Origin of the sequence: Mesorhizobium sp. M0052, assembly GCF_040323255.1 — a bacterium.
Classification (GTDB): domain Bacteria; phylum Pseudomonadota; class Alphaproteobacteria; order Rhizobiales; family Rhizobiaceae; genus Mesorhizobium.
This window is the reverse complement of sequence record NZ_JAMYUS010000022.1, coordinates 54,806-107,592: the sequence shown is the minus strand read 5'-3', so window position 1 is coordinate 107,592 and position 52,787 is coordinate 54,806. Positions and strand designations below refer to the sequence as shown.

The 52,787-nt window shown below is 63.3% G+C and carries 56 protein-coding genes and 1 pseudogene (1 of these 57 cut by a window edge); 27 read left to right on the top strand and 30 right to left on the bottom strand.

The genetic code is table 11. From position 1 onward, the window contains the following. Positions 1 to 96 precede the first annotated feature (96 nt). Complete coding sequence (locus NKJ77_RS25890; RefSeq protein ID WP_352535931.1) at positions 97 to 966, bottom strand: LysR family transcriptional regulator; 870 nt, start codon at positions 964 to 966, stop codon at positions 97 to 99. 96 nt (positions 967 to 1,062) lie between these two features. Here NKJ77_RS25890 and NKJ77_RS25885 point away from each other — a divergent pair, with 96 nt between their 5' ends. After that, positions 1,063 to 1,662, top strand: coding sequence for a LysE family translocator (locus NKJ77_RS25885; RefSeq protein WP_023672428.1), 600 nt, complete (start codon positions 1,063 to 1,065; stop codon positions 1,660 to 1,662). A gap of 161 nt (positions 1,663 to 1,823) precedes the next feature. On the opposite strand, the gene NKJ77_RS25880 is transcribed toward NKJ77_RS25885, so the two are convergent. Further along, positions 1,824 to 2,618: an SDR family NAD(P)-dependent oxidoreductase gene (locus NKJ77_RS25880; protein WP_352535930.1), complete on the bottom strand. Its 795-nt coding sequence runs from the start codon at positions 2,616 to 2,618 to the stop codon at positions 1,824 to 1,826. A 181-nt stretch (positions 2,619 to 2,799) separates the two neighbouring features. Here NKJ77_RS25880 and NKJ77_RS25875 point away from each other — a divergent pair, with 181 nt between their 5' ends. Beyond that, positions 2,800 to 3,264 carry a MarR family winged helix-turn-helix transcriptional regulator gene (locus tag NKJ77_RS25875; protein WP_023672426.1) on the top strand — a complete coding sequence of 155 codons (465 nt, stop codon included), beginning with the start codon at positions 2,800 to 2,802 and terminating at the stop codon, positions 3,262 to 3,264. Positions 3,265 to 3,293: 29 nt separating this feature from the next. Here the strand turns inward: NKJ77_RS25875 and NKJ77_RS25870 are convergent, their stop codons facing one another. Further along, positions 3,294 to 4,472 (bottom strand): MFS transporter, encoded by a 1,179-nt coding sequence (locus tag NKJ77_RS25870; protein WP_352535929.1) that lies wholly within the window; start codon positions 4,470 to 4,472, stop codon positions 3,294 to 3,296. A gap of 199 nt (positions 4,473 to 4,671) precedes the next feature. Between NKJ77_RS25870 and NKJ77_RS25865 the strand changes: the two genes are divergently transcribed. Beyond that, positions 4,672 to 5,028 (top strand): ArsR/SmtB family transcription factor, encoded by a 357-nt coding sequence (locus tag NKJ77_RS25865; protein WP_023672424.1) that lies wholly within the window; start codon positions 4,672 to 4,674, stop codon positions 5,026 to 5,028. 23 nt (positions 5,029 to 5,051) lie between these two features. Here the strand turns inward: NKJ77_RS25865 and NKJ77_RS25860 are convergent, their stop codons facing one another. After that, positions 5,052 to 5,522 (bottom strand): nucleoside deaminase, encoded by a 471-nt coding sequence (locus NKJ77_RS25860; RefSeq protein WP_352535928.1) that lies wholly within the window; start codon positions 5,520 to 5,522, stop codon positions 5,052 to 5,054. A gap of 177 nt (positions 5,523 to 5,699) precedes the next feature. On the opposite strand from NKJ77_RS25860, the gene NKJ77_RS25855 reads away from it, so the two are divergent. The 3 genes from NKJ77_RS25855 to carB all read left to right on the top strand — a co-directional run bounded on the left by NKJ77_RS25855 (position 5,700) and on the right by carB (position 11,516). Further along, positions 5,700 to 6,476: a metallophosphoesterase family protein gene (locus NKJ77_RS25855; protein WP_352535927.1), complete on the top strand. Its 777-nt coding sequence runs from the start codon at positions 5,700 to 5,702 to the stop codon at positions 6,474 to 6,476. A gap of 248 nt (positions 6,477 to 6,724) precedes the next feature. Then, positions 6,725 to 7,777 (top strand): SH3 domain-containing protein, encoded by a 1,053-nt coding sequence (locus NKJ77_RS25850; RefSeq protein ID WP_352535926.1) that lies wholly within the window; start codon positions 6,725 to 6,727, stop codon positions 7,775 to 7,777. 235 nt (positions 7,778 to 8,012) lie between these two features. Further along, positions 8,013 to 11,516 carry a carbamoyl-phosphate synthase large subunit gene (carB, locus tag NKJ77_RS25845; protein ID WP_352535925.1) on the top strand — a complete coding sequence of 1,168 codons (3,504 nt, stop codon included), beginning with the start codon at positions 8,013 to 8,015 and terminating at the stop codon, positions 11,514 to 11,516. Positions 11,517 to 11,679: 163 nt separating this feature from the next. Here the strand turns inward: carB and NKJ77_RS25840 are convergent, their stop codons facing one another. From NKJ77_RS25840 to NKJ77_RS25825, 5 genes and pseudogenes are all read right to left on the bottom strand, one after another. Then, entirely contained in the window at positions 11,680 to 12,237 is a 558-nt protein-coding gene (locus NKJ77_RS25840) for a hypothetical protein (protein ID WP_023744334.1), read from the bottom strand. A gap of 478 nt (positions 12,238 to 12,715) precedes the next feature. Next, positions 12,716 to 12,933, bottom strand: a pseudogene (locus NKJ77_RS32420) (cupin domain-containing protein); the annotation flags it as partial. A 14-nt stretch (positions 12,934 to 12,947) separates the two neighbouring features. After that, positions 12,948 to 13,340, bottom strand: a complete 393-nt coding sequence (locus tag NKJ77_RS25835) for a RidA family protein (protein WP_023740205.1) — start codon at positions 13,338 to 13,340, stop codon at positions 12,948 to 12,950. Positions 13,341 to 13,578: 238 nt separating this feature from the next. Beyond that, positions 13,579 to 14,043 carry a cupin domain-containing protein gene (locus tag NKJ77_RS25830; RefSeq protein WP_023740206.1) on the bottom strand — a complete coding sequence of 155 codons (465 nt, stop codon included), beginning with the start codon at positions 14,041 to 14,043 and terminating at the stop codon, positions 13,579 to 13,581. 301 nt (positions 14,044 to 14,344) lie between these two features. After that, entirely contained in the window at positions 14,345 to 14,896 is a 552-nt protein-coding gene (locus NKJ77_RS25825) for a DUF4142 domain-containing protein (protein ID WP_023733307.1), read from the bottom strand. Positions 14,897 to 15,214: 318 nt separating this feature from the next. Here NKJ77_RS25825 and NKJ77_RS25820 point away from each other — a divergent pair, with 318 nt between their 5' ends. Further along, entirely contained in the window at positions 15,215 to 15,553 is a 339-nt protein-coding gene (locus tag NKJ77_RS25820) for a hypothetical protein (RefSeq protein WP_023831390.1), read from the top strand. Positions 15,554 to 15,840: 287 nt separating this feature from the next. On the opposite strand, the gene NKJ77_RS25815 is transcribed toward NKJ77_RS25820, so the two are convergent. Together NKJ77_RS25815 and NKJ77_RS25810 are read right to left on the bottom strand one after the other, a co-directional pair. Beyond that, complete coding sequence (locus NKJ77_RS25815; RefSeq protein ID WP_023831391.1) at positions 15,841 to 16,329, bottom strand: GNAT family N-acetyltransferase; 489 nt, start codon at positions 16,327 to 16,329, stop codon at positions 15,841 to 15,843. A 5-nt stretch (positions 16,330 to 16,334) separates the two neighbouring features. Then, the gene (locus NKJ77_RS25810; protein ID WP_023831392.1) at positions 16,335 to 17,264 is read right to left on the bottom strand and encodes a lytic transglycosylase domain-containing protein; all 930 of its coding nucleotides are present in this window, start codon (positions 17,262 to 17,264) and stop codon (positions 16,335 to 16,337) included. Positions 17,265 to 17,441: 177 nt separating this feature from the next. Here NKJ77_RS25810 and NKJ77_RS25805 point away from each other — a divergent pair, with 177 nt between their 5' ends. Beyond that, positions 17,442 to 18,023: a methylated-DNA--[protein]-cysteine S-methyltransferase gene (locus NKJ77_RS25805; protein WP_023695753.1), complete on the top strand. Its 582-nt coding sequence runs from the start codon at positions 17,442 to 17,444 to the stop codon at positions 18,021 to 18,023. Between the two features lie 162 nt (positions 18,024 to 18,185). Here the strand turns inward: NKJ77_RS25805 and NKJ77_RS25800 are convergent, their stop codons facing one another. Then, positions 18,186 to 18,512, bottom strand: coding sequence for a hypothetical protein (locus NKJ77_RS25800; protein WP_023831393.1), 327 nt, complete (start codon positions 18,510 to 18,512; stop codon positions 18,186 to 18,188). Between the two features lie 297 nt (positions 18,513 to 18,809). Between NKJ77_RS25800 and NKJ77_RS25795 the strand changes: the two genes are divergently transcribed. Both NKJ77_RS25795 and NKJ77_RS25790 read left to right on the top strand, forming a co-directional pair. After that, entirely contained in the window at positions 18,810 to 19,022 is a 213-nt protein-coding gene (locus tag NKJ77_RS25795; RefSeq protein WP_015316174.1) for a cold-shock protein, read from the top strand. 230 nt (positions 19,023 to 19,252) lie between these two features. Continuing rightward, positions 19,253 to 19,453: a hypothetical protein gene (locus NKJ77_RS25790; RefSeq protein WP_023748189.1), complete on the top strand. Its 201-nt coding sequence runs from the start codon at positions 19,253 to 19,255 to the stop codon at positions 19,451 to 19,453. A gap of 100 nt (positions 19,454 to 19,553) precedes the next feature. Here the strand turns inward: NKJ77_RS25790 and NKJ77_RS25785 are convergent, their stop codons facing one another. Further along, positions 19,554 to 20,414: an EAL domain-containing protein gene (locus NKJ77_RS25785; RefSeq protein WP_023831394.1), complete on the bottom strand. Its 861-nt coding sequence runs from the start codon at positions 20,412 to 20,414 to the stop codon at positions 19,554 to 19,556. Continuing rightward, positions 20,411 to 21,310 (bottom strand): EAL domain-containing protein, encoded by a 900-nt coding sequence (locus NKJ77_RS25780; protein ID WP_352535924.1) that lies wholly within the window; start codon positions 21,308 to 21,310, stop codon positions 20,411 to 20,413. Before NKJ77_RS25780 ends, NKJ77_RS25785 begins: the two co-directional genes overlap by 4 nt. Before the next feature lie 274 nt (positions 21,311 to 21,584). Between NKJ77_RS25780 and NKJ77_RS25775 the strand changes: the two genes are divergently transcribed. Continuing rightward, entirely contained in the window at positions 21,585 to 22,787 is a 1,203-nt protein-coding gene (locus NKJ77_RS25775; protein ID WP_023831396.1) for a pyridoxal phosphate-dependent aminotransferase, read from the top strand. 59 nt (positions 22,788 to 22,846) lie between these two features. Here the strand turns inward: NKJ77_RS25775 and NKJ77_RS25770 are convergent, their stop codons facing one another. Beyond that, on the bottom strand, positions 22,847 to 23,242 hold the full coding sequence (locus NKJ77_RS25770; protein WP_352535923.1) for a (R)-mandelonitrile lyase: 396 nt from the start codon (positions 23,240 to 23,242) through the stop codon (positions 22,847 to 22,849). 48 nt (positions 23,243 to 23,290) lie between these two features. Then, positions 23,291 to 23,842 (bottom strand): methyltransferase family protein, encoded by a 552-nt coding sequence (locus tag NKJ77_RS25765; RefSeq protein ID WP_023683763.1) that lies wholly within the window; start codon positions 23,840 to 23,842, stop codon positions 23,291 to 23,293. Positions 23,843 to 23,989: 147 nt separating this feature from the next. On the opposite strand from NKJ77_RS25765, the gene NKJ77_RS25760 reads away from it, so the two are divergent. The 3 genes from NKJ77_RS25760 to NKJ77_RS25750 all read left to right on the top strand — a co-directional run bounded on the left by NKJ77_RS25760 (position 23,990) and on the right by NKJ77_RS25750 (position 28,372). Continuing rightward, complete coding sequence (locus NKJ77_RS25760; protein WP_023831397.1) at positions 23,990 to 24,850, top strand: alpha/beta fold hydrolase; 861 nt, start codon at positions 23,990 to 23,992, stop codon at positions 24,848 to 24,850. A 247-nt stretch (positions 24,851 to 25,097) separates the two neighbouring features. Further along, complete coding sequence (locus NKJ77_RS25755) at positions 25,098 to 27,149, top strand: elongation factor G (RefSeq protein ID WP_023683761.1); 2,052 nt, start codon at positions 25,098 to 25,100, stop codon at positions 27,147 to 27,149. A 725-nt stretch (positions 27,150 to 27,874) separates the two neighbouring features. Continuing rightward, positions 27,875 to 28,372: a methyltransferase family protein gene (locus NKJ77_RS25750; RefSeq protein ID WP_023671969.1), complete on the top strand. Its 498-nt coding sequence runs from the start codon at positions 27,875 to 27,877 to the stop codon at positions 28,370 to 28,372. A 22-nt stretch (positions 28,373 to 28,394) separates the two neighbouring features. Here the strand turns inward: NKJ77_RS25750 and NKJ77_RS25745 are convergent, their stop codons facing one another. Beyond that, a complete protein-coding gene (locus tag NKJ77_RS25745) occupies positions 28,395 to 29,291 on the bottom strand; it encodes a LysR family transcriptional regulator (protein ID WP_023671970.1) in 897 nt (298 codons plus the stop codon). Positions 29,292 to 29,371: 80 nt separating this feature from the next. Continuing rightward, complete coding sequence (gene trxB, locus NKJ77_RS25740) at positions 29,372 to 30,346, bottom strand: thioredoxin-disulfide reductase (RefSeq protein ID WP_023671971.1); 975 nt, start codon at positions 30,344 to 30,346, stop codon at positions 29,372 to 29,374. Positions 30,347 to 30,602: 256 nt separating this feature from the next. Between trxB and NKJ77_RS25735 the strand changes: the two genes are divergently transcribed. Next, entirely contained in the window at positions 30,603 to 31,079 is a 477-nt protein-coding gene (locus tag NKJ77_RS25735; RefSeq protein ID WP_023689719.1) for an Lrp/AsnC family transcriptional regulator, read from the top strand. A gap of 153 nt (positions 31,080 to 31,232) precedes the next feature. Here the strand turns inward: NKJ77_RS25735 and NKJ77_RS25730 are convergent, their stop codons facing one another. The 6 genes from NKJ77_RS25730 to NKJ77_RS25705 all read right to left on the bottom strand — a co-directional run bounded on the left by NKJ77_RS25730 (position 31,233) and on the right by NKJ77_RS25705 (position 36,167). Continuing rightward, the gene (locus tag NKJ77_RS25730) at positions 31,233 to 31,706 is read right to left on the bottom strand and encodes a hypothetical protein (RefSeq protein ID WP_352535922.1); all 474 of its coding nucleotides are present in this window, start codon (positions 31,704 to 31,706) and stop codon (positions 31,233 to 31,235) included. A gap of 11 nt (positions 31,707 to 31,717) precedes the next feature. Next, positions 31,718 to 32,482 (bottom strand): hypothetical protein, encoded by a 765-nt coding sequence (locus NKJ77_RS25725; protein ID WP_352535921.1) that lies wholly within the window; start codon positions 32,480 to 32,482, stop codon positions 31,718 to 31,720. A 207-nt stretch (positions 32,483 to 32,689) separates the two neighbouring features. Then, complete coding sequence (locus NKJ77_RS25720; protein ID WP_023831403.1) at positions 32,690 to 33,343, bottom strand: D-glycero-alpha-D-manno-heptose-1,7-bisphosphate 7-phosphatase; 654 nt, start codon at positions 33,341 to 33,343, stop codon at positions 32,690 to 32,692. Beyond that, positions 33,336 to 33,908: a D-sedoheptulose-7-phosphate isomerase gene (locus NKJ77_RS25715; protein ID WP_023831404.1), complete on the bottom strand. Its 573-nt coding sequence runs from the start codon at positions 33,906 to 33,908 to the stop codon at positions 33,336 to 33,338. The genes NKJ77_RS25720 and NKJ77_RS25715 overlap by 8 nt, the downstream gene beginning before the upstream one ends. An 8-nt stretch (positions 33,909 to 33,916) precedes the next feature. Beyond that, complete coding sequence (rfaE1, locus tag NKJ77_RS25710) at positions 33,917 to 35,410, bottom strand: D-glycero-beta-D-manno-heptose-7-phosphate kinase (RefSeq protein ID WP_023831405.1); 1,494 nt, start codon at positions 35,408 to 35,410, stop codon at positions 33,917 to 33,919. A gap of 124 nt (positions 35,411 to 35,534) precedes the next feature. Further along, positions 35,535 to 36,167 (bottom strand): LysE family translocator, encoded by a 633-nt coding sequence (locus tag NKJ77_RS25705; protein WP_023671977.1) that lies wholly within the window; start codon positions 36,165 to 36,167, stop codon positions 35,535 to 35,537. 134 nt (positions 36,168 to 36,301) lie between these two features. Between NKJ77_RS25705 and rfaD the strand changes: the two genes are divergently transcribed. The 3 genes from rfaD to waaC are packed head-to-tail and all read left to right on the top strand — an operon-like array spanning position 36,302 to position 39,203. Then, positions 36,302 to 37,252 carry an ADP-glyceromanno-heptose 6-epimerase gene (gene rfaD / locus NKJ77_RS25700; protein WP_352535920.1) on the top strand — a complete coding sequence of 317 codons (951 nt, stop codon included), beginning with the start codon at positions 36,302 to 36,304 and terminating at the stop codon, positions 37,250 to 37,252. After that, positions 37,225 to 38,232, top strand: coding sequence for a lipopolysaccharide heptosyltransferase II (gene waaF / locus NKJ77_RS25695; protein ID WP_023831542.1), 1,008 nt, complete (start codon positions 37,225 to 37,227; stop codon positions 38,230 to 38,232). The genes rfaD and waaF overlap by 28 nt, the downstream gene beginning before the upstream one ends. Further along, complete coding sequence (gene waaC, locus NKJ77_RS25690) at positions 38,229 to 39,203, top strand: lipopolysaccharide heptosyltransferase I (protein WP_023831407.1); 975 nt, start codon at positions 38,229 to 38,231, stop codon at positions 39,201 to 39,203. Before waaF ends, waaC begins: the two co-directional genes overlap by 4 nt. Before the next feature lie 24 nt (positions 39,204 to 39,227). On the opposite strand, the gene greA is transcribed toward waaC, so the two are convergent. Both greA and NKJ77_RS25680 read right to left on the bottom strand, forming a co-directional pair. Continuing rightward, a complete protein-coding gene (gene greA / locus NKJ77_RS25685) occupies positions 39,228 to 39,701 on the bottom strand; it encodes a transcription elongation factor GreA (RefSeq protein WP_023671981.1) in 474 nt (157 codons plus the stop codon). A gap of 287 nt (positions 39,702 to 39,988) precedes the next feature. Further along, the gene (locus NKJ77_RS25680) at positions 39,989 to 40,525 is read right to left on the bottom strand and encodes a tetratricopeptide repeat protein (protein ID WP_023695764.1); all 537 of its coding nucleotides are present in this window, start codon (positions 40,523 to 40,525) and stop codon (positions 39,989 to 39,991) included. A 229-nt stretch (positions 40,526 to 40,754) separates the two neighbouring features. On the opposite strand from NKJ77_RS25680, the gene NKJ77_RS25675 reads away from it, so the two are divergent. The 3 genes from NKJ77_RS25675 (at position 40,755) to NKJ77_RS25665 (ending at position 43,379) form a co-directional block, all read left to right on the top strand. Beyond that, entirely contained in the window at positions 40,755 to 41,180 is a 426-nt protein-coding gene (locus NKJ77_RS25675; protein WP_023683751.1) for a DUF3775 domain-containing protein, read from the top strand. Between the two features lie 687 nt (positions 41,181 to 41,867). Beyond that, positions 41,868 to 42,455 carry an extensin-like domain-containing protein gene (locus NKJ77_RS32415; protein WP_460221596.1) on the top strand — a complete coding sequence of 196 codons (588 nt, stop codon included), beginning with the start codon at positions 41,868 to 41,870 and terminating at the stop codon, positions 42,453 to 42,455. Positions 42,456 to 42,587: 132 nt separating this feature from the next. Then, on the top strand, positions 42,588 to 43,379 hold the full coding sequence (locus tag NKJ77_RS25665; RefSeq protein ID WP_023831409.1) for an extensin-like domain-containing protein: 792 nt from the start codon (positions 42,588 to 42,590) through the stop codon (positions 43,377 to 43,379). Between the two features lie 20 nt (positions 43,380 to 43,399). Here the strand turns inward: NKJ77_RS25665 and NKJ77_RS25660 are convergent, their stop codons facing one another. Next, complete coding sequence (locus NKJ77_RS25660; protein WP_023831410.1) at positions 43,400 to 44,119, bottom strand: gamma-glutamylcyclotransferase; 720 nt, start codon at positions 44,117 to 44,119, stop codon at positions 43,400 to 43,402. Between the two features lie 143 nt (positions 44,120 to 44,262). Between NKJ77_RS25660 and NKJ77_RS25655 the strand changes: the two genes are divergently transcribed. After that, positions 44,263 to 44,940 (top strand): LssY C-terminal domain-containing protein, encoded by a 678-nt coding sequence (locus NKJ77_RS25655; protein WP_352535919.1) that lies wholly within the window; start codon positions 44,263 to 44,265, stop codon positions 44,938 to 44,940. 70 nt (positions 44,941 to 45,010) lie between these two features. After that, positions 45,011 to 46,321, top strand: coding sequence for a hemolysin family protein (locus tag NKJ77_RS25650; RefSeq protein WP_023683747.1), 1,311 nt, complete (start codon positions 45,011 to 45,013; stop codon positions 46,319 to 46,321). A gap of 28 nt (positions 46,322 to 46,349) precedes the next feature. Here NKJ77_RS25650 and NKJ77_RS25645 read toward each other — a convergent pair whose 3' ends face one another. Then, entirely contained in the window at positions 46,350 to 47,228 is an 879-nt protein-coding gene (locus tag NKJ77_RS25645; protein WP_050588054.1) for a DMT family transporter, read from the bottom strand. Between the two features lie 258 nt (positions 47,229 to 47,486). On the opposite strand from NKJ77_RS25645, the gene NKJ77_RS25640 reads away from it, so the two are divergent. Beyond that, positions 47,487 to 48,782: a glucoamylase family protein gene (locus tag NKJ77_RS25640; protein WP_023724933.1), complete on the top strand. Its 1,296-nt coding sequence runs from the start codon at positions 47,487 to 47,489 to the stop codon at positions 48,780 to 48,782. 165 nt (positions 48,783 to 48,947) lie between these two features. Here the strand turns inward: NKJ77_RS25640 and NKJ77_RS25635 are convergent, their stop codons facing one another. Next, the gene (locus tag NKJ77_RS25635; protein WP_023671992.1) at positions 48,948 to 49,553 is read right to left on the bottom strand and encodes an NADPH-dependent FMN reductase; all 606 of its coding nucleotides are present in this window, start codon (positions 49,551 to 49,553) and stop codon (positions 48,948 to 48,950) included. An 89-nt stretch (positions 49,554 to 49,642) separates the two neighbouring features. Between NKJ77_RS25635 and NKJ77_RS25630 the strand changes: the two genes are divergently transcribed. Beyond that, positions 49,643 to 50,011 (top strand): winged helix-turn-helix transcriptional regulator, encoded by a 369-nt coding sequence (locus tag NKJ77_RS25630; protein WP_023671993.1) that lies wholly within the window; start codon positions 49,643 to 49,645, stop codon positions 50,009 to 50,011. Between the two features lie 500 nt (positions 50,012 to 50,511). Here the strand turns inward: NKJ77_RS25630 and NKJ77_RS25625 are convergent, their stop codons facing one another. Continuing rightward, positions 50,512 to 50,907, bottom strand: a complete 396-nt coding sequence (locus NKJ77_RS25625; RefSeq protein ID WP_023671995.1) for an acyl-CoA thioesterase — start codon at positions 50,905 to 50,907, stop codon at positions 50,512 to 50,514. A 224-nt stretch (positions 50,908 to 51,131) separates the two neighbouring features. Between NKJ77_RS25625 and NKJ77_RS25620 the strand changes: the two genes are divergently transcribed. Then, positions 51,132 to 52,748 (top strand): GMC family oxidoreductase, encoded by a 1,617-nt coding sequence (locus tag NKJ77_RS25620; protein ID WP_023724935.1) that lies wholly within the window; start codon positions 51,132 to 51,134, stop codon positions 52,746 to 52,748. Continuing rightward, positions 52,745 to 52,787 carry the 5' portion of a mandelate racemase/muconate lactonizing enzyme family protein gene (locus NKJ77_RS25615; protein WP_023831412.1) on the top strand. Its footprint extends 1,172 nt past the window's final position, so 43 of the gene's 1,215 nt are visible here — the first part of the coding sequence; its start codon is at positions 52,745 to 52,747; its stop codon lies off the right edge, out of view. The genes NKJ77_RS25620 and NKJ77_RS25615 overlap by 4 nt, the downstream gene beginning before the upstream one ends.

Here is a 52,787-nt window from a genome sequence, read left to right as displayed (position 1 = left end):
CTTGGCGCTGCGGCGGACGCATAGGGGGAGAGAAGTGTCACCTATGTATCCGGTTCAAAGTGTTACCCATCTATCGGCTGGACAATGCAAGTTCTGTCAAGCCGCCACAGCCCGCCGTGCCAACCCACCCCGGATATACCGCGCGAACTCCTGCGCTGCCGGCGCCGTGCCGTACTTCGGCAAATGCAGATTGATGGAAAAATTCGGCAGCGGCGGCAGCCCGGCATCAAAAGCCAGGATGTCAAGATCGGCAGGCACGGTGGAGGCCAGCCAGGCGGTGACGGCAAGGTCGGAGCGCACTGTCGCGGTCGTCGCGTCGATGTTGCCGTTCTCGAACACGGTGCGCCATTCCAGCCCGTGCTCGTTCAGCGCCGACAGCACCACCGGTCGGAAGGCGCAGGTGTCGGCGACGATCGACACCGGCAGCGGCCGCTTGGCACGGGCGACTCCGCCCTTGGCCCCGACCCAGACCAGCCGGTCAATGGCCAGGCATTCGCCGGCCGACGGGCCAACCCGTTCCTCGATGACAGCAAGATCGATAGTGCCGGCCGCAAGGGCCGCGGCAAGATCCGGCGAGGCGGCGCAGAGTAGGGATATCTCGATCTGCGGATAGGTCTCGGCATAGGCTTTCAGCACCGGCGCCAGCAAGGTGCCGACAAGGTCATAGGGAACACCGAGCCGCACCTGGCCGGCGACCTCGGTGCCCGCCATCTCGGCCCAGATCTCGTCATTGAGGCCAAGCAACCGTTTGCCCTTGCCGAACAGCCGCTCGCCGGGCCGCGTCAGCCGCAAGCCACGCCGGTCGCGCTCGAACAGGCTGCAGCCCAGCGCCTCCTCCAGCCTTTTGATCTGCTGGCTGACGGCGCCTTGCGTCAGATGCAGCGCGTTCGCCGCCGCCGTCATGCTGGCCTTGTCGGCGACAGTGACGAAGGTGCGGATCAGCGCTGTGTCGAGGTTACGGATCATGGTTGGAATTATATCTGCTAATGCCAACCATCGCAAACATTGCATTTACTGAAGTATGCAGAAGTCTACCGTAGGGCCTTCGATGGAGGACGCCTCATGTTGCAGCCCATCTTTCCGCTCATCCTGTTTGCCTTCGTGGCCACCGTCACGCCGGGCATCGCCACCACCCTGTCGACTGCTTCAGGTGCGCAGTTCGGCTTTCGCCGTTCCGTTCCCCTATTGATCGGCAGCGCTGCCGGCCTCGCCACCGTGACCGCTGCTGCCGCCGCCGGGCTCGCCGGTCTGCTGCTGGCTATGCCTTCGCTGCAACTGGCGATGAAAATCATCGGCTCGCTCTATCTCATCTGGCTGGCAATCAAGATCGGCCGCGCCGGGCCGCCTAATCTCGATGTGGCGATGGCAAAACCCAACAGCTTCTTCGGCGGCGCCGGCATTCAATGGATGAACCCGAAGGGCTGGGCGATGGGACTGGGGGCGGCGGCCTCGTTCGCAGCCCTTGCCGACGGGCCGGGACAACTCGCGCTGCTGCTCGGCTCGACCTTCGGCCTCACTGCAGCCGTCTCGCTGTCGATCTGGTGCGTGGCGGGCATGGTGCTGGCACGGCTGCTCGAGACCGAATGGCAATGGCGCGCGCTCAACATCGTGCTGGCGCTGGTGCTGGCTGCATCGATCATACCGATGTGGCGGGGAGCGTAAACGCAGAGGTCGGCGCCAGTACCCCCACCCGGACCTGCGGTCCGACCTCCCACAAGGGGGAGGAAGGGGAGCGCGCACTTTACCCTCCCCCCTTGTGGGGAGGGTCGCGAATGTAGTGAGCGGGGTGGGGTCCTGGTTCGCGAAGCGAACCAGCTCTCTCCTCAGGCCGCGTAGCGGGCAGCCGGCTTGTCGGCGTGCAGGCTGCCGTAGAAGACTTGCCTTGCCCCGAGGAACGTGTCCAGCTTGGCTGTGTCGGCAAGTGCCGGCACGGTGACGGCTTCGCCCCTGGATAGGCCCACAAGCGCGGCATCGACCATATCGTCGGCGGACATGATGATCTCCTTCGGCAGATTGTCGATGTCGCCACCGGCGAGCTCCCAGAAATCGGTGCGGGTCGCGCCCGGCAGCACCGCCTGCACCTTCACATTGGTGCCGGCGACTTCGCGGTGCAGGGCCTCGGTGAAGTTGACGACATAGGCCTTGGTACCGCTGTAGATGCCGCCGAACGAGGTATCATAGGCGAGCACAGAGGCGATGTTGACGATGGCGCCGCGGTTGCGCGCAAGAAGCCCCGGCAGAACGGCGCGGGTCAGGCGGGTCAAGGCGACGACGTTGACCTTGATCATGCGCTCGGCCTCGTCGGCGTCGGCCGTTGCCACCACGGCCTGGCCGCCAATGCCGGCATTGTTGACCAGCAGCGTGACGCTGTCGTCGGCTGTGATCGCCTGCTCGACGCGGCGCACATCATTGTCGTCGGCGAGGTCGGCGGCAATCACGCTGACCTTGCGCTTGTAGGCATATCGCAGCTTTTCAGCCAGTTCCTCCAGCCGGTCGGCGCGCCGCGCTACCAGCACCAGATCGTAGCCTTGCCCGGCCAGCCGGTCGGCATAGACCGCGCCGATGCCGGCCGATGCGCCGGTGACGACCGCGGTACCCTTGTTGTCCTGTCCACTCATTGTCCTGTTCCTTTTTTCTGCCCGGCGAGACAGGTCGACGAACCCTCGTCCCGCCCTGATCTCCAATTAGTGGCATATACCACTTTCAGGGAAGTAGGCATATACCACTATCTTGTCAACGGAGGCGGCAGAAACTATTTCTGCGGCAGGCCGGCAGCGGTTTTGTCGGCAAGGAGTCGTGATGAGCAAGACCGCGCTGCCGGGATTTAGCCTTTGCAACAACGCCACGCTGCGGCGGGCCGCGCGCAAGCTCGGCCGCTTCTATGACGATGTAATCTCGCCTTCGGGTCTGAAGGGCACGCAGTACGGCCTGCTCTACCAGATCCATGTCAGCAACGAGCCGGCGATGGGCACGATAGCCGAAGCGATGGTCATGGATCTCTCGGCGCTCGGCCACACGCTGAAGCCGCTGATCCGCGACGGCTATGTCGACACCTTCGCCGACAAGGACGATCGCCGCGTCAAGCGGGTGCGGCTGACCGACCAAGGCCTGGCCAAGCTCGAGGAGACGACGAAATTGTGGACCATTGCCCAGCAGCGCTTCGAGGCGCTGGTCGGCCCGCAACGAGCCGCAGATCTGCGCGCTATGCTGGATGAAGTCGCGGCGCTGGACTACGACGTGCCCGCGGCCGCCCCTTCAAGCTGAAAGAGCGGCCGCCAGTGATTTGCAAAGGTCTATTCCGCCGGCATGGCGACCGGCCGGGCCGCCCAGCGGCCGGCCAGCACCACGCCAAGCCCGATCAGCGGGAAGATGGCGGCGACCAGGCCGAGATCGGCCGGCACGCCGTAGCGCAGCACGGCGCCGCCGACCACAGCACCCAGCGCCACGCCGAGATAGAGCGCCGAAGCGTTGAGCGACAGCACGATCGGGGCGGCGTCGGGCGCCAGCTTGATGATGCGGCTGGCCTGCGCCGGCGGAAATGCCCAGCCAACCATGCCCCACGGCACCATCATGGCCATCAATGCCGGCCCGGCGAGATGCTGCGGCAGGAAGGTCGGGATGGCCGAGAGCATCACCAGCATGACGGCGCTCAGCGCCAGCGACCAGCCGACGGTGCGCGTCGCACCAAAACGGTCGGCCGCCTGGCCGCCGGCTATGTTGCCGATGACGGCGCCGACACCGAAGGCGAGCAGCATGCCGGGCAGCGCAATCGGGCTGAGGCCGCCGCTCTGGATGGCCAGCGGTGCGATATAGGAAAACACCGAGAAGGCGCCGATCAGGGCAAGAGCGGTGGTCAGCAGGATCGGCATGACGCCGGGGCGCAGCGCCGCAGCCAGCCGCCGCCTGAGCGGCAGCTTGGTGCCGACAATTCCGCGCGGCAGCCGGTACCACAGGATGGCGCCGACCAGCGCGCCGAGCCCGGCAATGGCAAAGAAGGTCCCGCGCCAGCCGGCTATCGTGGCAACCAGCGCGCCGAGCGGTGCACCGAGCGCAACCGCCACCGTGGTTCCGCCGACGACGACTGCAATGGCCCGCGCCCGGTGGTGGTCATCGACCACCGCCACCGCCGTGCCTTGAGCGGTCGCTGCAAAAAGGCCTGACGACAGCGCCATGATGATGCGGGCAATGAGCAGCAGCTCGAAGGAGGAGCTCAGCGCCGCCACCACATTGCCGATGACGAAGAACGCCAGCGTCCACAAGATGACGCGGCGCCGGTCCCATTCGCCGGTCAGCGTTGCCAGGATCGGCGTGCCGATGGCGTAAGCCAGCGCGAAGGCGGTGATCAGCGTGCCGGCGAGCGGAATGGAAATGCGGGCGTCGGTGGCGATGTCAGGCAGCAGGCTGGAGATGACGAAGCCTTCGGTCGAGATCGTGAACGATCCGAGCGCAAGCCAAAAGAGGCGCTTGTCCATAGGGCGTGTCCTTAGTTCAAAAGTTATTGAACAATTGGACATAACAGGGCGTGATGTCAATGAAGCCAGACGAAAATAGCTGAACCCTGCTGACAGCCCTGTGTCAGGACAGCCATTGGGCCAATCGCGAAACGGACCGTGCATGCCCGCGAAAGATCGACGCGTTGAAATCGCCACCAACTGTGCTTAGTTTCGGGCCATGACTTTGCCGCACCCCAATACAGACCAGATCAGCCTGCCGGTTGTGCTCGGCGTGCTTGGCGACCCGACCCGGCTCGCCATCGTGCGCTATCTCGCCAGCAAGGAAGGCGTGCCGCTGAACTGCAGCCGGTTCCTCGACCTCGGCTCCAAGACCAATCTCAGCTATCACCTGGCCAAACTGCGCGAGGCCGGCGTCACCCGCGCCGAAGTGGCCGGCACCAACCGGATGATCACGCTGCGCCGCGCCGACCTCGACGCCCGCTTCCCCGGCCTGCTCGACAGCGTGATTGCGGCGGCCGGAGATGACCCGGCTCTACCCATCGTCGGCGGCCACGACATCGAAATTCCGGCGTAGCTGGTGCCGAAGTCAGGCCGCTCCTAGCGCTGCCAAAAACCGATATGCGGGGCGAGGAGCTCCTCGTCCATCTCGGGGAAGGGTCCGTGGACCTCGACCGGTTTCTGCCCGGAGCCGAGGACCGTGCGCGACGAGAGGTTCATCGTCGGATTCTCGGCGTGGTTGCCGGTCAGCGCGAGAAGCTTGGTCTCCTCGAAGCCGTAGACCAGCCGGCCGATATTGGCCCAGTACAGCGTTCCCGTGCACATCGCACAGGGCTCGCCGGTTGTGACCAGCGTGCAGGACCAGAGGAAATCCGTCGGATAGGCGTCCGAGGCACGCCGGGAGAGCTCGGTTTCGGCGTGGCGCACGGTGTTGATGTTTCCTTGCCGCATCAGGATGCGATCGTCGGGGCCGACGAGCACGCAGCCGAAAGGATGGTGCCCATGCGCGGCAGTCTCGCGCGCGACGTTATTGGCGGCGCGGAGGTGGGCAACCATCTGGTCGCGGGTCATCGCCTGTCCTCCCCCCTGATGAACTCTGGAACGTCATGGACGCTAGCAGATGGAGTGCTTCCGCGATAGCCAGCTCCCGGCTGTCTCGAACGGCCTCAAGGGCTTGATAATGAAGGCAGCGGCTTGATAGGAAGCCGGGCCGCAAGCCTCAACGGGCTGCACCAAGGAGCCCGCCGCATGCGCATTGCCGTTCTCGCCGACATCCATGGCAATGTGCTGGCGCTGGATGCCGTGCTCGCCGATCTAGCGCGGCGCGGCGGCGCCGATCTCACCGTCAACCTTGGCGACTGTGTCTCCGGCCCGCTCTGGCCGCGCGAGACGTTCGAGCGGCTCGAAGCGCTCGACCTGCCGACGGTGCGCGGCAACCATGACCGCCGCGTCGCCGTCGATCCGGCCGACGATACGATGTGGGCTTCGGACCGCTATGCACAGGAGCGGCTGACGGAGGCGCAGCGCGAAGCGCTGCTCGCCCTGCCCTTCACGCTGGAGATTGTTCCCGGCGTGGTCGCTTTCCATGCGCGGCCCGACCATGACGAGAAATACCTGCTCGACGCGATCGTCGATGGCCAACTGGTGCGCGCGCCGCTTGCCGCTATTCAGCGGCGGTTGAAGGCACTGGACCCGGCCTGCCGCGTCGTGGTTTGCGGCCACAGCCACCGCGCGGAGCTGCTCCGTATCCCCGGTGGCCCCATCCTCTTCAACCCCGGCAGCGTCGGCGCTCCCGCCTATGAAGACGAGACGCCCCCGGCGCATGTTTCGGAGCAAGGCAGCCCGCATGCGCGCTACGGCATCCTCACCTTGGATGGCGATGGTCCAGACCGTTTCGAGACCATCGCCGTCGACTACGACCACGAAGCGGCGGCGAGACAGGCCGCACAGGCGGGCCGACCGGAATGGGCGCATGCGCTGAGGACCGGCTTCATGCCCAAACCCTCTTGGCAAGGCTCCGCTTGACCGCATGGCTGCGCCCTGCTTCCGCCTCGCGGCACCAAACATCGGACGCATTTTCAGACTTACATGGCCGCGTATCGTCCCTTATAAAACCGCCTTGGCATACGGCAGGACTGCTGCCGCAAGGGTAATCGGCGCACGGCCAAATGATGAGGCGCACAATCCGAACCATTTTGCATCGACTGACTGGCGCTCCGCTCCTGCGGGCAGCCCGGTTGTTGGCGGGTCCGTTGGTGGTGGGCCCGCTGTTGGTGAGCTTGCCGGCCAATGCCGAGGACGCGCCTGCCGACATCGTTTCCATAGTGACCGAGCTCGGCCCAGGCGATCTCCTCAACATCCGCGCCACGCCGTCGCCGGTCGGCAGAACCCAGGCGCGTCTGCCGATCGGCTCGAGCGTCAGGAATTTCGGCTGCAACGAAGTGGACGGCCACCGCTGGTGCAAGGTCGAGGAGATCGACAATCCACTGGTCAAAGGCTGGGCGCCCGCGCGCTATCTTATCCCCGACAATCCGACCGTGGTCGAAGTTGACGCCGCGCCGCCCCAGGTGACCGCCAGCGCTGAAGCCGGCGGCCCGACGCTCGCGCCCGACATGTCGACGCAGCCGGCCGACGTGGCCGCAGCGCCCCGGACGACTGCACCTGCCGCCTCTGCCGCTCCGGCTGCACCCACTCAGGCTCCACCCACCCCGGCTGCACCCGCGCCGGCTCCACTCGACCTGACCGAGCGCCTTGGCGGCACGAATCCAGGCGCGCCGAAGTCCGCCGCCGAGATCGGCAGGACCGCCATGCAGGATGCTTACGGCCTTGCCTTCGCAGCGAATGAAAGTCCGCCGACGGATGAAATCCCTGCCACAGAGGCTCCGGCAACGGAGGCCACAGGGACGCCGGAACTCGCCGCCGCCGCGTCTGCGGGAGCAGCGCCGGATACAGCGTCCGCGCCGGGGGTACTATCCCCGACGCCACGGCCAGACCAGGCCAAAGCTGCGACCGCTACGCAAACCGTTGCACGGCTGGAACCCCCGCCCGCCCTCGGCGCCACCGCCGAGATCCCCTGCGCCCGCTATGTCGGACAACCGATGACCCGCTGCGCCGTCAACATCGTCCACAATGGCGCTGACAAGGCAGACATCACCGTGACCTGGCCCGATGGCGGCACGCGCGTCATCTCCTTCTCTGCCGGCATGCCGGCCAACTCGGATTTGGGCAAGGACTTCCGCTTCACAAGGGAAGGCAGCCTCAACATGATCCGCGTCGGGGTATCCGAGCGGTTTGAGATTACGGATCAGCTCGCGCTGGGGGATTAGGTGTCAGGCAGTAGGGAATGGGCAATAGGCGCCTTAACCTCGCTCCTGCCTAATCCCCACTGCCTGATCCCTACTGCCTGGTCCCTACTGCCTAGCCTCATTTTCGGGGTTACATCTCCCAAAACTCTTCCCTATAAGGCCCTCCTAGCCTGATACCAGAATCGCAAGCACAACCGGCCGGGTCTTCCCGTCCCGGTTTTTCGTGCAAGCCGCTCGCCGAACGGAACTCACAACGATGCCAAGACGCACCGACATCAAGTCGATCCTGATCATCGGGGCCGGCCCCATCGTCATCGGCCAGGCCTGTGAGTTCGATTATTCCGGCACACAGGCCTGCAAGGCGCTGAAGGAAGAGGGCTTTCGCGTCATCCTGGTCAATTCCAACCCGGCCACCATAATGACCGACCCGGAACTGGCCGACGCCACCTATATCGAGCCGATCACGCCTGAAGTCGTCGCCAAGATCATCGCCAAGGAGCGGCCCGACGCGCTGCTGCCGACCATGGGCGGCCAGACCGCGCTCAATACCGCTCTGTCGCTGCGCCGCATGGGCGTGCTCGAGCGCTACAATGTCGAGATGATCGGCGCCGACGCCACGGCAATCGACAAGGCTGAGGACCGGGCGCTGTTTCGCGAGGCGATGAAGAAGATCGGCCTGGAAACGCCGAAGTCGATGCTGGCCAATGCCACCGACGTCAAGAACGCCGACCGCAAGACCCATGAGGCCGAGCGCGCCGCCGTCAAGGCCGAGGCGCCTGCCGACCTCGATGCCGCGCTCGACGCGCTGGAAACCCGCTGGAACCTCGGCGAAGGCGACCGCAAGCAGCGCTACATCAGCCATGGCATGGCGATCGCCGCGCAGGCGCTCGACCATGTCGGCCTGCCCGCCATCATCCGCCCGTCCTTCACCATGGGCGGCACCGGCGGCGGCATCGCCTACAACCGCGCCGAATTCTACGACATCGTCCAGTCCGGCCTCGACGCCTCGCCGACCACCGAAGTGCTGATCGAGGAGAGCGTGCTCGGCTGGAAGGAGTATGAGATGGAGGTCGTCCGCGACAAGGCGGACAATTGCATCATCGTCTGCTCGATCGAGAACATCGACCCGATGGGCGTGCACACCGGCGATTCCATCACCGTCGCCCCTGCCCTGACGCTGACCGACAAGGAATACCAGATGATGCGCAACGCCTCGATCGCGGTGCTGCGCGAGATCGGCGTCGAGACCGGCGGCTCCAATGTGCAGTTCGCCGTCAATCCGGCCGATGGCCGCCTCGTCGTCATCGAGATGAACCCGCGCGTCTCGCGCAGTTCCGCCTTGGCTTCGAAGGCGACCGGCTTCCCCATCGCCAAGATCGCGGCCAAGCTTGCCGTCGGCTACACGCTGGACGAGCTGGAGAACGACATCACCGGCGGCGCCACGCCTGCTTCGTTCGAGCCGTCGATCGATTACGTCGTCACCAAAATCCCGCGCTTTGCCTTCGAGAAATTCCCCGGCGCCGAGCCGGTGCTGACCACCGCCATGAAGTCGGTCGGCGAAGTCATGGCCATCGGCCGCACCTTCCAGGAATCGCTGCAGAAGGCTTTGCGTGGACTGGAAACCGGCCTGACTGGTCTCGACGAAATCGAAATCCCAGGCCTCGGCCACGGTGCCGTAGCTGCCAACCACGCCGACGACCGCAACGCCATCCGCGCCGCGCTCGGCACGCCGACGCCCGACCGGCTGCGCATGGTGGCGCAGGCGATCCGCATGGGCACCTCGCTGGAAGACGTGCACGCCATGTGCAAGATCGACCCGTGGTTCCTCGAACAGATCGCCGGCATCGTTTCCATGGAAGCCCGCATCCGCGAGCACGGCATCCCACAGGACGCTGTCAATCTGCGCATGCTGAAAGCGATGGGCTTCTCCGATGCCCGCCTCGCCTCGCTGACGAAGACCGACGCCGAAGTGATTCAAAGGATTCGCGAAAAGCTCGACGTTCATCCGGTTTATAAGCGCATCGACACTTGCGCCGCCGAGTTCGCCTCGCCCACCGCCTACATGTACTCGACCTATGAAGTGCCCTTCGCCGGCGCGCTGGCCAATGAAGCGCAAGTGTCATCGCGGAAAAAAGTCGTCATCCTCGGCGGCGGTCCGAACCGCATCGGCCAGGGCATCGAGTTCGACTATTGCTGCTGCCATGCCGCCTTCGCGCTGCGCGACGCCGGCTATGAAGCGATCATGATCAACTGCAACCCCGAGACGGTGTCGACCGACTACGACACTTCCGATAGGCTCTACTTCGAACCGCTGACGGCGGAAGACGTGCTGGAGATCCTGCGCGCCGAACAGGCGTCGGGCGAACTGGTCGGCGTCATCGTCCAGTTCGGCGGCCAGACGCCGCTGAAGCTTGCCGACGCGCTGGAGAAGGCCGGCATCCCGATCCTGGGCACGTCACCCGACATGATCGATTTGGCCGAAGACCGCGACCGTTTCCAGAAGCTGTTGCACAAGCTCAACCTCAGCCAGCCGAAGAACGGCATCGCCTATTCTGTCGAGCAGGCCCGCCTTGTCGCCGGCGAACTCGGCTTCCCGCTGGTGGTGCGCCCCTCCTATGTGCTCGGCGGCCGCGCCATGCAGATCATCCATGACGAGGGCATGCTGCAGAGCTACCTGCTCGACACCGTGCCCGGCCTGGTGCCGGAGGACATCAAGCAGAAATACCCCAACGACAAGACCGGCCAGATCAACACGCTGCTGGGCAAGAACCCGCTTCTGTTCGACACCTATCTCTCGGGCGCCATCGAAGTCGATGTCGACTGCCTCTGCGACGGCACGTCGACCTTCGTCTCAGGCATTCTGGAGCACATCGAGGAGGCCGGCATCCACTCCGGCGACAGCGCTTGTTCGCTGCCGGTGCATTCGCTGCCTTCCGATCTGGTCGACGAGCTGGAGCGCCAGACGGCGGCGCTTGCCCGCGCGCTCAACGTCGGCGGCCTGATGAACGTGCAGTATGCGATCAAGGACGGCACGGTCTATGTGCTGGAGGTCAACCCGCGCGCATCGCGCACCGTGCCCTTCGTCGCCAAGACCATCGGGCGTCCAATTGCGAAAATTGCCGCCCGCATCATGGCCGGCGAAAAGCTGGAAGGCGCCTTCGCCCATTACGGCGCCATGCCCGACCCCAGGAACCCCGGCCACATCGCCGTCAAGGAAGCCGTCTTCCCCTTCGCCCGCTTCCCCGGCGTCGACATATTGCTCGGCCCGGAAATGCGCTCGACCGGCGAGGTCATGGGCCTCGACCGCGATTTTGCGCTGGCCTTCGCCAAGAGCCAGCTCGGCGCCGGCGTCGACCTGCCGCGCTCCGGCACGCTGTTCGTATCGGTGCGCGACGAAGACAAGGCCGGCATCCTGCCGGCGGTCAAGCGCCTGGCCGGCCAGGGCTTCAAGGTGCTCGCGACATCCGGCACCGCCCGCTTCCTCGCCGAAAACGGCGTCGACGCCCAGAAGATCAACAAGGTGCTGGAGGGCCGGCCCCACATCGAAGACGCCATCCGCAACCGCCAGGTCCAGATCGTCTTCAACACGACGGACGGGCAGAAGGCGGTGTCGGATTCGAAATCGCTGCGCAGGGCAACGCTGATGCAGAAGGTGCCGTATTACACGACGCTGTCGGGGGCGGCGGCGGTGGCCGAGGCGATTGCGGCGCTGAAGGCAGGGAGCCTGGAGGTCAGGCCGCTGCAGGAGTATTTTGCCTAGTGAATTTTGTTCGCAGATTGCAGCCGTCAAAATGATAAGCTATCCTATCCTAGCCAGTACTTGTACGGGCAAGGAGGGCCGCTGGACATCGGTTTTGGACACCGAGCCAGCGGCTCCCGTGGTCTCAGCTGGGCTGAGCTAGTCTCCCATTTGGACTGGGAAACTATTCGGTCGACGCCATCGCGCGAATCACATTCGCAATCTTACTGGCTTCCGCTGCTGTCAAATCATAAGGCAATCCCTGTATCTGAACGACGAGATCGGGCCTTATTGGTATAGGCAAGACGGATACAGATGCTGGGGGAGGGCCCGAAACACTCGCCACCGGTCGGAACACAGGCGGGTCGGGCGGACCTACCTCGCCCTGACCGATGGTTTTCGGTCTCTCCGCTGCCTTGCGCCCGTTAAATTGGACCGAAGGTCGGAACGTCATTGGATTGTTCTGATAGCTCTTAAAGTCTACGATCGCCGCCTTCAAACGACCTTTGTAAACATTCAAACTCTCAGGCTTATATTTAGAGCCTTGGAGATTAGCGAATCGGACAAAAAGCTGATCGATATCAACCACAGTGACGTCGTCAGCCTCATTTTCATCCAAAATACTTAGAACATTATTAGCTGCAGCCTTGCGGGCATTAGCTGTTGCCTTGTTCATCAACCCCTTTTTTGCAAGGTAGTCGAGGAAATCAAGTAGTGATTTGCGAGACTTTTTTCCGTCCATCGGGCCATCCTCTGGATAAGCAATAACACGATTCGGACGAGATGCAACACAATTCTTGTCTGGTTAGACATTGTCTTTGTCTTAGACAAGAAAGCCACTGACGACGCTGTGGGAGCCCATGTTGGCGCGTGGATGCGCACCACCGAGGTGCGGCGTGCCGGAGACGAACACAAGCGCGTCCCTTGGTCACCAGCGAAAGGGCACGCCCAGCGCGCACGGCGGCCGACAGCGCTGGTATATCGACGATTATTTGGTGATTATGATTTCCCTTGGTTTGAGGTTGGCGCAGCCCCCCTCACCCAGCCTCCGCTTCGCTCGGCTGACCTCTCCCCGAGGAGAGAGGAGGCTTGAAGCGCCGCACCAACCTCTTCGCCCCAACGGGGAGAAGGTGGACGCGTAGCGGCCGGATGAGGGGGCCAGCACCGACTCCGCGATTCTTAATACCCTGTCACCTAGCGGATGCTCGCGGATGCATCGTTCATCCCCTCCGGCTACGGCGTCCCCCCTGTGCAGTAAGCGCCATCCGAACCGGGCCCATCATGTCGATGTCAGAGCAGGTGATGACATCGTCAGGATTGCGCGAGCCACGGTAACACCCTGTCTTCGACGAGCGGTTGATCAAGTGGTGGCCGTTGCTGCGGGCAAGGCGGCGCAGTCGCCTAGCTTGGGCAGCGTCTCGCCGCCGCCTTCGACCAACTCTACAGGGAAGCTTACGCCACCGCCACACACTCGATCTCGATATCGAACTCCATTGGCCATGACGCCACCGGCACAAAACTGCGCGCCGGCGGGTTGACGCTGAAGTACCGGGCATAGACCCGGTTGATGGCGTTGTAGAAGCCGGAATTGACGGCGTAGATGCGCACCATCACCACATTGTCCAGCGAGGTGCCGGCGGCTTCCAGGCAGTGTTTCAGCGCCTTCAGCGACGCCTCGGTCTGCGTTTCGATATCGCCACGCACCATCTCGCCGCTCACCATGTCCACCGGCGGCGTCGCCGAGATGAACACGAAGCCATTGGCCCTTACTGCCGTCGAGCAAGGCAGCCCGAGCGCCCGCACCTTGGCCGACATGACGGGCACTTCGATGACTTCTTTTTTCATGGTGATCTTCCCCTTGTTTGCCAAGCTGGCGCCAAGGCCCCCTCACCCAGCCTCCGCTTCGCTCGGCTGACCTCTCCCCGAGGGGAGAGGAGCCGGTCAGCGCCAGCGCTTCCCTCTTCTCCCCAGTGGGGAGAAGGTGGCCGCGAAGCGGTCGGATGAGGGGGCCTGCGCCACCTTTGATTGTGAGGAGCTTATCCCCCCGCCCAGCGAACGCCAGCGCCGGACCATAGTCCAGCCGTCACCCCTGCCCCGGATAGGGCATGCCGTCCTTGTGCAGGAACCTGCCATCCGAACTCGGGCTCATCATGTCGATGTCGGAGCAGGTGATGAGATCATCCGGATTGCGCGATCCGACCTCGAGATAGCGCGCCGTTGTGGACGAGCGGTTGATCATGTGGTGGCCGTTGCCGCTGTTCTTGGCAAAGGTCGCGCAGTCGCCGGCCTTGAGCAGCGTCTCGCCGCCATCCTCGACCAGCACCAGTTCGCCTTCCAGCACATAGACGAGCTCGTCCTCATGGCTGTGCCAGTGGCGCTGGCTGGACCAGCCGCCTGATGGCAATGTCATCAGGTTGACGCCGAAATCGGTGAGGCCGCCGGCATCGCCGAGGCGCTGGCGTGTGCGCTCGGCGCAAGGGGCGTCGAAGGGTGCGGGGTAGCCGGAGCCCTTGCGGACAGGCACGGTGGACAGGTCGATCTTGGGCATGGGAGCTCCATTGAATTGGTGGCGGCAGTGTATGTCACTGCCGCCGCAGCCACAGAGCCACTTTGCCGCAATGCCTTGCCAACGGCAGGCATCGGCCGTCGCACTCTACGGCGCCCCCCTCTGTCCTGCCGGACATTTCCCCCACAAGCAGGGAGATTGGCTGTCGCCTCAGCCTTCGCCAATTTTCACCGTCGGTAGAAAAGCACGGCGCCGACGCTGCTGATCTCCCCACTCGTGGGGGAGATGTCCGGCAGGACAGAGGGGGCGCCGTAGAATGCTATTGCTGGCCAGTCACCAACCCTCAACCCTGATGCGCGGCCGCGAGTTCCTTCACGTGCTTCTCGTGCATCTGCAGCGTCGGCAGCGTCTTCTTGGCGAATTCCTTCATCGCCGGGTCGTCGCCCGAGTTGGCATAGGTGCTGAACAGGGCAACGGCCTCCTTGTGCGCGTCCGTCTGCATCTGGATGTACTTGGCGTCAAAATCCTTGCCGCTTGTGCTCTTCAACTCGTCGAGCATTGCCTGCTCCTTCGGCTGCAGGGCCGGTCCCGCGGCTTTGGTCGAACCGGTGGTCTGGCCCTGGCTCAGCGCCGCCTTGAACTCCTTGCCGGCTTTGGTGTGGTCCTTGACCATCTGCTTGGCGAATTTCCTGACGTCAGCCGCCTTGGATTTCTCCTCGGCGAGCTTGCTCGACTGGATTTCGAATTCGTTGGAGCTAGGCACGGTCTTGACGAAGGTTGGGGTATCGACCTTGCTGGCGGCCATGGCAGGCGCGACCGCAGTCGAGTTGGCCGCAAAGGCGGCAGGGGCACCGGCGAACAAGGCGACGGCGGCAATGGTGAGAAGCGTTTTCATCTGAGGTCTCCGATTTGAAAATTTCCCTCGGCTAATCAAACGCGGCATTGGCGGCAGGGTTGCGTCCGGAGAACTATTCGTCAGCGATCATCTGCCGAAGGGCCGTCCGGCGCCCCTGGCGGACAGCACGCCTCGCCATATGCAGCTGTTCGTTCCAGTTCGGCCGACCCTCAGGCGTGAAATCCATAAGGTTCCACAGGATCTCGCAGATGCCGATGGCGCGCGGATCCTGGTCCCGATGGACGGCGCGGCATGTGGAGCCGGTTGCACTTCCCTGTATTGCGTCTGCAGGTTAGGTTTCCGGAGCTGGGGAGACACATGCAAGAGGATGAAGAGATCGATCTGCGCTGCCCGCAAGTGGTGGCCGACAACGCCGCCAGGGGGTTGAGGCTGCGCAAGCAGTTCGGCCGGGGCGGCACCGAGATCGGCGTGGCGCGGGCGACGGAACTCAAGAACCGCGAAAAGCTGGCGCCATCCACTATCCGCCGCATGGTCAGCTACTTCGCCCGCCACGAGGTCGACAAGCGCGGTAAGAATTACGGCAATGAAGACAATCCATCGGCCGGCCATATCGCCTGGCTGCTGTGGGGCGGCGACGAAGGCCGCGCCTGGGCGCTTGAGCTCAAAAAGAAGATCGGCAATGCGCCCGATATCTGAGGGCTGCCGTAAAATGACTGGCGGGCCCCAAACCCCCGCCTGGGACCCGCCAAGGAGTGGCTGAACACATGCCGGTGCAGCCGCCCCACATCTGCCAGTCGTCGATCCGCCATCGGTCGAAAGGCATGGATGGTGAGGTAGCATCCGGTTGCGGCGGCCAATGTGAAGCAGTTCACAATCCGGAGGTTTTCAACAGCGCTCGAGCAATTCCAGGAAAGGTGGGAACCGGTTTTCCCGGGAAAAGCGCGTAGCGTTTTCCCCAGGGAATTGCGGCAAGAAAAAAGCCCTTACCCTTCCCATGCGACAGGCATCATTCCCAGCCGCTCGTAGAGCCGGAGCGCGGCGGCGTTCTCGACCGTGTTGGTCTTGAGGTCGACATGGGCCGCGCCTCGATCGCGAAAGGCGTTGAAAGCCTGCCACATTAGCGCTTCGCCAATTCCTTTGCCGCGCGCTTCGGGATGGACCGCGAGGTCCTTGACGAAGGCCCTCGTCCAGCACAGCGCTGCCGCCGCCAGCCGTCCCTTGGCGTCGATGACCAGGAAACACAGCGCCGGGTCGAATTCGGCATCGCTGGATATGCGCGGCCACCATTCGTCGAACGGGCCGTCGGTGCCGTCGTCGAACACCTCGGTCAAAAGCGCATGCAAGGGCTGCGCGTCACCATGTTCGAAGCAGCGCATGGTAAAGCCGGCCGGCCAGTGCGGTGCAACGAGCGTCTCGTCGAGGATCTTGCGCAGCCGGATGTCGTTTGGAGCCGGCGGGCGCGGTTCAGGCATCGCGCTCAGGCGTCGGGCTGCAGCCGGCGGCGCTTGCGGTCGACACCGAGGCCGGTGGCCTCGAGCAGGCCTTTGCGCTTGGCGTCGAAATAATAGCCGGTCTGGTAGAGCCAATCGGCCTTCTTGGCGTTGCCACCCGCCACCAGCCAGGCGCCACGCAGATATTTGACCGCGTATTTCAGATTGGTCTCGGCGTCGAACAGGCCCTTGGCCGGCCCGTCATAGCCCATGCCGCGCGCCGTCGCGTGCTTGATCTGCATCAGCCCCCAATGGCCGTTATTGTAAGCCTTGGGATTGTAGGTGCTTTCGCGGTTGACGACGTGGCGCACCAGATCGACCGGCACCTCGTAGAGAGCAGCGTATTTCTGGATCAGCCGGTCGACGTCGCCGCGCATGCCGGTCGCATGCTCTTCTTCCGGGAGACCGAGGGGCGCGGCGGGGAACTGGCCCAGGGAAGCAGGGTTCTGCGGCACGACATAGGCTACCTGCTGCACGCCGGGCATGGCGTTCTGGCCGCCCTTGGCGGTCGCCGGCATGACAAGGCTGGCGGTCGTATATTGCGCCGCGACCGGCTGTCCGGCCTTGGCAGGCGCAGGCGCCTGCCAAGCGTTGGCGGCCATCACCGCAGGCAGGGCCGGGGCCGTGGGCGTCGCGCCGGCAAAGGCCGCGGTCGCGGCAGCCGGCTGCGGGGCGGCGGCAAGTGCTGGTGTGGCGGGAGTTGCTTCGGCCGCCTGGACGGGTGTTATGCCCGAGGATTGCGGCAGCACCGAAACCGTATCGGGCAGCGGCACGGTGAAGCCGGCATCGCTGCCGGCAGCGGTCGCGGTTTCGGTCAGCGCAGGCGTAGCCTTCATCTGCGAGGTCGATTGGCAGCCGCTGAGGGCAGCTGCGCCGACGATCACAGAGATCGCGATAAGGTTGAATTTTGCTGGCAAGCCGCGCGGGTCCGATTTGTCGGTTGTTAAGAAGTCCTTACACCAGCGATTCCTGGTGGGCAATCGGGACCATCTGGTGGTTTTCGGGTGGCGAGAGCCAGGCTCAGATGCCATATTGTTCTGCATATGTACCGGTCGGTATCCCGGTTTTCGCCAGTTTGCGGAAAGGAGCGCATCATGGAAACGGCATCTTCGATCACAGCCGGCCACGCAGTGTTAGAAACAGTGATCGGCTTCATGGGCATCGCCTGGAGCGAAAAGGGCCTGATCCGGCTCTGCCTGCCCGAAAGGAGCCGCGAAGCGGTGGAACGCCGGCTGATGCGGCATGCCGGTGCTGCCGCCAATACGACTGCGAACACTGGGCAGCCGCAATGGGTGGTCGAGCTGATCGCCTCGATCAAGGCGTATGCCACAGGCGAGGACGTCGATTTCTCCGGCGTGCCGGTCGATCTCGACGGCGTCGACGACTTCCGTCTCGCCATCTACGACGCGGCACGGAAACTGCATTATGGCGAAACCACCACCTATGGCGAACTGGCCAAGCGCGCCGGCCAAGCCGGCCTGCCGCGCGAAACCGGGGCAGCGCTGGGCGCCAACCCGGTGCCGCTGGTCATCCCCTGCCATCGGATTCTAGCCGCGGGCGGCAAGATCGGCGGCTTCTCGGCGCCCGGCGGCTCGGCCACCAAGGAAAAGATGCTGGCCATGGAAGGCGTGCGCGTCGGCCCGCCGCCGGCGGCGCAGGTCTCGTTCGGGTTCTAAGAGCTTGAATGGTATGCCGGCTGGGTATGTTGAGATTCAGGTCAGGCCGCACCGAGAACTATGGTCTTCGAGAACCGGAGCGGAGCGTACTTAATGTACGTGGGCACCGGACGCGCAGAAGACCATCGTTCGCAGGCCGGCCTCACCTGAATATCAATATGCCTAATGACGGCGCAGGAAGCGGCGGTGAAAATGGTCGTTCTCGATCCGCTTGCAGAGATAGACCGGGCAGGATTCGGTGTCGGCGCTCGGCACATAGGCGCGCTTCCTGACCTCGCCGACATTGCAGAATTGCTGGCTCTGCACATAGCGGTCGAAGAGCGGCAGCCCCGGCACACGCCTGGACTGATAGCGCAGGATGACCGCGCCCTGGCGGGCGATCGTGCCTTGCACCCTGTCGCAGCTCATACGAGTGGGGTCGTAGCGCGAGATCGCCTGCGCCTCGGCGACCGACAACGTCAGGCAGGCGGCAAGCAGAATGATTTTCACAACCGTTTTCATGACAGTCTCCCAAAACCGGACTAACGCCGTCGGGCGTCCCGGTCTTCCCGATTGCTCGACGCTTTCTGCGATTGGGGCGGCCTTTGGGCGGCGCCACCGCAACGCCATTTTTCGAGCCATCTTGTTTTTGGTGCGAAACCCGCCTATATCAGCCCCATTGATATTTCGGCCGATCGATCCGGGCCTCGCGATCTTCGCGTTTGCTGACGTCTATCTCCAAAATCTCGATACAAACCGGCTGAACCTCGGTTCGGTCAAACCAAAGCAAATGCGAGGACTATTCATATGGCAACTGGTACGGTCAAGTGGTTCAATGCCACCAAGGGCTTCGGCTTCATTCAGCCTGATTCGGGCGGTGCGGACGTTTTCGTTCACATCTCCGCTGTCGAGCGCGCTGGACTGTCGACCCTGGTCGAAGGCCAGAAAATCAACTTCGAGATCGAGCAGGACCGCCGCACAGGCAAGTCGTCCGCTGGTTCTCTGAGCAAGGCAGCCTGATTTTGCGATAGCGCGCGCCGGACGAGAGTTCGGGGCGCGCGGCAAGTCACGGATGTACTGACGGTCGCGCGAGAAGCGCGCTGGAGCAGAAAGACCCGACAAGCTGGATCAGCAGATAGCTGCCGGCCCGGACTTAAAGCTCCGATCAGGCTACCGAAAATGGGAAGGCGGGATTTATCCCGCCTTTTTGTTTGTCTGGAATTGGACGATGGCCATGCTAGTTTCGCCCCATGACCAAGCTCGAACAGATTGAAAGATCCATCGCAGCCCTGAACACCACAGAACTAAAGGCCTTTGCCAAATGGTTCGCAGCGTATCAGGCAGAGGTGTGGGATATGCAGATCGAGGCGGACGCCAAGGCTGGCCGGCTGGATAAGTTTGCCGAGCAGGCTTTGGCTGAACTTCACGCGGGCCGAGTTCGCCCTCTTTGAATGCGCGCTACGGCCGAAGGCCGCAAGCCCAACCGGGCATCGCGCCCGTTGGCGTCCCGTCCGGAACGAGCCGCGAAGCGGCGGCAAGCGCGAGCACAAATCAGCGCCGTAGATGCAGCGGCACCACCTTGTTGTCGGCGCCAAGCAGCGCCTCGATCGACAGCGGCTCCCGGTTGAAGATCGTGCCGGCCAGCGCCGGCCGGCCGAGATGGAACCCCTGTAGCAGGTCGACGCCGCCATCCAGCGCGACGCGCAGATGCACGGATTGCTCGATGCCTTCCACCAGCACCTTGGCGCCGCGATCGTGCAGCGACGAGACGAGCGGCCGGAAGAAGCGCTCGGCGGCAGCGTGGCGGCAGAATTCGGCGAACCAGCCGCCGTCGATCTTCACGATATCCGGCTGGAGCAGGCTCATCCGCTCCGCGGTCGAGTGGCCGGTGCCGAAATCGTCGATGGCGATGCGGATGCCGTGGCGCCGCATCTCGCGCACCAGCGGGGCCAGCACATTATCGTCGGCCGCCTGTTCGGTGATCTCGCAGACCAGCATGGCGGCATGCAGGTCGAGATCGCCGAGATGCCGCGTCATCAGCCGGATCTCGGCCAGCGCCCGCCCGAGATGATCGTTGATCATCGGGTTGTAATTGAAGAACAGGTCGAGCCCGTCGACGCCGATGTTGCGGAAGTTTTTCAGATGCAGCATCCGGCACATCGTCTCGACAAACAGGCGGTCGCCCGGCGCAACACTGTCGAAGAACATGGCCGGTGCAACCGGCATGGAAGCGCGCTGCGGTTCGATCAGCGCCTCGACGGCAACCGCGGCCAACGCGCCGCCGCGTGGCGCAAAGATCGGCTGGTAGGCGCTCTTCAGCCGGAACGCGCCGTAGACGCCGTATTCGATGCCGATCTCGTCGGCAAAGATCGCTTCGCCGATATCGCGACGCCTCTCGCGCTGCCCGGTCATGGCCCGGTCCTGCGCCCGAACACCCTGCCCGGCCGCGCCGGAGGCGCTGCAGTCGGGCCGGCAGGCGTCTTGCCAGGCTCGGCCGCCGCGACAGATGGCTGCCCATCCTTGCCGAAAGCGCGAAAGCTGGTCGGCGCCAGTTCCGGCTTCGCCAGCACGAAGCCCTGCACCATCGATGCGCCGGATTTCTCGGCCAATTCAAGCTGCCAGCCTTCCTCGATGCCTTCGAACACCGTGCGGATGCCCTGTAGTTCGAAGTTCGTCACCATGGCAGTCAAGAGGGCAAAGCCGGCGCCGGATTCCATGAGCTGCGTGATCCAGTGCGCATCGAATTTGACGATGTCGGGCTTGAGCTCCTTGATGCGGTTGATGTCGGATTCATCGGCGCCGTAATCGTCGACGGCAATGCGAAAGCCATTGGCCCGCAGCGCCTCGACAAAGCTGTAGAGCGTTTCCTGCGACGCCGACTTCTGCTCGGTCACCTCGCACACGATGCGGCGCGGATCGATCCCGGCTTCGTGCAGCACCAGCCGCATGTCGCGCAACGCGTTGTCGGCGACGGTGCGCTCGGTGAACACCGACGGGTCGAAATTGACGAAGATCGAAGCTTCTTGCGGCAGGCAGGCGCCGGCGTTGAGCAAATGCAGCGTGCGCGTCAGCGCCTCGATGTGCAGGCGGTCGCCGGCCGGACAGGTGCGGAAGAAGTTCATCGGCGATTGCGGCTCGCCGTCACGAAACGGCCGGATCAGCCCCTCGAACGCTGCGATCGAGAGCTTGCTCTCCTTGAAGGCGAAGATCGGCTGAAAGGCGCTCTGCAGCGTGTAGGGACCCCAGACACCTGAAACGGTGCCGTCATCGTGACGGATGATGTGGGCAAGCCCGGTGCTGCGCGACAAGGGTCCCTCGCTCCGCGAGACAGGCGAAATGGCTGGCGATCCTGCCGTCAAAGGTTTTAGCGGCCGTTGATGAATTTAGTCTTGCCGGGGATAGGCGTCGATTGCAGAGCCCGCAACGCAGAGTGAAACCGTCATGCACGCGCTCCAAAAAGCCGATCTCCACGGGTCCTTGACCCTGGCTCATCCGACAATGCTTGCACTTGCCGGGTCGATGCGACATGAGAGGCGCCGCAGCTGTTTGCGGTTGCGCCGACCCCTCTGGAGATATCTGGCCATGGCCTTTCTTGCCGACGCCCTTGCCCGCGTAAAGCCTTCCGCCACCATCGCGGTGACGCAGAAAGCCCGCGAGCTGAAAAATGCCGGCCGCGACATTATCGGCCTCGGCGCCGGCGAACCGGATTTCGACACGCCCGACAACATCAAGAATGCGGCGATCGAGGCGATCCGCCGCGGCGAGACCAAGTACCCGCCGGTTTCGGGCATCGCGCCGCTGCGCGAGGCGATCGCGAAAAAATTCAAGCGCGAGAACAATCTCGACTACAAGCCCGAGCAGACCATTGTCGGCACCGGCGGCAAGCAGATCCTGTTCAACGCCTTCATGGCGACGCTGAACCCAGGCGACGAGGTCATCATCCCCCGCCCCTATTGGGTCAGCTATCCCGAAATGGTGGCGATCTGCGGCGGCACCTCGGTGTTCGCCGATACTTCGATCGACAATGGTTTCAAGCTCACTCCCGCCGTGCTGGAAAAGGCGCTCACGCCGAAGACCAAATGGCTGTTGATGAACTCGCCGTCGAACCCGTCCGGCGCCGCATACACGGAAGCCGAGCTGCGCGCGCTGGCCGACGTGCTCTTGAAGCATCCGCATGTCTGGACACTGACCGACGACATGTACGAACACCTGACCTATGGCGACTTCGTCTTCAGGACGATCGCCGAGGTCGAGCCGAAACTCTACGAGCGCACGCTGACCATGAACGGCGTCTCGAAAGCCTACGCCATGACCGGCTGGCGCATCGGCTATGCCGCGGGTCCCGTCCAGCTGATCAAGGCGATGGACATGATCCAGGGCCAGCAGACCTCGGGCGCCTGCACCATCGCGCAATGGGCCTCGGTCGAGGCGCTCAACGGCCCGCAGGATTTCGTCGCCAGGAACAAGGCGATCTTTCAGGGCCGTCGCGACCTCGTCGTGTCGATGCTCAACCAGGCGCGCGGCATAACCTGCCCGTCGCCGGAAGGCGCCTTCTATGTCTACCCGTCCTGCGCCCAGCTGATTGGCAAGAAGACCAAGGCCGGCAAGATAATCGACACTGACGAGACTTTCTGCTCCGAATTGCTCGAAGGCGAGGGTGTCGCGGTGGTGTTCGGCTCGGCCTTCGGCCTCGGCCCCAACTTCCGCATCTCCTACGCCACGTCGGAGACGCTGCTGGAGGAAGCCTGCACGCGCATCCAGCGGTTCACGGCATCGCTGACCTGAACTGGCGGCACCGAGACATGAAACCCGGCTTCGAGCCGGGTTTTTGTCAGGAGCAGACCTCAGCCGCCATACTGCTCGCTGGTGACCGCTTCCATCCAATCTGCGTGGACGCCGTCCAGCGCTTCCTGCATGGCGACGTGGGTCATTGTCGTCTTTGGACCCGCGCCGTGCCAGTGCTTCTCGCCCGGCTCGAACGAGATCACGTCGCCCGCCTTGATCTCCTGGATCGGCCCGCCCCATGTCTGCGCAAGGCCGGCGCCCGACGTGACATAGAGCGTTTGGCCGAGCGGATGCGTGAGCCAGTGGGTACGCGCGCCAGGCTCGAAGCTGACCAGCGTAGCTCTGAGCCGCGCCGGCGCTTCCTTCTCGATGATGGGCGTCTGCAGCACGCGGCCGGTGAAATACTTCTCCGGTGCGATGATGGTCGGCACGCTGCCGCAGGCAATGATCTTCATCTCTGGTGACCCCTGAGTTCAGTAGAACCTACCCTGCCCCGGTGCTCGCTACCACCCCAGCCGAGGCCAGAACAGGCCGGCACGTACGCGATAGTCCGCGTAGGCTCCGGCCAGCGGCGTGCGCGAAAATTTCTTCTCTTCGTCCAGCGCCGCAAACACATAGAGGATAGCGATCCCGGCGACCGGCACCAACGCCCAGACCGACCAGGTCGCGATCCCCCAGCCGATCCAGAAGACGATGTAGGACGTATAGAAGGGGTGGCGGACATGGCCGTAGGGGCCGTGGGTCAGCAGGCTGTGCGGATCGTCGGGTGCGAAGACGAAGCGCAGCCGCACCTTGCGCGACGTGACGATCGCCCACCAGAACAGGGCAGAGCTCGCCAGTTCGACGGCAAGTCCGGTGAGCTTTGCCGAACCCGGCTGCGATTGGATCCAAAGGGTGGCGAGAAAGAACAGCGCCGTGGCGATGACCGCCGCCGAAATCACCATGGCGCCTGGAGACATCGCCTGCGATTGGAAATGCGCCCGCATCGACCAGACATATTGGCCAAGCATCGCGATGCTGCAGATCGAGACAAGAAGATCGAGGACTGGTTCCATTGTCGGGATTCCGCGCGTGATTGCCATGGAGCCAGCGATCGTGCCGGCTATCTCTTTAGAAATCCTTTCTTAACCACATGTTTAAAGAACATATAGAGCCAGCGATGCGATGTTGGCGGTCAGGCAAATCTCAAGGTCTAATCCAGCATGAGCATCACTCACCGCACCATCCGCACGCCGCAGGCCGACTTGCGCCTCAGCCAGTCGTCTGGGTCCGGCATGCCCATCGTCATGATCCATGGGTCGGGCAGTTCGCGCGCCGTGTTTGCCCGTCAGTTCGATAGCCCGCTTGCCGACGGCCATCGGCTGATCGCCTTCGACCTTCCCGGCCACGGCGAGTCCTCCGATGCCCGCGACCCGGCGACCGCCTATACGATTACCGGCCTTGCCCAGACCACAGCCCGGCTTCTCGACGCTTTGGGCATCGGCCACGCCATCATCTTCGGCTGGTCGCTCGGCGGCCATGTGGCGGTCGAACTGGCCAGCTTTCACCATGCGGTCAGCGGCCTGGTGCTGACCGGAGCGCCGCCGGTGTCGCGGGGGCCGCTTGGCATGCTGCGCGGCTTTCACGCCAACTGGGACATGCTGCTGGCCTCCAAGAAGGTCTACTCCGAACGCGACATCGAGCGCTTCGAGGCGCTTTGCTTCGGCGATACCGCCAGTCCGTCTTTCCGCGAAGCCATAAGGCGCACCGACGGCAGGCTTCGCGCCGGCGTGGCGCGCAGCATGTTTGCCGGCAAGGGCGCCGACCAGAAACAGGTGGTCGAGCACGCCCCGTTCCCGGTTGCGGTGATCAATGGAGAGCATGATCCGCTGGTGCGGCTGAGTTACTTCGAGACGGTGGCCTATGGCTTGCTGTGGGAACAATGCCATGTCATATCAGGCGCCGGCCATGCACCGTTCTGGGAACGCCCAGACCTGTTCAACCCGTTGCTGTCGCGCTACGCCGAGATGGTGGTGAAGCAGAGTGCAGCCGCCACGCCCACGCGCCGCACCCAGGCAATTTGAAATCGCCGGACGGTTCTGATCCCGGGGTCTTGCCTCGGCCGCCTGACGGCGCACCGGATTCCTATTTTCCTTGCCCTGCCGGCTAACCCGTGGGACGATGGGCTTGGGCAGGTGGCTAAGAGAAACAACCCCGCCCCGCGACGGTCGAACAGGCCGGCCGCCGCTCACGACAGGGTGCGATCGGCGCAAAACCGTTTCCACTTTTGCTGATCGCACTCCAAGGGCCAAGCCTGAGTGGAGGTCAGCCATGGGTACTCGCGCCGGAGGACGACGCACGGGACCGAAATGCATTGCCATAGTCGGTCCCTTTGCAAGCGGTAAGACGACACTTCTCGAAGCCATCCTCGCCCGTACGGGCGCCATCCCCCGCCAAAATCCCGTTTCATCGGGAAGCACCGTTTCCGATCATTCGCCCGAGGCGCGGGCGCACGCCATGAGCGTCGAGGCGACCTTTGCCACCACCGAATTCATGGGCGAGCAGATCACCTTCGTCGACTGTCCCGGATCGATCGAATTCTCCTTCGAGGCCGAGCCGGTGCTGGCAGCCTGCGATCTCGCGGTGGTCGTCGCCGAGGCCGACGAGAAGAAGATCCCAGCCTTGCAGCTCATCATGCGCAAGCTCGACGATCTCGGCGTGCCGCGCATCCTGTTCCTCAACAAGGTCGACAAGGCAATCGCCGGCGTACGCGATACGCTGAAGATGCTGCAGCCGACGAGCGCGGCGCCGCTGTTGCTGCGCCAGATTCCGCTGCGCAAGGACAATGTGGTGATCGGTTCGATCGACCTGGCGCTGGAGCGCGCCTACATCTACCGCGAATATGCCGAAAGCCAGGTTGCCGAAATTCCAACTGACGACAAGGCGCGCGAACTGGAGGCTCGCTTCTCCATGCTGGAGACGCTTGCCGACCATGACGACCAGTTGATGGAGCAGTTGCTGGAGGAGATCGAGCCGCCGAAAGACGCGGTTTTCGACGATCTGTCCGCCGACCTGCGCGCCGGCGCCATAACGCCGGTGCTGATCGGCACCGCCGAAAAAGGCAACGGCGTGCTGCGCCTTTTGAAGGCGATCCGCCATGACGCACCGGATGTCGAGGCGACGCGCAAACGGCTCGGCGTCCCCGACGGCAATCACACCGTGGTCCAGGTGATGAAGACCATCCACACCGCGCATGGCGGCAAGCTGTCCGTGTCGCGCGTACTCTCCGGCCAGATCGCCGATGCAGCCGAACTCTATTTGTCGAATGGCGAGACGGCGAAGGTCTCCGGCATCTACAAGATGCTCGGCAAGGACCAGTCCAAGCTCACCGCTGCCAAGGCCGGCGACACGGTGGCGTTGGGCAAGCTGGACGAGGTCAAGACCGGCCAGACGTTGAGTTCCACGAAGGGCGGTATCAAGCCGCTGGTCACGCTTACGCCGCCGCAGCCGGTCTTTGCCTTTGCGCTACGGCCGAAGGAGCGCAAGGACGAGGTCAAAATGTCGGCGGCCATCCAGCGCCTGGCCGAGGAAGATCCCTCGCTCACCTTGCGCCACAACCAGGACTCGGCCGAGACCGTGCTGTCCGGCCATGGCGAGATGCATCTGCGGGTCGTGCGCGAGCGGCTGGAAGGCAAGAATCAGATTCCGGTCGAAGGCCATGCGCCTGCCGTCCCCTATCGCGAGACGATCCGAAAGACGGTGCAGCAGCGCGGCCGCCACAAGAAGCAGTCCGGCGGCCATGGCCAGTTCGGCGATGTGGTGATCGAGATCAAGCCGCTGCCGCGCGGCTCCGGCTTTCAGTTCTCGGACACCATCACCGGCGGCGTCGTGCCCAAGACCTACATCCAGTCGGTCGAAACCGGCGTGCGCGATTATCTGAAATCCGGCCCGCTCGGCTTCCCTGTCGTCGATGTCGCCGTCAACCTCTCCGACGGCTCCTACCACGCCGTCGATTCCTCCGACATGGCTTTCCAGATGGCGGCCAAGCTGGCCATGAAGGAAGGCATGGCGGCCTGCTCGCCGGTGCTGCTCGAGCCGGTCATGAAGGTCGAGATCGTCACGCCGTCCGAAGCCACTTCGAAGATCATCGCGCTGATCCCGCAACGGCGCGGCCAGATCCTTGGCTACGACGCGCGGCCTGACTGGCCGGGATGGGATGTCGTGGAGGCGACCATGCCGCAGGCCGAGATCGGCGACCTGATCATCGAACTGCGCTCGGCGACCTCCGGCGTCGCCAGCTATCGTTGCGCCTTCGATCACATGGCCGAGCTGACCGGTCGGTTGGCCGACGAGGCGATGAACGCCAACGGCAAGGCTGCCTGACAGGCCGAAGGATGATCCGCACAAAAAACGGCGCCCGGATGACCCGGACGCCGCTCTTATTGCGGACCGTCTTCTTGGGAGGAAAACGGCAGGTCCGCCGCACGTATCCGCCGCGCCATGCGGCACTGACAGACGAATAGGTTCGGACGCGGTAGCCGCCTGAGCCCGGATCTTCCGAGTGATGCCCCCATCTCCCGGTCGAACCACACCGCGTCCTATGATCTGCTTAAACGATGAATCGCGCCTGCGGCATGTTACCTGAGGTTACATGTCACTGTTACGCGGCGATTTTGCTCGATTTTTCGCTGGCTACGGCAGGCCCGGAAACAAAAAAGCCGGATCAATGAAGATCCGGCTGAGTTTGATTGGAAGTGCCTGTTAAGGCTAACCTCCAGAGGGGAACACTCGAGGGCGCTAATGGGAGGAGAACGCGCCCAGGAGATGATCTATATATGTGCTGTTCATGCCCAAGAAACAAGCATCTATTTTGCAACACACGCATGCAAAAAGGTACAGGCTGTGGTCTAACCCATGTCTAGGGGCCATAGGACCACGAAAAGTTGCCAAATGAATGGCGCGACCGTGCGGTTGCCTTCGCAGAACCGCAAGTCGGGCTGATTCTCGCGCTCGCGGGCAAAAAGCCGAATGACGTTGAATCGGGCAGCAGGCGTTTATTTTTGCGGCAGCGGGATGGGAAGGGTCGGCCGGAAGAAGGGAGACCTGACATGCGGACACCCCAGGCGATCGCCGGCAGCGCGGTCTTCTTCATCGCCGCACCTTGTGTCGTGGCCGGGCTGGTGCCCTGGCTGCTGACGGACCGCTACCGTCTGCCGCTGTCGACGGTGCCCGGCTTCGTGCCGGCTGGCTCCATCCTAATCGTCGCGGCCATCGCCCTGCTCGTCCATTCCTTTGCCCGCTTCGCGCTCGAAGGCATGGGCACGCCGGCGCCTGTAGCACCCACCGAGAGACTGGTGATCGGCGGCGTCTACCGCCATGTCCGCAACCCGATGTACGTCGCCGTGCTGTCGATCATCCTCGGCCAGGCGTTGCTGTTTTCAAGCTGGAGCGTCGCTGCCTATGCCGCCATCGGCGCGATCGTCATGGGCTCTTTCGTCAGGTTCTATGAGGAGCCGACTCTCGCCCGCCGCTACGGTGGCGAATACGAGACCTACCGCCGCAATGTTCCCGGCTGGCTGCCACGGCTGACGCCTTGGCGGGGGTGACCAGCACCTCCCAAGGGCATGTTTAAAATGACCAGCTGCGCGCTTTGGCGATGATGAAGTCGCGGAAGACGTGCAGCTTGGCCTGGTTCTTCATTGCATCGGGATAGGCGAAATAGGTGTCGAAGGACGGCACCTCGGTCTCCGGCAAAAGCTGCACCAAATCCGATTCCTTGGAGATCACGTAGTCGGGCAGCATGGCGATGCCGGCGCCGCCCTGCACGGCGCGCTTGATCGACAAGATGTCGTTGATCTGCAGCGTCGGCACCCTTTGCCCACCGTCGAAATCGCCGATCGTTTCCAGCCAGTTCAGCTCCGACAGATGCGACGGCACCGGCACACCGAAAGTGACGATGCGATGGTTCTTCAGATCGGCGACCGAGGTCGGCTTGCCGTGCTTGCCGACATAGGACGGCGAGGCATAGAGGTGGAAATGCACGGTGAACAGGCGGCGCTGGATAAGGTCGGGCTGCTGCGGCTGGCGCAGCCGTATCGCGCAGTCGGCCTGGCGCATGGTGAGGTCGAGTTCCTCATTGGCCAGGATCAGCTGCAGGCTGATTTCCGGATAGAGCTCGATGAATTCCTGCACCCGCTCGGTCAGCCAGCCGGCGCCGAGCCCGACCGTGGTCGTTACCCTCAGCACGCCTGAGGGACGGTCCTTGGCCTCGGTCAGCTTCGACTTGATGGTCTCCAGCTTCATCAGCACGTCATGCGCCGTGCGGAACAGCATTTCGCCCTGCTCGGTCAGCACCAGGCCGCGGGCATGGCGATTGAACAGCGGCACCCCGACATCATGTTCGAGCGCGCTGACCTGGCGTGAAATCGCCGATTGCGACAGGTGCAAAGTCTCGGCGGCATGGGTAAACGACCCAGCCTCCGCCGCTGCGTGAAACACGCGAAGCTTGTCCCAGTCCAACGCCATTGAGTTCCCCTCGTTCTGTTTTTGGCGTCTGAATGAAAAATCAGGCTTTTGAACGGCTTGCGACGCCGTCTTGATAGATTTTATTCCGCCGCTTCGCGGTGCACCTCGATGCCGGCCAGGTATTTTTCCGCCTCGAGCGCGGCCATGCAGCCGAGCCCGGCGGCGGTCACCGCCTGACGGTAGATATCGTCGGTCACGTCACCGGCGGCGAACACGCCGGGCACATCGGTGCGGGTCGAATTCGGCGCCGTCCACAGATAGCCGTTCGGCTTCTGCTTCAGCTTGCCGACAAACAATTCCACCGCCGGCGCATGGCCGATCGCCACGAACACGCCGTCCACCTGGAGATGGCTGACCTCGCCGGTCATCGCATTTCTGAGCTTCAGCCCTTCGACCGAAGGCGGCAGCGGCGTCTTGCCGGGCCGGCCGGTGATCTCGTCGACGATCGTGTCCCAGATGACTCGGACATTGTCCTTTTTCAACAGCCGCTCACGCAGGATGCGCTCGGCGCGGAAATCGTTGCGCCGGTGGATGACGGTCACGCTCTTCGCCAGATTGGAGAGATAGAGCGCCTCCTCCACCGCCGAATTGCCGCCGCCGATGACAGCGACATCCTTGCCGCGATAGAAAAAACCATCGCAGGTGGCGCAGGCCGACACGCCGAAGCCCATGAAGGTTTGTTCGGTGGGGATGCCCAGCCACTTCGCCTGCGCACCGGTGGCGATGATCAGCGCATCGGCCGTGTAGGTGGTGCCGGAATCGCCCGTGGCGCGGAACGGCCGCACATTGAGGTCGACCTCGGTGATGATGTCGTTGACGATGTCAGTGCCGACATGCTCGGCCTGCTTCAGCATCTGCTCCATCAGCCACGGGCCCTGGATCGGATCGGCGAAGCCCGGATAGTTTTCGACATCGGTGGTGATCATCAGCTGGCCGCCCTGCTGCAGGCCGGCGACGAGCATCGGCTTCAGCATGGCGCGCGCGGCGTAGACCGCCGCCGTATAGCCGGCCGGGCCGGAACCGATGATAAGGACAGGCGCGTGCTTGGTGGTCATCTAAAGCCTCTGCGGGGCAGACAATCGAGTGTGCCTTGGAAAACGACGTGAAATGTTGCTGGTAATGTAAGGGTTGCCAACCACACCAGCAAGACGATCAGGCCGTCGTCCCCGGAAAGCTTCGGCCTACAGGCTTATTCGCGCAATGGCCGCTTTCGTTACGGTTGCGAAATCGCCCGACCAAAGGGCTGGCATCGACACAAAAGTCGTTTAAGGACGAGAGCGCGAAAGATTCTTGCGCTAAGCCGAGACCGCCATGCCCCTGAAAGCCGACCTCGATGCCATCGACTGGAAGATTCTGCGCGAGCTTCAGGCCGACGGGCGCATGACCAATGTCGAACTGTCGAGCCGTGTCGGCATTTCCGCCCCGCCCTGCCTGCGCCGTGTCCGGCGGCTGGAGGAAACCGGCATCATCAGAGGCTATCGCGCCTTGCTCAACGCGCCGGCGCTCGGCATGGATGTCGTCGCCTTCTGCCTGATCGGCCTGCATCACCAAGCCGACGCGGAGCTCAAAGCTTTCGCCGAGCGCACTCGCGGCTGGCCGATCGTGCGCGACGCCTGGATGGTCTCGGGCGAATCCGACTTCCTGCTGCATTGCGTGGCGAGTGATCTCGGCACCTTCCAGACCTTCGTCATCGAAGAACTGGCTTCGGCGCCGAATGTCGACACGGTGCGCACCGCGCTGACCATCCGCCGCGTCAAGGACGAAGGGCTGGTGGCGTTCAGCGCCTGATAAGCGAGATTAACTTCGAAAAAGCATGTGCGACGCCGACCAAGACATACCCCAACAGACACACTGCTACCTCTCCGACAACTGGCAAAAGAATGAAGCCGTCCCCAGGGCCGGGGCTCTCACCAGGGGACATCTCCGGCAAAGCTAAAAAGGCTAGCAAAATAGGTGAGCAAGCAAGCCAGACGAATGTGATGACATGCGGCAACCATTTGAGACGGAAAATGTTTTTTGACGCGAGAACGCCGCGCCGATCACAATCATGTTGACGACGAATATGAGCCAGAAAGCGAATTCTGGCGCCGAAATCGTAGGGTATTCCGGGTCAGATTGCGTGAACATGAGCGGCCAAGGTTGAATATGCCATCCGGTTTCAGCTACGGAATAGGGAGTACTTTGACCCACCCTGCCAAGGGCAGGATCTGCTACCTGCGGCTCCACCGTGAGAACAACAGGCAATCCCCAGGGCACATCTAGCGGTGCTTGAAGCAGTGAGACGTCGCCATCCGCGACCTGGGCTTCCCACTTGGCATAGTGTTTCAACCGGTAGTTCCCGGAGCGGACGCTGAGGCAGGCAACAGGCCCGCCATCGAGGTTTAGCGCCGTCTTGAGATCGAGGTCGGTCTGCAACAGGAAGTTTGCTAGCCGGTCCAGCGAGAAGAAAGCGTCCTTGGTTGAACCGACGATGATCCAGCCCTGACGATCTTCCGCGATAAGGTGCGGTTGGCCAACCAGTTGCTCTTGGCGCGTACATTGTTGCGGCCGTCCTCACCGACAAGCAATGGATAGGAAACCATAGCGTTTTCGGCATTCTCCGTGACTGCGCGCCAGTCACGTGAATTGAGATCGACCACATGCGTGCCGGAGGCATTCACGAACCAGGCGCCGGCCTTCGCATCGTATTCATCCGGCCCGAGCCTCGCACCCATGCTGACAAAGGGCGTGTCGGCTTCGCCCTTCAGTCCGAAATAGCTGCCATTGACGATCAGAACGGTGCCGCCTGTGCCTTGTGGATTGAGTGCCGCTTCCCACTGGTCGATGTCCTTGGCACCACTGGGCTCGTTACGGGCAACGAAACGGAATTTGGCTGGATCGAAACGGTTGAGATAGAGCCGGTCAATTTCACGGTCGCCCGCCATGACGGGGATTTCTCTGACCTGGAATCCAGGCTCGGTTTCATTCCATGAGCTGGCTCCAGCAGTCACATCAGGAATTTCCGATTTCAACGCAAGCTGCATGGCAGGCGAGAGACGCGCATCGTCGGGTGCAACGGCGATCCAGTAGCTTCCGCCGCGGCGAAGAAGTGCATTGAGCCCGTACACGCCGTGTTTTTGCCAGACATACCCCACGGCTGAAAGCACAGCCAATATCAACAAGACAACGGCAACAGAGATTGCTTTCTTCAATGAATTCCCCTCGTTCTTCGATGGAATGACATCTGCAAATTTCTTGCTTGAATGATGTCTGATCTCTGCAGTTTTTCCGCAAAAGAGCGTGGTGCTTTCCTGGGGAATAGCGTCAAAGCAAAGAAATGTATCGGCTCGCCGTTTCTGCGAAACGGTGAAACGCTCAAGCTAACCCATTGAGATTGCGATCGCAACAGATCCGGAAAGCTAAATCAGTCTCGATCCGAGCGACTCGACAGCCCTCAAAAGCCGTTCCAGATCATCGGGGTTGCGCAGCGGCAGAACCTCGAAGCCCGGCTCATTACTTCCCTCGCCATCCACCAGCCAGCCGCGCGGCAGGCCGGCACGTTGTCCAGCCTGCATATCCGCGGGATTGTCGCCGACGATCAGCGAGCGTTTGAGATCGAGGCCGAGGCACTGCTGGGCCTCGAGCAGCATGCCCGGATTGGGCTTGCGCATCGGGTGGTCGGCGACCGCCAGTGGCCCGCTGCCCGCCTCGTGGTAGGCGCAGGCCAGAACCATGTCGACGAAGGCATCGCCGGTGGCAAGCAGCTCGAGAACCCGGCCGTTGACCGCGGCAAATTCCTTCCAGCCGAAATAGCCGCGCGCGATGCCGGACTGGTTGGTGACGATGACCACCGGGATGTTGCCCCGGTTGGCGGCCGCGATGACCGGCACGATGCCGTCGCGCAGCACCATTTTGGCGGGATCGTCGGGATAACCCGTATCGACATTGATGGTGCCGTCGCGGTCGAAGAACAGCGCCGGCGTCCCAGCGAGAAAGGACTGCAAACCCACCCGCTCGACCCACAGGCCGGGTTCAGCCAGCGGGTATGGGCCGTAGGCCCCGGTGTCAGCCATTCGACAGACGGTCTTCCACCACCTCGCAGAGATAGTGGTAGAGGCAGAGATGTCCCTGCTGGATGATCGGCGTCGAGGTCGAGGGCACGTTGAGCAGTATGTCGGTGAGCGGCTTGAGTTTGCCGCCGCCGTCGCCGGTGAGGCTGACCACCGTCATGCCCATCATGCGCGCCCGTTCGGCGGCAGCCAGAATGCTCGGCGAATTGCCGCTGGTCGAGATCGCCAGAAGCACGCCGCCGGCCGCGCCATGCGCTTCGACCTGGCGCGAAAACACGGTGTCGAAGCCATAGTCATTGCCCCAGGCGGTCAGCATGCCCGCGTTGGCCGGCAGCGCAATCACATTGTAGGCCTTGCGCTCCTTAAGGAAGCGGCCGACCAGTTCGGTGGCAATGTGGATGGCGTCGCTGGCCGAGCCGCCATTGCCGCAGACCAGCAGCGCCTTGCCCGAGGAAAGCGCGGCGACGACCGCACTCACAGCACGTTCCATCTCGGCGGTCAGGTCACGCTCGACTGTCGCGGTGATCGCGGCCGCCGAGCGGACCAGGTAGTCATTCAGTCCGGACATGAAATCCCTCAGTTGGTACCGCCGCCGGCGCGCAATTTGCCGATCGTGCCGGTGGTGCTCTTGCCGGCGACAAGGTCGACCAGGACGACGCGCCCGCCCGCCTTCTGCACCACATCGGCGCCGACAACGGTTTCGACCGTGTAGTCGGCGCCCTTGACCAGAATGTCGGGCAGAAGCGCCTCGATCAGCGCCAGCGGCGTATCCTCTTCGAACACCACGACCGCATCGACCGAGGCCAGGGCGGCGAGCACGCAGGCACGATCATGCTGATCGTTGACCGGGCGCCCGGCGCCTTTCAGCCGACGCACCGAGGCATCGCTGTTGAGGCCGAGCACCAGCCGGTCGCACTGGCTGCGCGCCGCGTGGAGAAGACTGACATGGCCGGCATGCAATATATCGAAGCAGCCATTGGTGAAGCCGACGCTCAGGCCTTCGTCCTTCCACGCCGCCACCATGCGCGCGGCCGATGCGGCATCGAGGATGGCGTCCTTGTGGGCGGTCGGGCCGTGCGAGCGGAACAGCGCGCCAGTGAGTTCCTCCACGGTCAGCCGCGCGGTGCCGCGTTTGCCCACCACCACACCGCCGGCGGCATTGGCGATGGAGGCGGCCATGACGCGATCGGCGCCCGCGGCCAGAGCCAGCGCGAAGCTCGCGATCACCGTATCGCCGGCGCCCGAAACGTCGAACACTTCGCGCGCCTGGGTGGCGATGTGGCGCGCCTCATCCGCGCCGACGACGCTCATGCCCTTTTCGCTGCGGGTGGCGACGACGAACTCGAAGCCATGCGCCGAAATCAGCTGGCGTGCCGCCGCGACGATCTCGTCGTCGGCGAAAACCGGGCGACCGACAGCTTCGCCAAGCTCCTTGCGGTTGGGCGTGATGGCGGTCGCGCCGGCATAGCGCGCATAGTCGCGGCCCTTGGGATCGACCAGCACCGGTTTTCCCGCCTCGCGGCAGATGGCGATCAGGTCGGCGGCGACGCCGTCGAGCAAGATGCCCTTGCCATAGTCGGACAGAATGACGATGTCGGCGCGCGTGAGTGCGGCGCGAAAATGCCGGACCAGGTCCGCCCGTTCCTTGTCGTCGAGCGGCTTGATCTCTTCCTCATCGAAGCGCAGCACCTGCTGATTGAGCGCGCTGAAGCGGCTCTTCGACGACGTCATGCGACCGCGCTCCTGCGCCAGGCCCACCGTGTCGGCGCCGAGTTCGCGCAGCATGCGCACCAGATTGTCGCCGGCCACATCGGTGCCGATCACCGATATGGGAATAGCGCTGGCACCCAGCGAGACGATGTTGGCGACAACGTTGCCTGCGCCGCCCATCGTCGAGGTCTCGCCGCGCCCGTGCAGCACCGGGATCGGCGCTTCCGGCGAGATGCGCTCGATGACGCCGTTGACGAAACGGTCGAGGATGAAGTCGCCGACCACCAGCACGGCAACGTCGCCAAAGCGGGCAATGGCGCGGTGCAAAGGTTCGGGCGAAGGCGGATTGTGCTTGATCATGTCACTGGCAATGCGAGGGAAAGGCCGACCTCAATCACGCTGAAAATTGTCAATTTACGGGCCGGATCGTTCATGGCGAAGCCGATATACCGCAAATCCGCGCAGCGCAACGTCAGGGCGGCCGTCAGCTCTTCTGCAACGCGACGTGGACGCCCAGTCCGACCAGCACCGCCCCGCCCGCCCGCTGCATGATGCGCTGCGCACGGCTGGAGCGCTTCAGCCGGGCGATCACCATGCCTGCCAGCAACACGCAGACAATATCTGCCGAAGAGAACATTAAATTGACGATGGTGCCCAGCACGACGAATTGCAGCCACACCGGGAACCCCGCCGAGGCATCGATGAACTGTGGCAGGAACGCCATGAAGAAGATCGCCGTCTTCGGATTGAGCACTTCGACGGTGATGCTCTCGAAAAATGCCCGGCGCGCCGATTTGCGCTCGATCGCCGGCAGCGCCGTGTCACCGTCCCCGCGCTTGCGGAACAAGGACACGCCAAGCCAGATCAGATAGAGCGCGCCGATGAGCTTGACCGCCATGTAGAGCGGCGGCACCGCATGGAAGAGCACCGACAGCCCGGCGGCAGCCGCAAAGACATGGAAATAACCGCCAAGATGGATGCCAAGTGCCGCCGTCAGCCCCGACCAGCGCCCGCGCGCCATGGTCTGCGCGGCGGCATAGAGCATCGCCGGTCCTGGAATATAGGCAAAGATCGCCGTGGTGGCGAAAAACGCAATGAGCAGTTCGGTCGACGGCATTTTTTGTCCCCTAGCTTGCGGGCCTCGAATAAAGCGGGCCGCTTCGCGGTCTCACTGTGGCGTCGTGGTGCTTCATCGACAGTACGCTTGGCCTCCCTTATAAGGACCGGAATCGCAAGCAACCAGAGGCATTCATGATCATCGTCACGGGCGGGGCCGGCATGATCGGCTCCAACATCGTCGCCGCACTCAATGCCGAAGGCCATGATGACATCCTCGTCGTCGACGACCTCACCGACGGCCACAAGATCGCCAACCTGGCCGATTTGCAGATAGCCGACTATCTCGACAAGGACGAATTCTTGGCCACCTTGGAAGCCGGCGACCTAGGCCGCGTCGAGGCCGTCTTCCACCAGGGCGCCTGCTCGACCACCACGGAATGGAACGGCAAGTTCATGATGGACGTGAACTACGCCTTCTCAAAGCGCTTGCTGCATGGCTGTCTTTCGCTGCGCATACCGTTCCTCTATGCCTCCTCGGCTTCCGTCTACGGCGGCGGTTCGGAGTTTCGCGAGGACTCCGCACTTGAGCGGCCGCTCAACGTCTACGCCTATTCGAAGAAACTATTCGACGACTATGTCAGGCGCACTGTGTTCGACACCGATCATTCGCAGGTCGCCGGTCTGCGCTACTTCAACGTCTATGGCCCGCGCGAGGCGCACAAGGGCGCCATGGCCTCGGTCGCCTTCCATCTGTTCAATCAGGTCGGGCGCGGCGAAAACCCAAAGCTGTTCGGCGCCCATGACGGCTTCGGCCCCGGCGAACAAAGCCGCGACTTCATTCATGTCGGCGATGTCGCCGACGTCAATCTGTGGCTGTGGAAGCGCGGCTCGAGCGGCATCTTCAACTGCGGCACCGGCCGCGCCCAGCCGTTCCGCGCCATTGCCGAGACCGTGATCGATACGCTGGGCAAGGGCGAGATCGAGTTCATTGAATTCCCCGATCACCTCAAGGGCAGCTACCAGAGTTTTACCCAGGCTGATATGTCCCGTTTGCGTGCAGCCGGCTATAACGGGCAATTCCGCACAGTGGAAACCGGCGTCAGAGACTATGTCGAATGGCTGAAAGCCCAACGATCCTCGTGATCGGCCCACGCTGGGTGGGCGATATGGTCATGGCGCAGTGCCTGTTTTCAGCGTTGAAGGAGCTCCATCCCAACGCCGCCATCGACGTGCTTGCCCCGGCCTGGGCGACCCCGCTGGTCAAGCGCATGCCCGAGATTCGCCAGCAGATCGATTTCCCGCTGCAACCCGGCGCGCTCGAATTCATCATTCGCCGCCGCTTCGGCCGCCTGCTGCGCGGCCGCTACGACATGGCCTACGTCCTGCCGGGCAGTTGGAAATCGGCGCTGATCCCGTTCTTTGCCCGCATTCCGCGCCGTTTCGGCAATCTCCGGGAAATGCGCTACGGCCTGCTGACCGACATCGTGCCGCTGCCCGATGCCGTCAAACGGCGCACCGCGCAGGCCTATTTCGGTCTTGCCCAGGGTGGCCATTTCCGGGCGCCGCACCTGACCGTCGATGGCGGCAATCAGAAAGAGTTGCTCGCCCGCTTCGACCTGCAGCCGGGAAAATTCGTCGCCATGATGCCCGGCGCCGAATTCGGTCCGGCCAAACGCTGGCCTAGCGAAAGCTATGCCGGCCTCGCCGGAGAGATGATGGCGAAAGGATTCGAGGTCGCGTTGTTCGGCTCGAAGAACGATCGCGACGTCACCGCCGAGATCGCAGCACTCGCGCCCGGTGTCGTCGATCTGGCAGGAAAGACGCGGCTGGAGGACGCCATCGACCTGATCGCCGCGGCCAGGCTGGCGGTGTCCAACGACAGCGGGCTGATGCATGTCGCGGCCGCCGTCGGCACACCGGTCGTTGCCGTCTACGGTTCGACCTCGCCGGAAAACACGCCGCCGTTGGCTGAACAGCGCGAACTGATCTGGTTGCATCTGTCCTGTTCGCCCTGCCACCGGAAGATCTGCCCGCTCGGCCACCTCAACTGCCTGAAGACGCTGGACGTTGCCCAAGTGGCAGCGGCGGCGGACAGGTTGCTGGAACTCCCGGCCGCCGCATGAAGGTTTTGATCGTCAAGACCTCCTCGATGGGCGACGTCACCCACACCTTCCCCGCCGTCGAAGATGCACGCCGCAAGCGCCCCGATATCGCCTTCGACTGGTGCGTCGAAGAAGCCTTTGCCGCCATCGTCGCGCTGCATCCGGCGATAGCAAAGATCCATACCGTCGCCATCCGGCGCTGGCGCAAGCATCTGTTCAACGCCGGCACATGGCGGGAGGCGACAAGCTTGCGCCGCGCTCTGCAAGCAGGCGAGTACGACCTCGTCATCGATGCTCAGGGGCTGCTGAAATCGGCCCTGGTGGCGAAACAGGCAGCGGCACCAATCGCAGGTTTCGACCGCGCGAGCGCGCGGGAGCCCTCGGCAACGTTGTTTTACCAGCGCAAATACGCCGTGCCGCGCAACCTGCACGCCATCGAACGCACGCGCCGGCTGTTCGGGCTGGCGCTCGGCTACGAGCCCGACCTTTCGACCCTGGCATCCGGGATTGTGCCGCCTCCGGGCCACCTGGCCGGCATCGACGGCAAGACGGCCTTCCTGCTGCACGGCACCAGCCGCGAAGACAAGAAATGGCCCGCCGAAGACTGGATCGAAACCGCTCGCCTGCTGGTTGGTACCGGAATGACGCCGGTCACCACCTGGTCGAACGAGCGTGAGAAGGCGGTCGCCGAGGCAATCGCGAAAGCCGTGCCGTCAACGATCGTGGTGCCGAGATCGCCGCTGGCAGACATTGCCGCGATCCTTGGCCGCTCGACGCTGGTTATCGGCGCCGACACCGGTCTGACCCACCTCGCCAGCGCCTTCGGCCTGCCGACGGTCGCGGTGTTCCTTGCGACCGAGCCGGGTTTGACCGGCCCGCGCGGGCAATATGCCTCAACGTTGCTGGCCGCATCGGGGGAGCGCCTAACGCCGGCGAAGGTGGTGGCGGAAGCTGACAAGCAGCTGGCGCTCAAATCACGAGCACCAGCCTAGAGCCTTTCAGAAGTATCTGAGGTGCTAGATAAATTGCACCTGGACGATCTCATAACCCCTGGCGCCGCCAGGCGCGTTGACCTCGATGGCGTCGCCGACTTCCTTGCCGATCAGCGCGCGCGCGATCGGCGATGAGATCGAGATACGGCCCGATTTCACGTCCGCTTCCTGGTCGCCGACAATCTGGTAGGTCTTCTTTTCCTCGGTGTCCTCGTCGACCAGCACCACCGTGGCGCCGAACTTGACCTTGTCGCCGCTAAGCTTGGTGACGTCGATCACCTCGGCCCGAGCAATATAGTCTTCCAGTTCGTTGACACGGCCCTCATTGAGGCTCTGCGCCTCTTTGGCGGCATGATATTCGGCATTTTCGGACAGGTCGCCATGCGAGCGCGCTTCGGAGATCGCCTCGATGATGCGCGGCCGCTCCTCCTGCTGGCGCCAACGCAGCTCTTCCTTCAATGACGCGAACCCCTCGCCTGTCATCGGGACCTTGTTCATGATGCCTGACCTTTCCTGCCGCCACCCCCGCATTTCGGGGAAAGCCTTGTCGATGGTATAAAAAGAAAACGGGTCCGGCAGCCTCGGGCTAACGGAACCGTTTCACCGCAATTTTCCCCAATATAGCGATCCTCGCGCGTTTTTCACGCTGAAAAAGCAGGCTCTTTGAAAAATCATGAGCCGACTTGCGCAATTGCCGTCACGGCATGTGCAGCGTGTTGCAGCTGCGACAACAAAAACCGGCTGCGATTGCTCGCAGCCGGCCCAGAGAAGCCGTTGGGGTGGGGTCAGCTTCTCATGAAATGGTAGATCTGTTCGGCCAGCATGCCGTATTCGCGGGAACCTTTGCCGGTCCGCTTCTCGATCTCGGCCAGCTGCTCCTGGGCGCCGGCCAGGTCGCCGATCTGCAGATGGGCCTCGCCGAGATATTCGCGCACCAGCGTGTAATCCGGGTTGATGCGCAGCGCTTCCTCGTAATAGCCGAGGCCGACGGTGACACGGCCGGAATGGCGATGCGAATAGCCGAGATAGTTGAGGATGCGCGGATCCTGCTTGTTGGCGGCAAGGCTGAGCACGGCGATCGCCTCGTCATAACGCCCGGCCATGGCCAGGTCGTGACCAGCATCGTAGATGTTGTCGTCGTCCAGCATGCCGTACTTCGGCGCGACGCATTTCTGCTTTTTCTTGTCCCAGACCTGCCCCTTCTTGCACTGGGTGGTGGTTTCGGTACCACCGCCACCGCCGCCGGCCGCAAACACCGGAACCGCAAAGAACTGCAGCGCGACAAGCGCCGCAGCCGCCTGGATCAACACTCTTTTATGCATCGGAGCCTCCTTGAGGGATAGTGACAAGCTTGAGGGAAAATGACGATAATGAAAAGCTAACGCCGGGATGCAGACTTTTCATCCCGGAAACCCGCAGCCGCCGAAACTATTTGTGCGGCCGTGCCTGACCTGAATTCGGTCAAAGGCGGGAGTCAGGGATCAGAACATGACGTGACGCGCGCTGCAAATCCGCTATCATTCGGGAAACGATCAGCGGGGGTGCCCGAGAGTGCAACAGCGCCGTGAGCGGGAATGGGAGCTATCGATCGGCCCGGACACCGTGCGCCTGTTCATTCTCAAGGCAAAGGGACTGAGTGCTGCCGTCAACGAAGACTATGCCGACGGTGCCGAGCATGAGGTCGAGCTCGATGGTGAATCACATGCCAATCACCACCATGACGGTCTGGCGGAGGAAAGCGCGGAAGACCTCACCGAGGAAGAGCTGCGCGAGCTGATCAACGACCTCAACGTCGACGAAGCGGCCGAGTTGATCGCGCTGGCCTGGGTCGGCCGCGGCGACTATGACGCAGCGGAATGGTCCGATGCGGTTGCCGCCGCGCGCGACCGCGCCAACAAGCGCACGGCGAAATACCTGCTCGGCATGCCGCTTTTGGCCGACTGGCTGGAAGAAGGGCTGGAAGCGATTGGCGCGTAACGGCGTGGTTACCGTTCGTGATGGGCCGCAGGCAACCTCCGGGAGCTCGCGCCGTTGAGGACGATGGGGTCTGTTGTACTTTCCCGAACATGCAGGGTTGCACTGGTCATGGTCGTCACGGCTCTGCTGCTGGCGCCCCTGCTGACGCAAGCTGACGCCAAACAGCGCAAAAAGCATTACACGCCGCTGTCACAGCGGTTGGAGCAGCTGTTTTCACCGCGGGTCGACTCGCATCCTAAGCCGCGCAGCAAACACCGCCAGAAGCCCAGGCCACAGCGGCACATCACGCCAAAGCAGGTGGAACAAAAGACCCCGGATAAAGAGCCCTCGCCCGCCGATGTTCCGGTGCAGCCCTCGCGCGTTGTCCCGCTGCCCGAGGCGCGTCCTTCAGAGGCGCCGAAGACCGGCGCGGCACCGATCGAAAAGCAAAAGGCCGAAGGTCCGAACCCCCTTGGCGCGCCCAACCGGTCCAATGACGATCGATTCAACGAAGAAAAGTCCCGTTTTAGAAAGCAGGCGCGGCCCGGACCGTCAGCCCCGAAGCCGTCGACCGATAAGCAAAGCGAGCCCGAGCCGCCGGCCGCGGTGCCGATTCCGACACAAAAGCCAGACACTCCGGAACCTGAAGCTCAGCCGCCGGCCGTTGCTCCGCAGCCACCTGAAAAACCCGATGCCGGCGACAAGAAGATGCTGCCTGATCCGCGCTCGGCCGATTTGCCCGATGCAAAAATGCCGGCGGCGGAAGTCGCCTGTCGCGAGCGGCTGACGGCCCTTGGTGTCGAATTCGAGGAGCATAAGGCGGAAAGCAATCCCGACATCGGCTGCTCGATCCCCTATCCCCTGGTGCTGAAGTCGCTCGGAAAATCCATCGCCATCGGCCCCGCGACCGAACTCAACTGCCCGATGGCCGAGGCGGCAGCCCGCTTTGCCGCCGAAATCATACAGCCGGCGGCGAAAGCCGAGTTCGGAGCCGACCTGAAATCGATCAACCAGGCATCGGCCTTTGTCTGCCGGCCGCGCAACGGCACGCGCCATCTGTCGGAACATGCCTTCGGCAACGCGCTCGATATTGCCAGCTTCACGTTGTCGGATGGCAGAAAGGTCGAAGTCGGTCCAACGCCGCCCGAGAAGGACGGCAAATTCCTCAATGCGGTGCGCAAGGCCGCCTGCGGACCGTTCAAGACCGTGCTTGGACCGGGCGCGGACCCGGACCATTCCCTGCATTTCCATCTCGATCTCGAACCGCGCCGGAATGGTGGCACTTTCTGCCAGTGATGGCCCTCCAGTGATCGTCATGCCGGTGATGGTCTGGCTGCCGCATTTCGGCCGCAGGCATGAACGGGAACGCTGAGTTTTCCTTTACCCTTGATCGTTAAAATCCCACCGATCAAGGACAGGATTCCGCCCATGGCCGCAATATTTCGCGCCGCGAAGGCAAAAAGCGCAGCGATGCTGGCCGCCGGTCTTGCGCTGGCCGCCGTTTCGGCTTGCAACACTGGCAGCGTGCTGTCGCCGCAGCCGGCCGTCGATGTCGGCTCGCAGACCGCGGCCGTGCCGCAATATGAAGGCATGCAGAAGCTCGTCCCGTCCAATCCCTACATGACTGCCGCCTATCCGCGCATCGACGAGCCGATGTCGGAGTCGGAGCCGCAGCAGATGCCGGCCAGCGAAACCGATTGCCGTGGCGAGCTGAAGCGCCTTCGCGTCGTCTACACCGATGTCCAGCCGATCCGTGAGGGACAGTGCGGCATAGACTGGCCGGTCAAGGTCTCCGCCATCGGCGGCATCCAGATGAAGCCCGCCGCAACATTGACCTGCGACATGGCCGCAAGTTTCGCCGCCTGGACCAGCAACGAACTGGTTCCCTCCGCCCGCTGGCGCTATTTCTCGGGCGTCAAGACCATCCACCAGGGCTCAAGCTATTCCTGCCGCAACATCGCCGGCGAAGGTGTCCTGTCCGAGCACGGCAAGGGCAACGCCCTCGACGTCATGAGCATCGAGCTCAACAACGGCGACGACATCGACGTGCGCAAGCCCGGCCTGTTTGCCTTCCGCACCCGCGGCTTCCTCAACAATGTGCGTGCCGACGGCTGCCAGTATTTCACCACCGTGCTCGGTCCCGGCTACAATTACGATCACCGCAACCATTTCCATTTCGACATCAAGAACCGCAAAAGCGGCTACCGCGCCTGCCGCTAAGGCGTTTCACCGTTCAGAAATCAGTCGGGATTGGCGTTCCTGGTGGAAGCGATGATTTGCTGGGCCACCAGATCCTGGATGCGCCAAAGGTTCCTGTCGCGGATACCGCTCTCTTCCAACTTGCTGACGGTTCGGAACAGGTATTGAGCCGACGAGCCCCAATGCCCGGCAGCCCGCGCCAGCGTGTCGGCAACCTGCTCCAATGGCAGCCGGCCGGCATAGGCCCTGCCGTCTGGCGCGGCGACGAAAGCCAAGGCCCGCAACGGCCCATCCTGGGTCTTGACCTTGATCCAGCATGGCACGTTAGTCGGCGGATTGGCATCGATCTCGCGGCGCATCAACTGGCCAAGTTGCCCGACATGGTCTTCCGCGGGCAGCCGATAGACGATGCCGTTGCAGCTGCCGCCTCGATCGAGCGCCAGCATCAGCGCCGGCAAATCACGGGTTCCGCGCCAACGGGTCAGCGTCAGGCAAAACGAGCGGTGCCATCCTGGCGCCGTGGCCGGGCGCTGCTCGACATGGGCAAATTCGGGGTTCCAGATCAGCGACCCGTAGGCAAAGACCCATAGCGCTTCAGGCCGATGCTCCGACAGAAGTTGCTCGACAAGACTATCGAACTCCGCGTCTGTATGCTCGGTTGTTCCGGGCTCGGGACCCGGATCCGGTTCGACACGCTCGACCCTTGCGACAAGGTCCGCGGTCAATGCCATCGAGCTGCGACCCACCGGCTTCTTACCCATTGCTGCTCACCCCCCGCAAAAACGATGGCCGACGATAGAACGGCTGCTCGCCGCTGGCCATTGATTTCCAGGGTCCGTCAGGCACAGATACCGCACGGATCGAGCCGCTTTCATGAGCCGAACGAAGCCTGCAACGACGCGCATTGACCTGGCTCGCCGCTCTTCTGGCGGTCTGGCTGGCCCTCGCCTATGTCGCTGCGCCGGAATTCTGGACGGTTCGCGACCGCGGCTTTCGCACGCAGACTTTCGAGATGGTGACACACACGCCGCAAGGCATTCCGGGCGACCCGATCAATATCGGCCTTGTCGGTACCGAAAAAGAGATGGTCCATGCCTTCGCCATGGCCGGATGGGATACGGCCGATGGCGTGACGCTAAAGACCGCGATCGAAATCGGTGAGAGCGTGCTGTTCGACCATCCCTATCCTGACGCCCCGGTCAGCCGGCTGCTGTTCGAAGGCCGCGCCCAGGATCTCGCCTTCGAAAAGCCGGTCGGCGGCAGCGCCGACCGGCGCCATCATGTCCGCTTCTGGCGCAGCGATGCGACCGGCGACGACGGCCGAACGCTCTGGATGGGCTCGGCCAGCTTCGACCGCGGCGTTGGTCTCAGCCACGATACCGGCGCCATCACCCACCATATCGCCCCTGACATCGACGCCGAGCGCGATCTCGTGATCCACGACCTGTCGGCGGCCGGCATGGTGACCTCGGCGAGCGACATCCCGGGCATCGGCGCCACCAGGACCGGACGCAACGGCGGCGGCGATCCCTATTTCACCGACGGCAAGGCTGTTGTCGGGGTGCTCAGGCAATTCCCCTGAACCACTGTCATTTTCCAAAAATCATCGCGGACTATTTTCCTGCGGCCCGCCGCAATGCTATTGAGCCCTGATGCTATACGTCGAAATCGCCACCGTGGTCGTCCTCATCTGTGTGAACGGCCTTCTGTCGATGTCCGAGCTCGCCATCGTGTCGTCGCGCCCGGCGCGGCTCAAGGCGATGATCGACCGCGGCGTCAATGGCGCCGGGCGTGCGCTGACGCTCGGCTCCAATCCCGGCAAATTCCTGTCGTCAGTGCAGATCGGCATCACTCTGGTCGGCGTGCTGTCGGGCGCCTTCTCCGGCGCCACGCTGGGCGACAGGCTGTCGGTGTACCTGGCCTCGACCGGCATGCGCGAAAACATCGCCGATCCGCTCGGCGTCGGCATTGTCGTTGCGATCATCACCTATTTCTCGCTGATCGTCGGCGAACTGGTGCCCAAGCAGATCGCGCTGCGCGATCCCGAGCGTGTTGCGGCCCGCGCAGCGCCTGCGATGACCATCCTCGCCACCGTCTCGGCGCCGCTGGTGTTCCTGCTCGACATTTCCGGCCGCGCCATATTGTGGTTGCTCGGCCAGCGCGGCGAGAGCGAGGAAAAAGTCACCGACGAAGAGATCAAGATGCTGGTCGCCGAGGCCGAGCACCACGGCACCATCGAATCTGACGAGCGGCGCATGATCGCCGGCGTCATGCGGCTCGGCGATCGCGCCGTGCGCGCCGTGATGACGCCGCGCACCGAGGTCGACTGGATCAATTTGCAGTCCGATGAGGGTGCCATCCGCAAGCTCTTGATGGAGACCCAGCATTCGCGCCTGCCGGCCGGCGACGGCGGCGTCGACGTCATGGTTGGCGTTGTTCAGACGCGCGACGTGCTGGCCGCCCTGCTCGCCGGCCGCGCACTCGATCCGCGCAAGCATGTGCGCGCCGCCCCCATCGTCTACGACCAGGCCGACGCGCTGGATGTGCTGCAGAAGCTGAAGGAATCCGACGTGCCGATGGCGCTGGTGCATGACGAATACGGCCATTTCGAAGGGATCGTCACACCTGCCGACATCCTCGAGGCCATCACCGGCGTCTTCCGGGCCGATACCGACGCCGGCGACGAGGAAAACGCCGTCAAGCGCGAGGACGGCTCATGGCTGCTCGCGGGATACATGCAAGCCGACGAGATGGCTGACGTTCTCGGTATCGACCTGCCGGAAAACCGCGACTACGAGACCGTCGCCGGTTATGTGCTGTCGCACATGCACCATCTGCCGGCGACCGGCGAATGCGTCGACGCGCAAGGCTGGCGTTTCGAGGTCGTCGACCTCGATGGCCGCCGCATCGACAAGCTGATCGCCACCCGGCTGCCCAGCGGCCATCGCGAAGTGGTGCGTTGACGCTCTGCCGTCAAAGCGAATAGCGCCCTCAGACCGCGGCTTCGATCGGTTCGGCAAGCTTCGGATTGGAGCGCGAGGCGATCAGGCAACTGGCCACGATCAGGGCCGCTCCAGCCAGCGTGGTCCAGGTCGCCGCCTCGTCGAAGAACAGCCAGCCAAACACGATCGCCCAGATGAAGGCAGAATACTCCGTCGGGATCAGATATTGCGCTTCGGCCCGCGCGTAGGACCAGCTCATCAGGAACTGCCCGGAGAGCGACAGCGCCGTCACCCCGGCCAGCGGAAGCCAGAGATTGCCCGGCAGGGCAACCGCGAGCCAGGGAGCGGCGGGGAGAAGGACGGCGGCAACGCACAGGTTCTGGAACAGCATGATCTCGACTGGCTTGGCCACCAGCGCCTGCCGCCGCGAGAGGATCAGATTGTAGGCGTAGAACACCGTCGATGCGAGCACCGCCACCGTTCCAAGCAGGGCATCCCCGGTATAATTCCCTTGCCCGAACTGTCCGGCCATGATGATGACGACGCCGGCGATGCCCGCCAGCGACGCCCAGATCGCCTGGCGCTGTATGCGTTCGCCCAAAAGCAGCGCCGCCAGCAGGAGAGCGAACAGCGGCGCGACGAAACTAAGCCCGATCCCATCCGCCAGCGGCAATCTGGCAAGGCCCCAGAAGAACGACAGCAGAACGATGCCCACGACCACGGCGCGCAGCGCGTGTAGCCGCAGCACGGAAGGCGTGGGAAGGGAACGCGGCCCCGCCGCCCAAGCCGTGCCCGCGACCACGCTCGCAAGCATGCTTCGCCATAGCACCGTGTTGTAGACACCGACGGCGATCACCAGGATTTTCATCGCCGCATCCATGGCGGACAGAAGGAAGATCGCAAGTGCACAGACCAGCACCGGGGTCATGGGGGAAACGACGCCTGACAGGCTGGGTGACTTCACGGGGCATGCTCATGTGATGGATCGCAGCCGGATATATCAGGGGAGGACGGCCAGGCCAGATGGCAGGGCCGTGCATATGGCGGTCCAACCGATCTTCGCAGCCCCTCGATTTGAATTCGGTGCGTCGGCAGCGCCTTTCGCTATCGGCCCCAGCCTGCCCTCACCCATGATTGATCCGCTGGAAGAATGGCAAAAGCAGCCAAAGCCTCTATATCGATTGTCATGGATGCATCGAACGAACACGCGCTAAACGACGAGCTTCTCCAAGATATCCAGCGCCTGTCCTTCGAGTATTTTCTCAACGAGGCCAACCCTGCCAACGGCCTGGTCGCCGACCGCAACACGCAGGCGTCGCCTGCCAGCATAGCCGCCGTCGGGCTCGCTTTGTCGTCCTATCCCGTCGGTGTCGAGCGCGGTTTCATGACGCGCGATGCCGCAATCGAGCGGACGCTCGCCACGCTTCGCTTCTTCTGGAACGCCCCGCACGGGCCGGAGCCCGATGCCACCGGCTACAGGGGTTTCTACTATCATTTCCTCGACATGAAGACCGGCCGCCGCGTCTGGAATTGCGAACTGTCCACGATCGATACCGCCCTTTTGCTTGCCGGTGTTCTGGCCGCCGGCGCTTATTTCGACGAGGACGATGAGCTCGAACTGGAAATCCGCCAGCTTGCCGATGCGCTCTACCGCCGTGCCGACTGGCGCTGGGCGCAGAACGGCGGCGCCACCGTCACCCATGGCTGGCGGCCTGGAAAAGGCTTTCTCCGCTACCGCTGGGAAGGATTTGACGAGGCGCTGATCCTGTACGTCCTGGGTCTCGGTTCGCCGACCCACTCGCTAACTCCCGAGAGCTACGCGGCCTGGCTGTCCACTTACAAATGGAAGACCATCTACGGCCGCGAGATGGTCTATGCCGGCCCGCTTTTCATCCACCAGTTCTCGCATATCTGGATCGATTTTCGCGACATCCGCGATGCCTTCATGCGCGATCACGACCGGGACTATTTCGAAAACAGCCGCCAGGCGACGTATCTGCAGCGCGATTACGCAATCCGCAATCCGAGGGGGTTCGCGGGCTATGGCGAGAATTGCTGGGGCGTCACCGCCAGCGACGGCCCAGGTCCGATCGCGCGGCGAGCCGATGGACGCCGCTTCTTCGGTTATCTCGCCCGCGGCGCACCGTTTGGCCCCGATGACGGCACGCTGTCGCCATGGGCGGCAATCGCCTCCTTGCCTTTTGCGCCGGAAATCGTGCTGCCGGCGCTGCGCCATTTCCACGAGATGGACCTGCGCGACGGCAACCCTTACGGCTTCACCGCGAGCTTCAACCCGACGATCGCTGCCGACGACGGTCGCGCCTGCGGTTGGGTATCGCCGGACCATGTCGGCATCAACCAGGGGCCGATCGCCCTGATGATCGAGAACTACCGGTCCGACTTCCTGTGGCGATTGATGCGCCGCGTGCCGGCCATCACCACAGGACTGCGCCGGGCCGGGTTTTCCGGCGGTTGGCTGTGACAGGCGGCGATCCTTCGCGCGGGATCGTCAAGGCATCAGCGCGACCTTGCCGGTCCGACTCCACCATCCGGCCAAGGGAGCCGAGAGCGCCTCTTCACGTGAATGAAAAAGGGCGGCGCAAACGCCGCCCTTTGGAAAAATCATCGATCCTTGGGAGGATAAGGCTCAGGCCGCCTGGGCTTCGCCGGCAATCGCGTCGGCCTGACGCGCTGCCTTGAGCACGCGGGCCCACCAGGCAACATCGTTGACCAGCGCCGTGGCAGCCTGGTTCAGATGCTCGATCTCCTCGAGCTTCTTCTCGCCCTGGCGCACCGCCAGGAAATCGCTCCAGGCAATGTGAACGGCGGATTTGACCGGCGCCATCTGCAATTCGACCGCGGCAAGACGCAAATGTTCGACAGCGCGCGAGCCGCCGACGCTGCCATAGCCGACGAAACCGGCCGGCTTCTTGTTCCATTCATTGGCGGCGTAATCGATGGCGTTCTTCAGCACGGCCGTCGGGCCATGATTGTATTCGGCGGCGGTGAAGATGAAGCCGTCGAATTCGGCGACCTTCTTTTGCCAGCGCTGGGCAACTTCGTTCTGCGACGGCGCCCAGGCGGACGAGGCGACCTCGTCGAAAAAGGGCAGCGGCCAGTCGCGCAGGTCGACGGTCTCGACGTCGATGTCGGCATGAGATTTCGCGATCTTGGCGATCCACTGGGCGGGCACATCGGCGAAACGCGCGGCGCGTGTCGAACCGACGACGATGGCAATTTTGGGCTTGGACATGGGGCTCTCCATATATGCAGAAGCTGGTATCGTCTGGATACCGGCGCTATATGAGATACTGACAAATGGCAGCGCAAGGAGGCACCGTTATGTTACTGAGGCACCCGCACAACACCGAAGACTGCCGAGCCGTCTCGGAAATCCTGCAGCGCGTCGGCGACAAATGGACCGTTCTGGTTGTCGGCAAACTGGGCGCCGGACCGCTGCGTTTCAATGAGTTGCGCGCCGCTGTCGGCGGCATTTCCCAGAAGATGCTGACCACCACCTTGCGCGGTCTTGAGCGCGACGGCTTCGTCACCCGAACCGTGTTCCCGACCATCCCGCCACGCGTCGACTATGAGCTGACGGAGCTCGGCCATGAGCTGCTGGTCCCGGTCGGCGCGCTCGGCGAATGGGCACGCAGGAACACCGTTCGGGTCCAGGCGGCGCGCGAAAGATTCGATGGCGTGCACGCCTGAAAACCGTTGTCCAGCAACGGTTTACGGATTTTGCCGCCGACGACGCGTACCCGGGTTTAACTGGATCCGCCCTTGCATCGTTGGTCACGCCATCGCGACATAGCTGCAGCGTTTCGTTCGCCGGCGCATCATCATTTTGAGGCTGACGAGGTCTTCCGCTGACGGGCCCTCAGGCCTTTGACGCAGGGTTGCTGCAACACATCGCGCCGCACGTCTCTACTCTTGCAGACCGCTGGGCAGTCCGCTCGTTGCCGACGGTCCGGTCGTGCGTGCAGGCAACGCCTGGAAGCTCTTTCCTGATCTCGGTATAAGCGGTCGTGCCAAGCAGGCAGATCACCGCGACAAGGGCCGCCACGAGCCAGCCGTTCAGCATGTGTTGACGCATTGTCTTCCCTCCGCCGCCCGCAGAATCGGATGTGAAGGCAACCGTTGGATGTCGCGCAGCGCATCGCCCGCGCGGGGGATGTTACATAAGCGCAAGCTTGGCAGAATCGACGATGTCAACTTTCGGTTGGAATCGGCTTCGGCTTGCCGTCGCTATCCAGCGCCACCATGACGAAATCGGCGTGGGTGACCTTCTCCATCAGGTCGGAGAGGTAGCGCTGCGCCCACGCCTCGACCTTGAGCGTCATGGAGGTGCGGCCGACGCGCTCGACATGGGTGTAGATGCACAGCGTGTCGCCGATCTTCATCGCTTTGGCGAAGGACATTTCCTTGACAGCCGCCGTCACCACGCGGCCCTTGGCCCGCTCGGCCGCACGGATGCCGCAGGCAAGATCCATCTGCGCCATCACCCAACCGCCAAAGATGTCGCCGGCCGCATTTGCATCGGCCGGCATGGCGAGCGTACGCAAGGTCAGATCGCCGATCGGCCGTCCGTCCGCGTAATGCACCATCTGCCGGATCCCCTGAAACGATTGCCCTCGATCCCCTAGCGTCATGGACCCAAGAGGTCAACGCGACGGGCGAGGCTCCCGGCGCAATGTCGGTTCCATGGCAGCTTTTCCGGCCAGGCGTCTCACGGTCGCATTTTTCACAACGCATGCCGGAAGGCACCGCGACTTCGGAAGCCTGCCGCGGATAGGCTGCAGCCAGTTTTGCGGAGCCGCCAACACCAATCATGCAGACCTATGACTTCATCATCGTCGGCTCCGGCTCAGCCGGCTCGGTTCTCGCCGACAGGCTGTCGGCTTCCGGCCGTTACTCCGTGCTGGTGCTGGAAGCCGGCGGCAGCGACCGCCGCTTCTATGTCCAGATGCCGCTTGGCTACGGCAAGACTTTCTTCGACCCCGCGGTCAACTGGAACTACAAGCCCGAGCCGGACCCCGGCCTTGCCGGCAATGTCGACCATTGGCCGCGCGGCAAGCTGCTTGGCGGCTCAAGCTCGATCAACGCCATGGTCTGGATCCGAGGCGCGCGCGAGGATTTTGATGACTGGCGCGATGCCGGCAATCCCGGTTGGGGTTATGACGATCTGTTGCCGGGCTTCAAGGCGCTTGAGGACAATGAGGCCGGCGCCGATAGATGGCGCGGCACCGGCGGGCCGCTGCATATCACCGACACGACGAACGCCGTCCATCCGCTGACCAGGCGCTACCTCGCCGCCGGCCAGCAAGCCGGGCTGCCGCTCAACCCCGACTTCAACGGTGCCGCCCAGGAAGGCGTCGGCACCTACCAGATCTCCACCAAAAACGGCCGCCGCATGTCGGCCGTGCGCGCCTTCCTGCGCCCCGCGATGAAGCGCAAAAACGTCCGCGTCGAGACGAATGCGCTGGCGAGCAGGATCCTGTTCGAGGGCAAGCGAGCCGTCGGCATCGAATATCTGCAGAACGGCGAGACCAAGACGGCGCGGGCCGGCCGCGAAGTCATCCTGTCCGCCGGCTCGATCAACTCGCCGCAGCTCTTGCAACTGTCCGGCGTCGGCCCCTCGTCACTGCTCAAGGGGCTTGGCATCCCGGTCGTCCACGCCAACGAAAATGTCGGCGCGCATCTGCAGGACCATGTCGGCATCAACTATACCTTCAAGGGAAACGTGCCGACGCTCAACCAAATCCTGCGGCCCTGGTGGGGCAAGCTGCTGGTCGGCATGCAGTACATCCTCACCCGCTCCGGCCCGCTGTCGCTGTCGATGAACCATGGCGGCGGCTTCTTCCGAACCGACCCGGCGTTTTCGCGCCCCAACATGCAGCTTTATTTCCAGGCTTTCTCGACCGTCATTCCGAAGAGCGGCGAGCGGCCGATCCTGACGCCGGATCCGTGGCCGGGCTTTTCCATCGGCCTCTCCAACTGCCGCCCGTCCAGCCGCGGCGAGATCATGATCCGCTCCAGCAATCCGCTGGACTATCCCAGGATCGTCGCCAACGCCTATTCCACCAACGCCGATGTCGACGAGATGCTGGCGGCGGTGAAATTCGTGCGCAAGATAGCCTCGATGCCCGCCATGGCCGAGATCATCACTGAGGAGGTTTTGCCGGGCCCATCGATCCAATCGGATGCCGACCTGATCCAGGATTTCAGGAAGCGCTCAGGCACCGTCTATCACCCGGTCTCGACCTGCCGCATGGGGCCGGACGCCGGGGCCGCCGTCGTCGACCCGCGCCTGAAAGTGCACGGGCTCGAAGGTCTGCGTGTCATCGACGCCTCGATCTTTCCCGCCAACATCACCGGCAACACCAACGCCGCCTCGGTCATGACCGGATGGAAGGGCGCCGAACTGGTTCTGGAGGACCAAAAATGAAGATCACCGACGTCAAGACCTGGGTAGTCGGCAACCCGC

Coding starts and splice junctions, on each gene's coding strand:
- NKJ77_RS25890 (WP_352535931.1), bottom strand. CDS start 966: ATGATCCGTAACCTCGACACAGCGCTGATCCGCACCTTCGTCACTGTC.
- NKJ77_RS25885 (WP_023672428.1), top strand. CDS start 1,063: ATGTTGCAGCCCATCTTTCCGCTCATCCTGTTTGCCTTCGTGGCCACC.
- NKJ77_RS25880 (WP_352535930.1), bottom strand. CDS start 2,618: ATGAGTGGACAGGACAACAAGGGTACCGCGGTCGTCACCGGCGCATCG.
- NKJ77_RS25875 (WP_023672426.1), top strand. CDS start 2,800: ATGAGCAAGACCGCGCTGCCGGGATTTAGCCTTTGCAACAACGCCACG.
- NKJ77_RS25870 (WP_352535929.1), bottom strand. CDS start 4,472: ATGGACAAGCGCCTCTTTTGGCTTGCGCTCGGATCGTTCACGATCTCG.
- NKJ77_RS25865 (WP_023672424.1), top strand. CDS start 4,672: ATGACTTTGCCGCACCCCAATACAGACCAGATCAGCCTGCCGGTTGTG.
- NKJ77_RS25860 (WP_352535928.1), bottom strand. CDS start 5,522: ATGACCCGCGACCAGATGGTTGCCCACCTCCGCGCCGCCAATAACGTC.
- NKJ77_RS25855 (WP_352535927.1), top strand. CDS start 5,700: ATGCGCATTGCCGTTCTCGCCGACATCCATGGCAATGTGCTGGCGCTG.
- carB (WP_352535925.1), top strand. CDS start 8,013: ATGCCAAGACGCACCGACATCAAGTCGATCCTGATCATCGGGGCCGGC.
- NKJ77_RS25840 (WP_023744334.1), bottom strand. CDS start 12,237: ATGGACGGAAAAAAGTCTCGCAAATCACTACTTGATTTCCTCGACTAC.
- NKJ77_RS25835 (WP_023740205.1), bottom strand. CDS start 13,340: ATGAAAAAAGAAGTCATCGAAGTGCCCGTCATGTCGGCCAAGGTGCGG.
- NKJ77_RS25830 (WP_023740206.1), bottom strand. CDS start 14,043: ATGCCCAAGATCGACCTGTCCACCGTGCCTGTCCGCAAGGGCTCCGGC.
- NKJ77_RS25825 (WP_023733307.1), bottom strand. CDS start 14,896: ATGAAAACGCTTCTCACCATTGCCGCCGTCGCCTTGTTCGCCGGTGCC.
- NKJ77_RS25820 (WP_023831390.1), top strand. CDS start 15,215: ATGCAAGAGGATGAAGAGATCGATCTGCGCTGCCCGCAAGTGGTGGCC.
- NKJ77_RS25815 (WP_023831391.1), bottom strand. CDS start 16,329: ATGCCTGAACCGCGCCCGCCGGCTCCAAACGACATCCGGCTGCGCAAG.
- NKJ77_RS25805 (WP_023695753.1), top strand. CDS start 17,442: ATGGAAACGGCATCTTCGATCACAGCCGGCCACGCAGTGTTAGAAACA.
- NKJ77_RS25795 (WP_015316174.1), top strand. CDS start 18,810: ATGGCAACTGGTACGGTCAAGTGGTTCAATGCCACCAAGGGCTTCGGC.
- NKJ77_RS25790 (WP_023748189.1), top strand. CDS start 19,253: ATGACCAAGCTCGAACAGATTGAAAGATCCATCGCAGCCCTGAACACC.
- NKJ77_RS25785 (WP_023831394.1), bottom strand. CDS start 20,414: ATGACCGGGCAGCGCGAGAGGCGTCGCGATATCGGCGAAGCGATCTTT.
- NKJ77_RS25775 (WP_023831396.1), top strand. CDS start 21,585: ATGGCCTTTCTTGCCGACGCCCTTGCCCGCGTAAAGCCTTCCGCCACC.
- NKJ77_RS25770 (WP_352535923.1), bottom strand. CDS start 23,242: ATGAAGATCATTGCCTGCGGCAGCGTGCCGACCATCATCGCACCGGAG.
- NKJ77_RS25765 (WP_023683763.1), bottom strand. CDS start 23,842: ATGGAACCAGTCCTCGATCTTCTTGTCTCGATCTGCAGCATCGCGATG.
- NKJ77_RS25760 (WP_023831397.1), top strand. CDS start 23,990: ATGAGCATCACTCACCGCACCATCCGCACGCCGCAGGCCGACTTGCGC.
- NKJ77_RS25755 (WP_023683761.1), top strand. CDS start 25,098: ATGGGTACTCGCGCCGGAGGACGACGCACGGGACCGAAATGCATTGCC.
- NKJ77_RS25750 (WP_023671969.1), top strand. CDS start 27,875: ATGCGGACACCCCAGGCGATCGCCGGCAGCGCGGTCTTCTTCATCGCC.
- NKJ77_RS25745 (WP_023671970.1), bottom strand. CDS start 29,291: ATGGCGTTGGACTGGGACAAGCTTCGCGTGTTTCACGCAGCGGCGGAG.
- trxB (WP_023671971.1), bottom strand. CDS start 30,346: ATGACCACCAAGCACGCGCCTGTCCTTATCATCGGTTCCGGCCCGGCC.
- NKJ77_RS25735 (WP_023689719.1), top strand. CDS start 30,603: ATGCCCCTGAAAGCCGACCTCGATGCCATCGACTGGAAGATTCTGCGC.
- NKJ77_RS25720 (WP_023831403.1), bottom strand. CDS start 33,343: ATGGCTGACACCGGGGCCTACGGCCCATACCCGCTGGCTGAACCCGGC.
- NKJ77_RS25715 (WP_023831404.1), bottom strand. CDS start 33,908: ATGTCCGGACTGAATGACTACCTGGTCCGCTCGGCGGCCGCGATCACC.
- rfaE1 (WP_023831405.1), bottom strand. CDS start 35,410: ATGATCAAGCACAATCCGCCTTCGCCCGAACCTTTGCACCGCGCCATT.
- NKJ77_RS25705 (WP_023671977.1), bottom strand. CDS start 36,167: ATGCCGTCGACCGAACTGCTCATTGCGTTTTTCGCCACCACGGCGATC.
- rfaD (WP_352535920.1), top strand. CDS start 36,302: ATGATCATCGTCACGGGCGGGGCCGGCATGATCGGCTCCAACATCGTC.
- waaF (WP_023831542.1), top strand. CDS start 37,225: ATGGCTGAAAGCCCAACGATCCTCGTGATCGGCCCACGCTGGGTGGGC.
- waaC (WP_023831407.1), top strand. CDS start 38,229: ATGAAGGTTTTGATCGTCAAGACCTCCTCGATGGGCGACGTCACCCAC.
- greA (WP_023671981.1), bottom strand. CDS start 39,701: ATGAACAAGGTCCCGATGACAGGCGAGGGGTTCGCGTCATTGAAGGAA.
- NKJ77_RS25680 (WP_023695764.1), bottom strand. CDS start 40,525: ATGCATAAAAGAGTGTTGATCCAGGCGGCTGCGGCGCTTGTCGCGCTG.
- NKJ77_RS32415 (WP_460221596.1), top strand. CDS start 41,868: ATGCTGCCTGATCCGCGCTCGGCCGATTTGCCCGATGCAAAAATGCCG.
- NKJ77_RS25665 (WP_023831409.1), top strand. CDS start 42,588: ATGGCCGCAATATTTCGCGCCGCGAAGGCAAAAAGCGCAGCGATGCTG.
- NKJ77_RS25660 (WP_023831410.1), bottom strand. CDS start 44,119: ATGGGTAAGAAGCCGGTGGGTCGCAGCTCGATGGCATTGACCGCGGAC.
- NKJ77_RS25650 (WP_023683747.1), top strand. CDS start 45,011: ATGCTATACGTCGAAATCGCCACCGTGGTCGTCCTCATCTGTGTGAAC.
- NKJ77_RS25645 (WP_050588054.1), bottom strand. CDS start 47,228: ATGACCCCGGTGCTGGTCTGTGCACTTGCGATCTTCCTTCTGTCCGCC.
- NKJ77_RS25640 (WP_023724933.1), top strand. CDS start 47,487: ATGGATGCATCGAACGAACACGCGCTAAACGACGAGCTTCTCCAAGAT.
- NKJ77_RS25635 (WP_023671992.1), bottom strand. CDS start 49,553: ATGTCCAAGCCCAAAATTGCCATCGTCGTCGGTTCGACACGCGCCGCG.
- NKJ77_RS25630 (WP_023671993.1), top strand. CDS start 49,643: ATGTTACTGAGGCACCCGCACAACACCGAAGACTGCCGAGCCGTCTCG.
- NKJ77_RS25625 (WP_023671995.1), bottom strand. CDS start 50,907: ATGGTGCATTACGCGGACGGACGGCCGATCGGCGATCTGACCTTGCGT.
- NKJ77_RS25620 (WP_023724935.1), top strand. CDS start 51,132: ATGCAGACCTATGACTTCATCATCGTCGGCTCCGGCTCAGCCGGCTCG.